The organism is Rhodanobacter sp. Root561, assembly GCF_001427365.1.
Taxonomy (GTDB): domain Bacteria; phylum Pseudomonadota; class Gammaproteobacteria; order Xanthomonadales; family Rhodanobacteraceae; genus Rhodanobacter.
In genome coordinates, this window is record NZ_LMGH01000001.1 from 1 (window position 1) to 56,738 (window position 56,738).

Here is a 56,738-nt window from a genome sequence, read left to right on the forward strand (position 1 = left end):
TCCTTAGGAGACTTCCCGTCAATACCACGCGCTTGATGCTCTTGCCTTGAGCTTTCAGGCTTTCGCTGGTGGCGGTGTTGTCGTTGATGCGGGTGCTGCTGTGCCAGTGCAATGCGGATGGCAACGTTGCCAGACTGCATTTCCTTAGACGGTCTTGTTGCATCGATGCCGCTGATGCGGACCAGGGTATAAACCGCGCCCGGAGACCTCATTCGTTCAACGGTGTCGTCGGTGTTCGGGGATCGGCCGAAACACGTTTGGACGTCCAGAATGTTAGTCAGGTTCTCTCCGGGTGGGTCTGACCCGTTGTCTACCACTTCGCGCTGGCGATGAAACGAACTCGGTACTTCAGGCAGATTGAGCTGAGCGATGCATCGGGTGACGAAGGCTGGCACTCGCGTCGTAGTCCACATCGTGCGCCAGCATCACCCACAGTTGGCGTGCATGTTTGTTCGCGATGGCGACGAGTACCTTGCCGAACGGTAGCCGTCCTGCGAGTGCACGTATCCACAACTGTTCGGGTGTGGCCTTTTCCGTAGCGACGGCCTTGGCACGTTGCAAGCTGCTGCGCGCTCCCTGGATCAACAGCGTGCGCAAGTAGCCATCGCCGCGACAGCTGATCGCACCCAGTCGGGTGTGGCCGCCGCTGGAGTATTGGCTGGGCACCATGCCGAGCCACGCGGAGAGTTGCCGTCCGTTACGAAACTCCTGGGCCTTGCCGAGACTGGCGACCATCGCGTCGGCCGTGATCGCGCCGACGCCAACGATCCCACGCAAGCGCACGCATCGCTCGTCATCACGCGCATGGGCTTCGATGCGTGCATCGCACGCGTCGAAGGCCGTGCGGACTTGCTCCCAGTGCGTGGCCAGATCACGAACCAACGCCGTGAACTCGGCGGGCAGAGTGGTCTGTTCGTGCAGGTCGGCCAACACACGTCGCAACGCCTTGTCGCTTTTGGCCATCACGATGCCGAACTCGGCCAGCAGCCCACGCAAGCGGTTGCTGATCGCCAGCGCCTCGGCCTTGTAGCCTTCGCGCACCCGATGCCAGCCCAGCCGTGCCTGCTGGTCGATGGTCTTGATCGGCACGAAGTGCATGTTGCCCTGACGCGCTGCCGTGGCAATCGCCTCGGCGTCGTTGCGATCGTTCTTGCTGTGCTGGCTTTTGCGATACGGCTTGACCAGCTGCGCGGCCATCAACCGAGGCTGCAAGCCGTATTCCAGGCAACGCCGCGCCCAGTGATGTGATCCGCTGCACGCCTCCATCGCCACCACCGTGCCCGCCGGCACCTGCGCCAGCCACACACTGAACGCGTCACGGCGCAGATCCTGCCGCCGCAACACGCGTCCGGAGCCGTCCACCTCACATACGGAAAACACGCTCTTCGCCAAATCCACGCCGATGGTTATAGTGCTCATGGAGACTTCCTCTTCTGTTGACGGTTGTTTCGCAACACCATCATGGCCCTCGAGGTCTTAGGGGGAGGAAGTCTCTTTTTACTCGTTCAAGGCGGACGGCTTCGCCGCCGCTTAACTCCAGCGTTAGGGGGCTAAACGTGCGTCTTTCATGGCTTGCTATTCCGCTCCTCGCTGCCTGCAGCGTCACAGCGAGTGCAGTGGGTGCTTGGCCCCCGTTGCCAAGAACCGGCTTTGTTGCCGGGCGTGCGGCTACGCAAGCCGACGTAAACAGCGGTAGCGCTGGCTTTGCAATTGGTGGCAATGGCGTGGTTGGCTCACCGTTGTCAATCACAATTCCGCAGTACGCCTACTTCAATGACAACGACACAACGATTCCGGTCGTACTCATCCAAGCAGAGGCATCTCAGGGCAAGCAGCTGGCTGCGGGCAGGAAAGCAGATGGAAGCATTGTCGTTGGGTTCCTGAGCGACTTCACGTTGTTGGGCACGGAGCCGCCCCCTGACATCTAGCTCAAGGCGGACAGCTACGTCGCCGCTCAATTCCAGCGTCAGCCGTCATACTGAGGCACTTGCTCCTTGAGGTTCCCGACATGACCTACGATGAGTCAAAAATCGAGGATGCTGTACTTGCACTGCTCGCCGCTTTCAGCTTCGATGGTGGGCGAGCTTGGAAGGGGTTCGACTTCGACGTAATGGATCGGCTTCATGCGCAGGACTTCATCGAGAACCCCGCAAGCAAGAACAAGTCGGTCTGGCTCACACCACAAGGGCTCGAGCGCGGCCGTAAAGTTGCAGAGCAGCTTTTTTCGTCCAGCCCAGGCAATGCCGGCTGACATCTCGTTCGAGGCGGACGGCTGCGCCTCCCTCCGCTCAACTCAAGCGTCAGACTCCAAGAGGCGACATGACAGCCGTCGTGATTCTTCCCGGGCTTGATGGCACCTCTGCACTCCTCGCAGAGTTCTGCGAGTCCTTGAGCGCGCTGGGTGTTGCCGCGCGAGCTGTGACCTACCCTCCGGATCGCCCGCTTGGATACGAGCAGTTGGAGGCGCTGGTACGGGCTCAGCTTCCGTGCGAGCCACACGTGCTTCTGGGTGAGTCGTTCTCCGGGGGAAGGGTCCCGTTTTCCGGACGGCGCGCAATGCCGGGCGATCCCGACAGCCACCCGTCGCGACAGGTGACCGGCACCGTGTTTCTCACCGCGTCGGGCTGGGCGCCCCATCGCGACTCCTCCGGCATTCCGCCAGCCGGGTGAGGGCCCGCGCTGCGTGGTTGGGCATCGGACTGCCCGGTCTTCAAGGATGCAAGTTCATGCGGCGGTCTCGACCGGATGGGTGCGCGTCTTATGCATCAACTTAACCTGTTGGCGTGCAGGCTTTGCGGGTAGATTTGGTCTTCGGTGCGAAGGTGGTGCATCAGCGCGCCAGCACCGTTGTCACGCGTACCGCCCGAGGCCCGGGATGCTGCGCCCCCTCATGGAGAAATTCGCCTCATGCCGACCCCTCGTTCGGACGCTCTGGTCTTTTTCGGCGCCACCGGTGACCTCGCCTACAAGAAGATCTTTCCCGCCCTGCTGGCGATGATGACGCGCGACGGGCTGGATCTGCCGATCATCGGCGTGGCGCATTCGGGCTGGGACGTGGAGCAGCTGCGGCAGCGCGCCCACGACAGCCTGGTCGAGGCGGCGAAGCATGACGGCGGCGAACTGGACGAGGCCGCGTTCAAGAAGCTGTCGGCGTGCCTGCGTTATGTCGATGGCGATTACAACGACGCGGCAACGTTCACCGCCCTGAAACAGGCGCTGGGCGAGGCGAAGCGGCCGCTGCACTACCTGGCCATTCCGCCCAGCCTGTTCGGGGTGGTGGCGAAGGGGCTCAAGCAGGCCGGCTGCGCCGACGATGCGCGGATCGTGGTGGAGAAGCCGTTCGGCCGCGACCTGGCCTCGGCCCGCGCGCTCAACCGGACCCTGCACCAGGTGTTTCCGGAGTCGGCGATCTTCCGCATCGATCACTACCTGGGCAAGGAGCCAGTGCAGAACCTGCTGTATTTCCGTTTTGCCAACACCGTGCTGGAGCCGGTGTGGAACAACCGCTACGTGGACCGCGTGCAGATCACCATGGCCGAGGAGTTCGGCGTGGACGGCCGCGGCGGCTTCTACGAGGGCGTGGGCGCGATCCGCGACGTGCTGCAGAACCACCTGCTGCAGGTGACCTCGCTGCTGGCGATGGATGCACCGATCGGCAACGACCCCGATGCCCTGCGCGCGGAGAAGCTGCGGCTGTTCCGGGCGATGCGTCCGCTGGACCCGGCCGAGGTGGTGCGTGGCCAATTCAACGGCTACCGGCAGGTGGAGGGCGTGGCTGCGGATTCCAACGTGGAGACCTTCGTGGCGCTGTGCCTGCACATCGACACCTGGCGCTGGGCCGGCGTGCCGTTCTACATCCGCGCCGGCAAGCGGTTGCCGCTGACCACCACCCAGGTGCTGGTGGACATGAAGACGCCGCCGCTGTCGGTGTTCGACCCGATCGGCGCGCCGCAGTCGAACTACTTCCGCTTCCGGCTCAGCCCGGAGGTGGTGATCGCCGAAGGCATGCGGGTGAAGAAGCCGGGCGAGGAGATGCGGGGCGAGGCGGTCGAGCTGGTGGCGCGGCACGATTCCGGACCGGAGAAGTCGCCGTACGAACGCCTGCTGGGCGATGCGATCCGCGGCGACAACGGGCTGTTCACCAGCGACGAATGCGTCGAGGCGGCGTGGGCGGTGGTCGACCAGGTGCTGGCCCATGAGGGGCCGGTGGCGTTCTATGAACCGGGCAGCTGGGGCCCGGATGCGGCAGCCGCCATCGTCAGCGATGATGAGGGCTGGCACGACACCCGACCGGAGCAGAGCACGCCATGTTGACCGACCGCACCTCCGAATCCGCCGCCGTGGTGTTCCTGCTGGACGTGGACAACACCCTGCTCGACAACGACCGCTTCGGCCGCGACCTCAGCGACACCCTGGACGCGGCCTTCGGTGAGGCCGAGCGCGAACGCTACTGGGCGATCTACGAGGAGCTGCGCCAGCTCGGCGGCGTGGCCGACTACCTGGGCGCGCTGCAGCGTTTCCGCAGCGGACTGGACAACGAACCCTCGCTGCTGCAGATGTCGAACTACCTGCTTGAATACCCGTTCGCCACCCGGCTCTATCCGCATGCGCTGGACACCGTGGCGCACCTGCGCACGCTGGGCACCACGGTGATCCTGTCCGACGGCGACGTGGTGTTCCAGCCGCGCAAGATCCAGCGCGCCGGGCTGTGGCAGGCGCTGCGCGGCGAGGTGCTGGTGTACGTGCACAAGCAGCAGATGCTGGTGGCGATGCAGCAGCGCTACCCCGCCGCGCACTACGTGATGGTGGACGACAAGCCGCAGGTCCTGGCCGCCATGAAGCAGCGGATGGGCCATCGGCTGACCACCGTGTTCGTGCGCCAGGGGCATTACGCCGACGCGGCCGCCAGCGAAACGGTCGACCCCGCGCCGGACATCACGATCGCTCGCATCGGCGATCTGCGCGGGCGTAAGCTTGATGACTTTCTGCCGGCGGCTCCGGTCATCGCCCTGGCAGCTGATGGAACCTCCCCCTGAAACCCGTTGTGAAGCGACATGGAGCAAGCATGAAAGCGACCCGCCAATTGCACGACCTCGGCCAGAGCCTGTGGCTGGACAACATCACCCGCACCCTGCTCGATGACGGCACGCTGGCGCGCTACATCGAAGAGGATTCGATCACCGGACTGACCTCCAACCCCAGCATCTTCGACGCGGCGATCAGCGGCGGCGACGCCTACGACGCGGGCATCCATGCCAAGTCGCTGGTGGGCATGCAGGGCGAGGCGCTGTTCACCGAGCTGGCGCTGGAAGACCTGCGCCGCGCGGCCGACCTGTTCCAGCCGGTGTTCGAGTCGACCGGCCAGGTGGATGGCTGGGTCTCGATGGAAGTCTCGCCGCTGCTGGCCGCCGACACCGCCGGCTCGATCGCCGCAGCCCGCCACATCCACCACAAGGGGCGGCGCGACAACCTGTTCGTGAAGATTCCCGGCACGCCCGAAGGCGTGCCGGCGATCGAGGAAGCGATCTTCCTGGGCATTCCGATCAACGTGACCTTGCTGTTCTCCTGCGCCCAGTACGAGGCCGTGAGCGAGGCCTACATGCGCGGCATCGAGCGCCGCCTGCAGGCCGGACTGGACCCCAGGGTGGGCTCGGTGGCCTCGCTGTTCATCAGTCGCTGGGACGTGGCCAGCAACAAGCAGCTGCCCGACGAGCTGCACAACAAGCTGGGCATCGCGGTGGGCCAGCAGACCTATCGCGCCTACCGGCAGATGCTGGCCTCGCCGCGCTGGCAGAAGCTGGCCGACGCCGGCGCGATGCCGCAACGGCTGCTGTGGGCCAGCACCGGCACCAAGGATCCCAACGCATCCGACACGCTGTACATCAGCGCCTTCGCCGCGCCGGAGACCATCAACACGATGCCGGAGAAGACCCTGCACGCCTTCGCCGACCACGGCCAGCTGCACGGGGTGATGGACGTGGACGGCGGTGATGCCGACGCGGTGCTCGCGCGCATCAGTGCGGCCGGCGTGGACATCGAGCAGCTGGCACTCACGCTGCAGCGCGAAGGCGCCGAAGCCTTCGTCAAGTCGTGGCACCACCTGCTCGACGGCATCGCCGGGAAGGCCCGCCAACTGGCAGAGAAGTCCAACGGGGCCGTACTGAAATGAGCCAGGCGACCTTGACCGGCCTGCCGCAGTGGCAGGCCTTGCAGCGGCATTTCCAGGACATCGGCGGCAAGCACCTGCGCGAGCTGTTCGTCGCCGATCCGAAACGCGGCGAGGCGCTGACCGTCGAGGCGGTGGGCTTGTACCTCGACTACTCCAAGCAGCGCGTGGACGCCGACACGCTGCGCCTGCTGTGCGAACTGGCCGGCGCCCGCCAGCTGCCGCAGCGCGTCGAGGCGATGTTCAGCGGCCGCAAGATCAATACCACCGAGGATCGCGCCGTGCTGCACGCGGCGCTGCGCGCGCCACGCGGCGAGCAGATCCTGGTCGACGGCCACGACGTGGTGGCGGACGTGCACGCGGTGCTCGACCGCATGGCCGCGTTCTCGGAACAGGTGCGCAGCGGCGCGTGGAAGGGCCACAGCGGCAAGCCGATCCGCAACGTGATCAGCATCGGCATCGGCGGCTCGGACCTGGGCCCGGTGATGGCCTACGAAGCGCTGCGCGATTACAGCCGACGCGACATGACGTTCCGCTTCGTCTCCAACGTCGACGGCACCGACTTCGCCGAAGCGGTGCGCGACCTGGACCCGGCCGAGACGCTGTTCATCGTCTGCTCGAAGACCTTCACCACGCTGGAAACCCTGACCAACGCGCACGCGGCGCGCGCGTGGAGCGTGGCGGCGCTGGGCGAGGAAAGCGCGGTGGCAAAGCACTTCGTGGCGGTCTCCACCAACGCCGAAGGCGTGGCGAAGTTCGGCATCGACACCGCCAACATGTTCGGCTTCTGGGACTGGGTCGGCGGGCGCTATTCGATGGATTCGGCGATCGGCCTGTCCACCATGCTGGCGATCGGCGCGCACGGTTTCCGCGAGATGCTGGCCGGCTTCCACGCGATGGACGAGCATTTCCGGCACACCCCGCTGCAGCACAACCTGCCGGCGATCATGGGCCTGCTGGGCGTCTGGAACGCCAACTTCCTGGGCGCCGCCACGGTGGCGGTGCTGCCGTACGAGCAATACCTGAAGCGCTTTCCCGCCTACCTGCAGCAACTGACGATGGAGAGCAACGGCAAGCACGTGACGCTGGACGGCGCGGCCGTCGACTACGCTACCGGGCCGATCTACTGGGGCGAGCCGGGCACCAACGGCCAGCATTCGTTCTACCAGCTGATCCACCAGGGCACCCACGTCGTGCCGTGCGACTTCATCGGTTTCGGCCAGACCCTGAACCCGATCCCCGCCCAGGGCGGCGGCGACCAGCACGACCTGCTGATGGCCAACCTGATCGCCCAGGGCGAGGCGCTGGCGTTCGGCAAGACCGCCGACGAAGTGCGCGCCGAAGGCACCGCCGAGGCCCTGGTGGCGCATCGCACGTTCGAGGGCAATCGCCCCAGCAGCACGATCCTCGCCGCGAAGCTGACGCCGCACAGCCTGGGCACGCTGATCGCCCTGTACGAGCACAGCGTGTTCGTGCAGGGCGTGATCTGGGACATCGATTCGTTCGACCAGTGGGGCGTGGAGCTGGGCAAGCAGCTGGCAAAAACCACCATCGCCGAACTGATCGCGAAGGACGAGCCCTCACTGCACCACGACAGCTCCACCAATACCCTGATTCGTCGCTACCGCCAGCTGCGCGACAGTCATCCCTGACGGTACGGGAGCGCACGCTGTCCACGGGACTCCCTTCGGACAGCGTGCGCTCCTGCGAAATACGCCCACCCGTCGCATCACTCCAGAGAACCCATGAGCCAGAAGATCAGCCCCCTCGCCGGCAAGCCGGCACCGCAGTCGATCCTGGTCGACGTGGTGAAACTGCTCGCCGCATATGCCGACCTCAAGCCCGATCCCTCGGTGCCCGCGCAGCGCGTGGCGTTCGGCACCTCGGGTCATCGGGGCAGCTCGCTCGACGGCAGTTTCAACGAGTGGCACATCCTGGCGATCAGCCAGGCGATCTGCGAGTACCGCAAGTCCAAAGGCATCGACGGGCCGCTGTTCATCGGCGCGGACACCCATGCGCTGTCGCAGCCGGCGTTCGAGAGTGCGCTGGAAGTGCTGGCGGCGAACGGCGTGGACGTAATGGTCTCCAGCGGCGGCGAGTTCACCCCCACGCCGGCAATCTCGCACGCGATCCTGGTCTACAACCGTGGTCGCACCACGGGGCTGGCCGACGGCATCGTGATCACGCCTTCGCACAACCCGCCCGACAACGGCGGCTTCAAGTACAACCCCACCAATGGCGGCCCGGCCGATACCGACATCACCAAGTGGGTGGAGAACCGCGCCAACGCGCTGATTGAAGCCGGCCTGAACGACGTGAAGCGCATGCCGTTCGCGCAGGCGCGCAAGGCAGCGACCACGCACGATCACGACTACCTCAACAGCTACGTCGCCGACCTCGCCAGCATCATCGACTTCGACATCATCCGCAGCGCCGGCGTGCACATGGGCGTCGACCCGCTGGGTGGCGCCGGCGTGCACTACTGGGCGCCGATCGCCGAGCGCTACAAACTCGACCTTACCGTGGTCAGCGGGGTGGTCGATCCGCAGTTCGCCTTCATGAGCGTGGACTGGGACGGCAAGATCCGCATGGACCCGTCGTCGAAATACGCGATGCAGCGGCTGATCGGATTGAAGAACCAGTACGACGTGGCCTTCGCCTGCGACACCGACCATGACCGCCATGGCGTGGTCACCCGCTCCAGCGGCCTGATGGAGCCGAACCATTACCTGTCGGTGCTGATCGACTACCTGTACCGCCACCGCCCGCAGTGGAGCAGCAATGCCGCCGTGGGCAAGACCGTGGTCACCACCGCGCTGATCGATCGCGTGGTGAAGCGGCTGGGTCGCCAGCTGTATGAAGTGCCGGTGGGCTTCAAGTGGTTCTCCGCAGGACTGTTCGACGGCGCGCTGGGCTTCGGCTGCGAGGAAAGCGCGGGCGCCTCGCTGCTGCGCCACGACGGTTCGGTTTGGACCACCGACAAGGACGGCCTGGTGCCGGCGCTGCTGTCCGCCGAGATCACCGCACGCGAAGGCCGCGACCCGGGCGAGCTGTTCGACCGGCTCACCGGCGAGCTGGGCCGGCCGTACGCCAACCGTCTCGAGGCGGCGGCCACGCCCGCGCAGAAGGCGAAGCTGTCGAAGCTGTCGCCCGACCAGCTGAAGAGCGACCAGCTCGCCGGCGAGAAGATCGAGCAGGTACTGGACAAGGCGCCGGGCAACGATGCTGCGATCGGCGGCATCAAGGCGGTCGCCGCCAACGGCTGGTTCGCCGCCCGGCCGTCCGGCACCGAAGCGATTTACAAGATTTACGCGGAAAGCTTCAAGAGCGAAGAACACCTCAAGAGCCTGCTCGACGAGGCACAGAAGATCGTCGACGCCGCGCTCGCCTGATCGTGGGCTTGGGTCTTCTGGGCGACGTCATTCCCGCGAAAGCGGGAATCCAGTGACCTCAAGGCCGCCGACAGGGAGAGGCACCGGATCCCCGCTTTCGCGGGGATGACGGTGGTTGCCTCGCACCATTCCCCCACACTGGAGAACATCATGTCCCACGACCTCGACCAGCAATGCATCAACATGCTTCGCTTCCTGTCGGTGGACATGGTGCAGAAGGCCGACAGCGGCCACCCCGGGCTGCCGCTGGGCGCGGCGCCGATGGCTTATGTGTTGTGGACACGACACATGAAGTTCCATCCGGCCGATCCGCACTGGGCCGACCGTGATCGCTTCGTGCTGTCCGCCGGCCACGGCTCGGCGCTGCTGTACAGCCTGCTGTTCGCCAGCGGCTACGACGTGTCGCTGGATGACATCAAGCAGTTCCGCCAGTGGGGCAGCAAGACGCCCGGCCATCCCGAGTACGGCCATACGCCCGGCGTCGAAGTCACCACCGGCCCGCTCGGCCAGGGCCTGGCCAATGCGGTGGGCATGGCGCTGGGCGAGGCGCAGCTGGCGGCGACCTACAACCGCGAAGGCCATCGCATCATCGACCACCACACCTACGCCATCGTCAGCGACGGCGACCTGATGGAAGGCGTGGCCAGCGAGGCCGCGTCGCTGGCCGGCCATCTCAAGCTGGGCAAGCTGATCTGCCTGTACGACGACAACTACGTGACGCTCTCGGCCGGCACCGACATGACGTTCTCGGAAGATCGGGGCGCACGCTTCGACGCGTATGGCTGGCAGACCATCCATGTCGATGACGGCAACGACGTGGACGCGATTCATGCCGCCCTGCGCGCCGCCCGCGAGGACACCAGCCGGCCATCGCTGATCCTGGTGCGCACGCACATCGGCTACGGCTCGCCCGAGCAGGACAGCTACAAGGCGCACGGCTCGCCACTGGGCGTGGAGGACGTGAAGAAGACCAAGCAGAACCTGGGCTGGCCGGTGGAACCGGACTTCCTGGTGCCCGAGCCCGCGCTGGCGCACATGCGCGAGGCGCTCGAGCGTGGCGCGAAAGCCCAGTCGGACTGGGACGAGCGGATGAGCGCCTACGCGGCGGCCTTCCCCGAGCTGGCCAGCGAGTTGCGCGCCCGCCTCGGTGGCGAGCTGCCGCAGGGCTGGGACGCGGACATCCCGCAGTTCCCCGCCGACCCGAAGGGCCTGGCCACCCGCGTGGCCGGCGGCCAGGTGATGAACGCGTTCGCGAAGAAACTGCCGGCGCTGTGCGGCGGTTCGGCCGACCTCGATCCGTCCACCTTCACCGCGCTGAAGGGCCTGGGCGACTTCAACCCGGCCGTCGTCCCGGGCGAGGACACCGAAGGCTCCGACGGCGGCGGCTGGAGCCGCGCCGGCCGCAACTTCCACTACGGCGTGCGCGAACACGCGATGGCCGCGATCAGCAACGGCCTGGCCGCGCATGGCGGTTTCATCCCGTTCGACGCCACCTTCCTGATCTTCTCCGACTACATGCGCCCGGCGATCCGGCTGGCCGCGCTGATGGGGCTGCACGTGGTGCATGTGTTCACCCACGACAGCGTGGCGCTGGGCGAGGACGGCCCCACCCACCAGCCGATCGAACAGCTGGCCAGTCTGCGCGCGATCCCCAACCTCACCGTGATCCGTCCCGCCGACGCCAACGAGACGGCCGAGGCCTGGCGCGTCGCGGTGAGCTCGAAGAAGCATCCGGTGGCGCTGGCGCTGACCCGGCAGAAAGTGCCGACGCTTGACCGCACGCAACATGCCGGCGCCGAGGGTTTGCGTCACGGCGCCTATAACCTGCGCGACGCCGCCGACGGCAAGCCGGCGTTGATCCTCATCGCCAGCGGCTCGGAAGTCAGCCTGATCCTTGCTGCCGCGGACAAGTTGCAGGCGGGCGGCGTGTCCGTGCGCTGCGTTTCGATGCCCAGCTGGGAGCTGTTCGACGCGCAGCCGCAAAGCTACCGCGACGTGGTGCTGCCACCGGACGTGGGCGCCAGGCTGGCCGTGGAAATGGGCGCCACGCAAGGCTGGCTGCGCTACGTGGGCGAGCGCGGCGACGTGCTCGGCATCGACCACTTCGGCGCCTCCGCGCCGGCGGAAAAGCTGCTGCAGGAATTCGGCTTCACCGTCGACAACGTGGTGAAGCGGGCAAAGGCGCTGCTGGGCAAATAGACCCGCGGACACGACGAGGCCGGCGGATCGCAGCGATCCGTCGGCCTCGTTGTTTCAGATGCTCAGTTGCGCGACTGCAATTTCGACAGCAGGCGCAGCAGTTCCAGGTACAGCCAGACCAGGGTGACCACAAGCGCAAACGCGCCGTACCACTCCATATACTTCGGTGCGCCGGACTGGGCACCGGTTTCGATCAGGTCGAAGTCGAGGATCAGGTTCATCGCGGCGATCACCACCACCACGGCGCTGAAGCCGATGCCCAGCATGCTGCTGCCATTGATGAAGCCCATCGAATGGCCGAAGAAGCCCATCGCGAAATTGGCCAGGTACAGCAGCAAGATGCCGCCGGTGGCGGCGACCACGCCGAGCTTGAACTTCTCGGTGGCGCGAATCAGGCCGCTGCGGTAGGCCAGCAGCATCGCCGCCATGGTGCCGAAGGTCAGCCCCACCGCCTGGATCACGATGCCCGGATAACGCATCTCGAAGATCGCCGACAGCGCGCCGATGAACAGGCCCTCGGCCACCGCGTACAGCGGCGCGGTGTAAGGCGCCCAGGTCTTCTTGAACACGGTGACCAGGCCGAGCACCAGGCCGCCGATGCAGCCGCCAAGCACCAGCGGCATGATCGTGGGCAGGCTGTCCGGGCCGCTGAAGCGGCTCCAGCTGACGAACGCACCCACCAGTACCAGCAACAGCAGCAGTCCGGTCTTGTTGACCGTGCCATTGATCGTCATCGCGTCGTCGCTGCGGGTGACCACGGCCCCGCTGGCGGCGTCGAGGAAGGTGTTCTTGTTGAGCGCCGGATTGCCGCTTTGCATGATCTGCTCCCGAGGTTTCCCCCATCCTAGCCCGGTCCATCGCGGTTTTGCAGCCTCCTGCGCCAATTCGCCGTTGCGCCGCGGCGCGGAAACTACGCGACAATGAGCGCTCGTTGAACCTCGCGGAGCCCTGATGAATCCTTCCACCCTGCGTATCGCCACCCGCAAGAGCGCGCTCGCGCTGTGGCAGGCCGAGCACGTCGCCGCGTTGCTGCGCACGACGCACCCGGGGCTGACGGTGGAGCTGGTGCCGATGAGCACGCGCGGCGACGAGATCCTGGACAAGCCGCTGGCCACGATCGGCGGCAAGGGGCTGTTCCTGAAGGAACTGGAAGTGGCGATGCTGGAAGGCCGCGCGGATCTGGCCGTGCATTCCCTGAAGGACGTGCCGGCGGAACTGGAACCCGGCTTCGTGCTGCCGGCGATCCTGCCCCGCGCGGACGCGGCGGATGCCTTCGTCAGCAACGACCACGCCGAGCTGGCGTCACTGCCCCAAGGCGCCCGGGTGGGCACTTCCTCGCTGCGCCGGCAGGCGCAATTGCGGGCGTTGCGGCCGGATCTTCAGCTGCTGGATCTGCGCGGCAACGTGGGCACGCGGCTGGGCAAGCTCGACGCCGGCGACTACGACGCGATCGTGCTGGCCTGCGCCGGGCTGGAACGACTGGGCCTGGCCACGCGCATCCGTTCGCGACTGGCCGCACCGGACTGGCTGCCGGCACCGGGCCAGGCGGCGATCGCGATCGAGGCACGCGGCGACCAGCCGGCCGTGCTCGCCTTGCTGGCCGCGCTGGACGACGCCGACACCCGCCTCACCGTCACCGCCGAGCGCGCGATGAACCATGCGCTGGGCGGCAGTTGCACGGTGCCGGTGGGTGCGTGGTGCATGCTCGGCGAACACGGCCTGCACCTGCGCGGACTGGTCGGTGACGCGAGCAGCGGCCGCCTGCTGCATGCCGAAGCAAGCAGCCCCGGGGAACAAGCGGAGTCCCTGGGTCGGCAGGTAGCCGAAGCCCTGCTGGCGCAGGGCGCGGGCGAGATGCTGGGGTAGAAGCGGGAAAGGGGAACAAGGACTCTGAGCTTCGCGCTCTTCCCGTTTCCCGTTCCCCGTTCCCCGATCCCTGCTCCCGCTCTTCCCTCAGAAACTGTAAACCAGGTTCGTCGTGGTCAGCGTGTCGGTCTTCTTGGTGCCGGGCAGCACGTCGCTGTTGTGGCGGAGCTGGAAACCCACCTTCAGCGCCAGCTTCTTGGTCATGCTGACGGCGAGGCCCGCGTCGTTCTGCAGGTAGGTGTTCTTGGAGCCCGCTTCCATCAGGAAGGTATCCTCGAACGCGGTGTTCTCGGTGAGCTTGAACTTGTAGTTGATCAGGCCGCGGCCGACCATTTCGCTCTCGGTCGGCTGCTGCTGGTGCACCACCGCACCGTCGACCACCACATCCACATCGGCCGGGCGGTAGCGCTTGTAACCGGGGCCGATTTCGAACGACAGCTCGTTGCGGCCGTCCTTCAGCGCGATGTAGCCGTAACCCAGCGAGACGATGCCCTGCCACAGGTTGGCGCCGAAGTCGTCGTGCTCGTAGCGAGCGGCGCCCACGATGTAGCTGCGCGGGTCGAGCTTGAGGCCGACCGAGGCACCGCCGTCATAGCGGTTCGCGGTGGTGTTGAACTGCTTGATCGTGTTGCCGTCGGTGTCGACCAGGGTCTGCTGGCTCTTCGAGCGCAGCGCGTCGACGAAGAAGTTGTTCTTCCACTGCTCGTTTTCCTGACTCAGGCCGAGCTTGGCGTTGATGTTCTCCGAGCGCGAATTGCCGGTGGACGAGGCGAAACCGAATTCGCCCGAGCCACTCCAGCCGCCGTTGGCGGCCTGGGTGTCGGTATCCTGGGCCTGGACGGCGAAGCTCGAGAAGGCGGCCAGCAGCAGGCCGGCGATCAGGGTCTTTTTCATCGGGGCGATCCATTTGTTAAAAGATGGTAAGGCCGCTACCTTAACGTGGCGGTTTGAACTGCCAATGAACGTTCCGGAAAATCACGGGAACGGATTCATTCCGCCAGCGGGAAACCCCCGCGCCAGGGCCGTTTCATAGACATGCTGCTCGATCATCTTGCCGAGCAGGCAACTGGGAACGGCCAGCGCGGACGCCAGCAGCCCGCCGCCGAATCGGTCAGTGAACAGCAGGGCCGCGCAGGGCAGCACGTAGATCAGCAGCGCGGCGGCGACGCGGGGCAACGACAGGTGCTGGACGTACAGGTCATGGTCGCTGCCCTGGGCCGGCGCCAACGACTGCCAGCGCATGCCTTCGAGCAGGCCCAGCAGCAGGGCCAGCGCCAGCAACAGCAGGATCCACGGATAGGCGCCGTCGGGGCCTGGCCCGCCCTGCATCATCACGCACAGCCACAGCCACAGACCGCCGCCATACCAGGCGGTGACCAGCCGGCTGACCGGCAGGGAGGAGGACATCCGCTGCAGGTCGGGTGAAAGCTGGCTGCGGAAGCGGTACGCGCTGTGCACCAGGCTGACCAGGCTGCACAGCAGCAGGGCGACCCCGGCCATGCGCATCGACAACACGTGTCCGTGTCCATCACCCAGCACCAGCAGCAACAGCACGGGCAGGAAACAGGCCAGCGCCATCCACGCCGCCCGTTTGGGCCAGCGGCGTTCCGCCGGCGGCCCGCCGTACCACGCGGTGTTCGCCGAAAGACGCAAGCCGCCCAGGGCCAGGCCCGCGCACACCAGCGCCGTGCCCAGCACCAGCGGCATCTGCATCGCACCGTTGCCGATCTGGTTCATGCCCAGGGTCAGGCCCATGCCCAGCCAGATCCACAAGCCGTAGCCGCTGACCGCCAGCACGCGCAGCAGGATCTCGGCGTAACTGGATCGCGTCGTCCCGGCATGGGAGCGGTCGTGCGTGCTGGTGACGTCTGTCGGCAATTCGCGGCTGGGCGACATGAGGCATCCGATGCTGGTTTCGACCGTGCCGGCGGCGACTTGTGAGCAACGCAGGCCGCCTCCATGCTACACAAGGCCTGCCATCGACGAAACGCCGACGCCCCATGGATCGCTACGAACGCATACTGACCCTGCACCGACTGCTGAAGTCGGCGCACTACCCGATACCGCTGCCGCGCCTGCTCGACGAACTGGAATGTTCGCGTGCCACGCTGTACCGCGACGTGGCCTTCTTGCGCGATGCATTGCGCGCGCCGATCGAAAGCGGCGGCAACGACCAGGCCGCCGCTTTCCGCTACGAGCTGGGCGAAGGTGAGAAGTTCGAACTGCCCGGCCTGTGGCTGACCTCCGACGAGCTGGCCGCCCTGCTGGCGCTGAACGAGCTGATCGGCCGCTCCGGCCCCGGCGTGCTGGCCGGCGCACTGGCGCCGTTCAAATCGCGCATCGAGGGCCTGCTTTCCAACCACGACAACGGCAAGGCGTTGCCGATCGAGCGGATCAGGGTGATTCCCTGGGGCGAGCGCAAGCTCGACCAGCAGGTGTTCCGCACGGTGGCCGGCGCGGTGCTGCAGCGCCAGCAGCTGCGCTTCCGCTATCGCGCGCGCACCACCAATGCCGACAGCCGCCGCACGGTGTCGCCGCAGCGGCTGACCCATTACCGCGACAACTGGTACCTGGACGTGTGGGATCACGACCGCGAAGCGCTGCGCAGCTTCGCCGTCGACCGCATGGCCGAGGCGCACGCGCTGGACAGCGCCGCCATCGACGTCCCCGACAGCGACCTCAACGAACTGCTCGCCTCCAGCTACGGCATCTTCGCGGGCAAGCCCAAGGCCTGGGCCACCATCCGCTTCTCGTCGCACGCGGCACGCTGGGTCGCCGACGAACACTGGCACTCGCAGCAGAAGGGCGAATGGCTGCCCGACGGCCGCTACGAACTGAAGCTGCCCTACTCCAACTCGAAAGAGCTGCTGATGGACGTGCTCAAGTACGGCCCGGATGCGGAGATCGTGACGCCCATGTCACTGCGCGAGGAGATGAAGATCCTGCTGCAGCTGGCATTGGGCGGATACGCTCAATAAAAAAATATAGCCACCACCCCTCAGCGACGCTCGCCCGTCCCGAATGCACGATGTGGCGACTCCCGCACGGCACGTTCGCCTCCTCTCCCCCCGGGAGAGGATTGAGGTGAGGGCGGGTGTACGACGAAACTTGTTCGAAGTCGGCTTCGATGCTGGTTCCAGGCGGGGGAGCAAACGCAAAGAAGCGCATCGCGGCGTATTGGGGCACCCTCTCCCCAACCCTCTCCCGGAGGGAGAGGGAGCAAACGCGAAATGCGCTTTGCTTTATTGAAGCGGCCTCCCCCCCTGCGGGGAGAGGGGGCAAACGCAAGAGGCGCTTTAGCTCTATTAAAACGGCCAGAACTTCGGAATCAGCCACATCGACAGCACGCAGAAGATCAGGATCAGCGGGATACCCACCTTCATGAAGTCGGTGAAGCGATAGCCGCCGGCGTAATAGACCATGGTGTTGGTGGGATAGCCGACCGGGGTGGCGAATGACGTCGCCGCGGCGAACGCCACCGCCACCACGAATGGCCGGGGGTCCACCTTCATCGCGTGGGCGACCGACACCGCGATGCCCACCATCAGCACCACCGAGGGGTTGTGTCCCATCAGCTCGGTAAGCAGGGCGGTGAGCAGATAGACCATCAGCAGGGCGGCCAGCGGGCCGTGTTCGCCGACCACGCCCAGGCCCATCTGCACCAGTTCCTGCGACAGGCCGCTGCGCTCGATCGCGATGCCCAGGGGCAGGATCGCGCCGAGCAGGATGATGATCTTCCAGTCGATGCCTTCGTAGACATCCTTGCGGCCGAAGCAGCCGGTCAGCGCCATGGCGATGGCGCCGCAGATCGCCGCGATCGGAATCGGCAGCCAGTGCAGGCCCGAGGCCACCACCACGCCGGCCATGATGGCGGCCGCGTAGAACGCCTTGCGCGGCGTGCGATGCGTTTCCTCGCGCTCGCTCAGCACGATGAAGGCCTCGTCGTTGCGCAGGTTTGACAGTGCGTCGTCGTCCACCAGCACCAGCAGCACGTCACCTACCGCGAGACTGACGTCGCTGAGCTTGTCGCGCAACAGCTGGCCGCGCCGATGGATGGCCAGGGCGACCGCGTCATAGCGCCAGTTCAGGCCAGTCTCGTCGAGCCGCCGGCTTTCCATCGGGCTGGCCGGCGCCACCATCAGCTCCACCATCACCCGCGAGCGGTCGTCGCCCTTGGCATAACGCCGGTCCGGTGCGTTGCGCAGGCCGGTACGGCGCTGGAATTCCTCGATCTTTTCCCAGTCACCGCGGACCAGCAGCACGTCGCCCACGGCGATCTCCTGGCTGCGCGGCGACCACATGCGCTTCTCGCCCCGCAACAACTCCAGCGGATAGACGCCATAACGCTCGCCCAGCTTCGCATCGGCGATGCTGCCGCCGACCAGCGACGATTGCTCGGTTACCTCCAGCTCGGTGACGTACTTGCCGATGTCTTCCTGCTCCGGCATCTCCGCATCGATGTGGCGCGGCAGCAGCCAGCGCCCGACCAGCATCAGATAGAGGATGCCGACCACGGCGAGGATCACGCCCATGCGGGTGAACTCGAACACGCCGAACGCCGCCATGCCGTGCTTCTGCGCCAGCGTGTCGGCGAGCAGGTTGGACGAGGTGCCGATCAGGGTGCACACGCCACCCATCTGCGCGGCGTAGGCCATCGGCATCAGTACGCGGCCCGGCGGCGTATGCGTGCGCTGGCACACGCGCAGCGCCAGCGGCAGGAAGGTGGCGACCAGGGCGATGTTCTTGACGAAGGCGCCCAGCGGCGCGATCGCCAGCATCAGCGCCAGGGTCAGCAGCCAGGGGCGCCTGATCCGCATCAGCCAGTGGCTCAGCGGTTCCAGCGCGCCGGAACGCTCGATGCCCAGGCTCAGCGCGAACATCGCCGCCACCGTCACCGTGGCCTCGTTGCTGAAGCCGCTGAGCGCTTCCACCGGCGTGACGATGCCGAGGATCACCAGGGTCGCCAGCACCAGCAGGGCGACCAGGTCGATGCGCAGCTTCTCGCTGGCGAACAGCGTCATCGCCAGCGCGATCACCGCCACGGTCGCCCAGGCCTGCCAGTTCACGCAGCAAGCTCCGGCCCGCGCACGCGGCTGGGCTTTCGGGCAGAAGCGGGTGATGAAAGAGCCATGCACGATTCCATGTTCGTTGCCGCCAGCCAGGTGCCGCAGCCCTGATCATACTAACCAGCCACCACCACCCTCGCTCGCGGTCGATGCAGCCTGCCAACGGCAACGCCTGCATTTCGTGATTGAATGCCTGCCATGAAAGCACATCAACCCGCGCCTTCTTCCACCACGCCTGACCGGCCCGCCGCGCCACTCGGGCCGACGGTGGCGCTGGCGCTGGGAGCCGGTGGCGCCAAGGGGCTGGCGCATATCGGCGTGATCGAGGAAATCGAGGCGCAGGGCTACCGGATCGTGGCGATCGCCGGCACCTCGATGGGCGCCCTGATCGGCGGCATCCATGCCAGCGGCAAGCTGGAGGTCTATCGCGACTGGGTCTGCGCGCTGGCCAAGCTCGACGTGCTCAGGCTGGTCGACTGGACCTTCACCGGCGGCGGACTGATCAAGGGCGAGAAGATCATCGAGACGATGCGCGGACTGATCGGCGACGTGCAGATCGAGGAGCTGCCGCTGGCGTTCACCGCGGTGGCCACCGACATCGAACGGGGCCGCGAGGTGTGGCTCAGCCGGGGCTGCCTGTTCGACGCGATCCGCGCCTCGATCGCCATTCCCACCGTGTTCCGCCCGCACCTGATCGACGGTCACCGGCTGGTCGACGGCGCCCTGCTCAATCCGGTGCCGGTGACTCCGCTGATCCGCGAGAACGCCGACTACACGATCGCCGTCAGTGTCGACGGCGCGGCCGTGACCAGCACGCCACCGGAACCGCCGATCCGCGACGCGAACGCGTCATCAGGCTACCGCCAGCGCATCGGCGACTTCATCAGCCGGATGATTCCGCATGGCGAGAGCCACCCGCCGGTGCCGGGCACGCTCGACCTGCTGACCCAATCGATGGACCTGATGCAGGCCAACCTGGCGCGGCTGCGCCTGGCCGCCTACGAGCCGGACCTGCTGATCGAGTTGCCGCGCAACATCGCCAGCGCCTATGAGTTCTACCGGGCGCGCGAGCTGATCGAGATGGGCCGGCTGCAGGCCCGCGCCGCGCTGGCCAGCTGGCCGCGGGCGGGCACGCCGCAACGCGAGGCGTGACGGGCGCGGCTCAGCGCGGCCCGTGCGAGTGCAGCCAGTTTTCCAGATAGGCCTTCAGCGCCACCGCGTTGTTGTGTTCCTCGTCGCGTGCGCCGTACAGCAGGGTGAGCTTGTGCCGGCTGGCACGTTGCGCCAGCGGTTGCCAGTGTTCGGCGAGCTTGTCCAGTTCACTGGCGTAGCGATGGCGGAAGCCGTCCCACAACGCGGGATCGTGCCCGAACCACTGGCGCAGCGCGGTCGACGGCGCCAGTTCCTTCGCCCACAGGTCCAGCGGCACCGCGTCCTTCTTCAGGCCGCGCGGCCACAGGCGATCGATCAGCACGCGGTAGCCATCGGTCGTCGCGGCCGGTTCGTAGACGCGTTTGACGGCAATGCTCATGGGCGGTCTCCCGATGCTCCGGCTCAGCCGAGGACACCACCCAGCATACGAGCATCCGGACCCGGCGACGTGACCTGGATCAGAGTTCCTCGACCCTGGTCACCTTGCCGCGACGCATCAGCCAGGCCACGCCGCGCAGGTCGGCCAGGCCCACCCACAACCGGTCCAGCATGCCGTACTTGGACACGCCGGCGGTGCGCGGACGATGGCCGACCGGCACGCTCTGGGCGGCGAAACCGGCACGCTTGACCAGCGCCGGCAGGTAGCGGTGCATGTGGTCGAAGTAGGGCAAGCGCAGGAACACTTCGCGCTCGAACAGCTTCAGGCCGCAGCCGGTGTCCGGGGTGGCGTCGCGCAGCATGCGCGAGCGCACCGCGTTGGCGATCTTCGAGGAGATCCGCTTGTTGAAACTGTCGCGGCGGGTGGTGCGCCAGCCCGCGAACAGCCGCGTTTCGGCCGATGCCGCGTCGCGGGCGGCAAGCAGCTTCGGGATGTCGGCCGGATCGTTCTGGCCGTCGCCGTCCAGCGTAGCGATCCACGGCGACTGCGCCGCGCGCACGCCGTTCCACACCGCCGTGCTCTGGCCGCTGCGGGTGACGTGGTGCAGCACGCGCAGTTCCGGATGGCTCGCCTTCTGCGCCGCCAGCACCGCGCGACTGTCGTCGCTGGAATCGTCATCGATGTAGATGACCTCGTAGTCGACCTGGCCGCGCAGGGCGGCGGCGATCTCGGCCAGCAGCGGCGGGATGTTGTCGCGCTCGTTGAAGACGGGGACGACGACGGAGAGTTGCGGCATGGGGAAGGCCTTTCAGCGGAAACAGGTACGGCGCGTGACGCGGCAACGGGGCAGTTTAATGCCAAAGCACGCACTGCTCCTCCCTCTGCGAAGCAGGGGGAGGCTGGGAGGGGGTGGCTTTTGACTTGAAAACCAGGATCAAGAGCGCCCCCTCCCCGACCCTCCCCTGCTTTGCAGGGGAGGGAGCAGGGCATGTTTCAGCGGATCTTGCCGAGGATGCCGTCGAGCTCGTCGTTGCTGTGGTAGTGGATCACCAGCTTGCCGCGGCCGCCGCGGCCCTGGGCCAGCTCGACGCGGGTGGCGAAGCGCTCGCCCAGCTCGCGTTCCAGCGCGCTGATGTTCGGGTCGGTCGCGGGCGCGTTCCTGGCCTTGCCCTTGGGCGCGGTCTGCGCGCGGCGGGCGGCTTCCTCCAGTTCGCGCACCGACCAGCCCAGGGTCGAGGCCTGGCGTGCCAGCGGCACGGCGATGGATTCCTCCAGCGTCAGCAGGCAACGGGCGTGGCCCATTTCCAGCTTGCCTTCGTCGAGCAGGCGCTTGATCGCCTCGGGCATCTCGGTCAGCCGCAGCATGTTCGACACCGATGCCCGCGAGCGGCCGACCGCATCGGCGGCCTGCTGGTGGGTGAGCTCGAAATCGTCGATCAGCCGCTTCAGCGCGTCGGCTTCTTCCAGCGGGGTGAGGTCCTGGCGCTGGATGTTCTCGATCAGCGCCATCGCCGGCACGGCGGCCTCGGAGACCTGCTTGATCAGCGCGGGGATCTCGCTCATCTGGGCGCGCTGGGCCGCACGCCAGCGGCGCTCGCCGGCGATCAGCTCGTAACTGTGCTTGCCCAGCTCGCGCACCACCACCGGCTGGATCAGGCCCTGCGCCTTGATCGAGGCGGCCAGTTCGTCCAGCGCCTCGTCGTTCCAGTGCCGCCGCGGCTGATACTTGCCGGGCTGGATCTGCTGGATCGGCAGCATGCGCAGCTCGCCTTCCTGCGCCAGCATCGACGGCGTGGCGTCACCATCGCCGCCGAGCAGGGCATCGAGCCCGCGTCCCAATCCACGTTTTTTCGCAGCAGCCATGCCTTATTCCTGATGGTTGGCGGCCGGCGCCTTGAGCACCGGGCCGCTGTCGCCGTGCGCGGATACTGCCGCCGGCGGTTCGATGTCGTCCACCGGATCGACCGGCCCGCTGCGCGGCAGCCCGCGCTCACGTCGGATCACTTCGCCGGCCAGGCCGATATAGGCGATCGCGCCGCGCGAGCTGCGATCGTACAGATGGATCGGCTGGCCGTGGCTGGGCGCCTCGGCCAGGCGCACGTTGCGGGGGATGATCGAACGCAGCACCTTGTCGCCGAAATGCTGGGTGAGCTGGGCCGACACCTCGTTGCCGAGGTTGTTGCGCACGTCGTACATGGTGCGCAGCAAGCCTTCGATCTCCAGCTTCGGGTTCAGCCGGTGGCGCACCGCCTTGACCGTGTCGAGCAGGCTGGAGAGCCCTTCCAGCGCGAAATATTCGCACTGCACCGGGATCAGCACGCCGTCGGCGGCGGTCAGCGCATTCAGGGTCAGCAGGTTCAGCGAGGGCGGGCAGTCGATCAGGATGGTGTGGTAATTGTCCGTCACCGTGGCCAGCAGTTCCTTCAGCCGATGCTCGCGGGCCAGCGCATCCATCAGCTTCAGCTCGGCGGCGGTGAGGTCGCCATTGCCCGGCAGCAGGTCGTAATGCGCATCGGTGGGCACGATCGCGGCGGCCAGGGTCACTTCCTCCAGCAGCACTTCGCATCCGCTGGCCTGGATGTCGCGCTTGTTGACGCCCGAGGCCATGGTGGCATTGCCCTGGGGATCGAGATCGATCAGCAATACCTTGCGCTTCGCCGCAGCCAGCGCCGCGGCGAGGTTGACGGCCGTGGTGGTCTTGCCGACACCGCCTTTCTGGTTGGCGACAGCGATGATGCGGGCCATGGATGGATAGCTACCGTTCGCGAAGGACGGCTAGATTAGCATTGCCGCCGCGGCTTGCCTGCCCGGCCGGCGCCTGGCTCACGCCACGATGCGCCGGCCGCTGTCCGCATCGAACAGGTGCAGCCGCTCGATCGCCAGGCCCAACGGCACCGCGCTGCCGGGTTCGGGCAGGGCTCGCGGCGCCACGCGGGAGACCAGCGGCTGGCTGCCGTAGCGCAGGTTGAGGAAGACCTCGTTGCCGACCGGCTCGACCACTTCGAGCTGCGCGGTGAGGGCGGCCGTGCCGGACGGTTGCGGCTGCAGGTCCTCCGGGCGGACGCCCAGCACCACCGCACGATCGCGCCACGGCTCCCACGCGGACGCCTGCGGCGGTTCGCCCAGTGCGATCTCGCCGTGACCGGTGACCAGCTTCCAGCCGTCCTGCTGCTGCAAGGTGCCGTGCAGCAGGTTCATCGCCGGGCTGCCCACGAAGCCGGCCACGAACAGGTTGGCCGGCTTGTCATACAGGTTCATCGGCGTGTCGATCTGCTGGATCACGCCGCCATCGAGCACCACGATGCGCTGGCCCAAGGTCATCGCCTCGATCTGGTCGTGGGTGACATAGACCATGGTGGCCTTGAGCTGGCGATGCAGCCGGGCGATCTCCACCCGCATCGACAGGCGCAGCTTCGCGTCGAGGTTGGACAGCGGCTCGTCCAGCAGGAACACCTTGGGATCGCGCACCAGCGCCCGGCCTAGCGCCACACGTTGGCGCTGGCCGCCGGACAGCGCGCCGGGGCGCGAGGCCAGTCGGCTCTCCAGCTCCAGCGTCTTCGCCGCGGCCGCCACGCGGCCGTCGATGTCAGCCTGCCTGTGGCCGCGCAGTTTCAGGCCGAAGCCCAGGTTCTCGGCCACCGTCATGTGCGGATACAACGCGTAGTTCTGGAACACCATTGCGATGTCGCGATCCTTGGGCGCGACGTCGTTGACCACGCGGCCGTCGATCGCCAGGGTGCCGTCGCTGATCGTTTCCAGGCCGGCGATCATCCTGAGCAGGGTGGTCTTGCCGCAGCCGGACGGCCCCACCAGCACCAGCAGTTCGCCGTCGGCGATCTCGAAACTGGCGCCCGCCACGCCGACGTGGCCGTTGGGATAGACCTTGCGCAGCTGGTCCAGTTGTACGGCGGCCATCGGCATCTCCGGTGCGGGTGGCCACGATGGCCGCCCCGACGAAGCATGCGCTGGTCTGCACATCGGCGGGGCATTCGGCTATTCTGCCCATGTAATCGTTTACATCAAGCACTTTGATTGCAGGAACCCCGATGACACGCCCCAGTTTCCGCTTTCCCGACGGCTTCCACTGGGGTGCCGCCACGTCGGCCTACCAGATCGAGGGTTCGCCGCTGGCCGATGGCGCCGGCCCCAGCATCTGGCAGCGCTTCGCCCACACGCCGGGGATGATGGTGAACGGCGACACCGGCGACGTCGCCTGCGACCACTACCGCCGCTACAAGGGCGACGTGCAGCTGATGAAGGCGCTGGGTCTCAAGGGCTACCGCTTCAGCATCAACTGGGCGCGGGTGCTGCCCGAGGGCACCGGCCGGGTCAATCCGCAGGGGCTGGATTTCTACTCGAGGCTGGTCGACGAACTGCTGGAGAACGGCATCGTGCCGAACGCCACGCTGTTCCACTGGGATCTGCCGGCGGCGCTGGACGATCGCGGCGGCTGGCTCAACCGCGACATCGCGCACTGGTTCGCCGAGTACGCCGAAGTGATGTTCAAGGCGCTGGACGACCGCGTGCCGCGCTGGGCCACGCTCAACGAACCCTGGGTGGTCACCGACGGCGGCTACCTGCACGGTGCACTGGCACCGGGCCACCGCAACAAGTACGAAGCGCCGATCGCCACGCACAACCTGATGCGCGCCAGCGGCGCCGGTATCCAGGCCTATCGCGCCCATGGCAGGCACGAGATTGGCGTGGTGTTCAACATCGAGCCGAAGTACCCGCACAGCGACAGCGCCGAGGATCTGGCCGCCACCCGCCGCGCGCACGCCTATATGAACGAGCAGTTCGCCGACCCCGCCCTGCTGGGCCGTTATCCGCCCGAGCTGAAGGAGATCTTCGGCGACGCCTGGCCGGACTTTCCCGAAGACGATTTCAAGCTGACGAACCAGAAGGTCGACTTCGTCGGCATCAACTACTACACCCGCGCCGTGGTGAAGCACGACGCGAACGCCTACCCGCTGAAGGCGGTGCCGGTGCGCCAGCCGAACAAGACCTATACCGAGACCGGCTGGGAGGTGTTCGAGCAGGGCCTGACCGACACGCTGACCTGGTTCAAGGATCGCTACGGCGACATCCCGCTGTACATCACCGAGAACGGTTCCGCGTTCTACGACCCGCCGGTGGCCGAGAACGGCGAGCTGGACGACCCGCTGCGCACGAACTACCTGCGCAAGCACCTCAAGGCGCTGCACAAGGCGATCGGGGCCGGGGTGAACCTCAAGGGCTACTACGCGTGGTCGCTGCTGGACAACCTCGAATGGTCGCTGGGTTTCTCCAAACGCTTCGGGCTCTACCACGTCGACTTCGCCACCCAGCAGCGCACGCCCAAGGCCACCGCGAAACTGTATGCCCGGGTGATCGAGAGCAACGGCGCCGTGCTGGACGACTGACCCATCGGAAGCTTTCGCTTCCCCTGCCCCGCAGGGGAAGCTGCCCGAAGGGCTGATGGGGTAGTGCTTTTGCTTTTCGCTGCTCGGAGCGCGGCTGCGCCGCGCGCACTCCCATCCGCCCTTCGGGCACCTTCCCCCGCATGCGGGGGAAGGGATCAGCGGACTGGTCGCGGGGGTGGTTTCGGTTAGGCGCCGCGGGCCAGCACCAGCAGGTGGCGTTCGGCCGGCAGGCCCGGCACCTTCAACTCATGCGTGCTGCGCAGCGCGAAACCCGGCGGAATGCCCGGCAACTCGTCATCCGGCAGCTTGCCCTTCATCGCCAGCCAGATCCCGTCGGGGGCCAGCAGATGACCGCCCCAGCCCAGCATGTCGGCGAGGCTGGCAAAGGCCCGCGCGGTGACGCAGTCGAACTGGCCTTCGACGTCCTCCACCCGCGACTGTTCGGCGCGCACGCCTTCCAGTTTCAGCGAACGGATCGCCTCGCGCAGGAAGCGCACCTTCTTGCCGTTCGAATCCACCAGCAGGATCTGCCGATCGGGCGCGGCAATCGCCAGCACGATGCCGGGCAGGCCCGGACCGGTGCCGAGATCGGCCAGGGTCTGGCCCTGCACGTACGGCAGGATCGCCAGCGAATCGAGCAGGTGGCGGGTGATCATCTCGTCCGGATCGCGCACCGCGGTGAGGTTGTACGCCGCGTTCCAGCGCTGCAGCAGGGCCTGGTAATCCAGCAGGCGCGGCACCGCCTCGGGCGGCAACGACAGGCCAAGCGTGGCGATGCCTTGTTCGAGTCGTGCCTGCAGGGCGTCGCGGCTGGTCATCGGTTCACTCGTCACATGGGGCCGCAAAGTATCGGCGGCCGCTGCCGCGCTTGCCAGCCCCGCCAAAAGAAAAACCCGCCGTGGCGGGTTCAATACCTGCAAATCCCCTGCGGCGCGGGCGTTCTGGGACGCCCTGGCGCGACCCCTTGATTCAGGCGGCGTCCAATTCGACCCGCGTCACCATCATGCCGCGCTCGCGCAGCGCGCTGTTCAAGGACTGTTTCATCCGGGCGCCAAGGTCGCGCCGATCGGCGCCAGCAGCGACGGGCTCGTTGCGCAGCGCTTCCCGGGCGCCGCGGCGAATCAGCTGGTCGACCTGTTCGAACACCGCGTCTGCGCGCTCCGGCTCCAGCACCTGCCAGTACACGGTGCCGCGTACCTCGCCGGCATCCTCCTGCGACGCATCCAGCCGCAGCGTCTGCCCGGCCAGGTTGATCTTGTGGGCCACCCGGTCGAGCAACGGCAACACCAGATGCGTTCCCTGCTGCAGCACCCGCACCAGCTTGCCGCGGCGATACAGGCTGTAGACCTGACCGGCCGGCACATGACGCACGGCGCTGGCGATCAGCGCGGTGGAGACAAGCAGCAAGGTGAGAGCAGCAGTCATCATGGTCTTGAAAAACAGCAGGTTGCCTATCGTTTGTTGAGTAACCGCGATAACTTGAGGATACAGTTGCCTGAGTCCACAATGATTAACCTTCATTTAACGGCGAAACTGAAAATTTAACAAGTAGTCAGACGAGGGCGGCGAATGACTCCGGTCACAGAACCGCCAAGTCACTGGATGTCATGCCTGAATCGTGCCAAATCGAGGGCTGCTGCAGCGCCGCAGCGGGAAACCGGTCAATGCGGGCCAGCATCAGGGGATCTGCCGGCGACGGCGCGCGGCAATCGAGAGCGACTGCCGCAGCGCAGCAGAGGTATCGTTTTACAAGCGCTTTACAATCCGCCATGAAAACGTTTACGTTGGCGCCGCAATGCGGTTCCCTGTTCGCGGATCGGGTCACCAATGCCAGCAGCAACCATCAAAGACGTGGCGCGCGAGGCCGGTGTATCGGTGGCCTCGGTGTCGCGCGCGCTGAACGGCGGTCATGGCGTCACCGCCGAAACCTGCCGGCGCATCGTCGAGGCGGCCCAGCGCCTGCGCTACGTGCCGCACGCCGCCGCCCGCATGCTGATTACCCGGCGCACCAACACGGTAGGCGCCCTGCTGCCCGACCTGTACGGCGAGTTCTTTTCCGAGCTGATCCGCGGCATCGACCTGGCGGCGCGGGCGCGCGGCCTGCACCTGCTGGTCTCCAGCTCGCACGATGACGCGGAAGCGGCGGCGGCCGCCCTGCGCGCGATGCAGGGGCGGGTCGACGGCCTGCTGCTGATGTCGCCCCACGCCGATGCTGACTTCCTGCGGCAGAACCTGCCGCAGAATCTTCCCACCGTGCTGATCAACACCCGGCTGTCCGGCACCGACTACTGCGCCCTGTCGGTGGACAACGACGGCGGTGCGCGGCTGATGGTCGAACACCTGCTGTCGCTGGGTCGCCGGCGCATCGTGTTCATCCAGGGCCCACCGGGCAACCGCGATGCCACCCAGCGCGAGCTCGGCTATCGCGAATCGCTGGCCAGCCATGCACCGGACAGTCCGGTGATGATGCTGCGCGGGGACTTCAGCGAAGAATCCGGGTATCGCGCCGGCCAGCAGGTGCTGGCGATGCGGCCACGGCCGGATGCGGTGTTCGCCGCCAACGACATGATGGCGATCGGCTGCCTGGCGGCCCTGCGCGAGGCGGGCCTGCGCATCCCGCAGGACATCGCCGTGGGCGGCTTCGACGACGTGCCGATGGCGCGCTACGTGACGCCGCCGCTGACCACGATCCAGGTGCACATCGCGGAACTCGGCGGACAGGCGATGGCCCTGCTGGGCGAGCAGCTCGACCACCCGGACGACGTGCGCGCGGGCAGCCGGCGACGGGTCGGCGCCGAGCTGGTGGTGCGGGCGTCCAGCGCCGCACCCTCGGGCTGACACACACCGACATACCGGCGCCGGATCGCGCCGGAAGAAACCGCACCGGGCAGGGGTCGGTGCACTCCAGGCGGGCCGCGGTAACGGTCCGCAGACAACGGCACGGCAACGACGGAAGAGCGTTCCACCACCTTGCAACGATTACGGGAGAGGGTCAGTCATGGTCAATCAACGTACGTTATCCAGGCACATCTCGCTGGCACTCGCCGGCCTGCTGGTCACCGCATTCGCGCTGCCGGGCGCGCACGCCCAGACCAGCACGGCGATCCTGCGCGGACACGTCAGCGCACCGCAGGGCGCGATGCCCACCCAGGTGGTGGCCACCAATACCGCCAACGGTTTCGTCAGCAAGGCGAAGGTCGGTGCGGACGGCAACTACACCCTGGCCGGACTGAGCCCGGGCAGCTACACCATCGTGGCCAGCGGCAACGGCAGCAGCGCCAGCCGCACCGTCACGGTGCAGGTCGGCCAGGCGCTGAACCTCAACCTGGACGCCGGCGCCGCCGCGGCCGGACCCAGCACCAGCAATGCCACCGAGCTGCAGGGCGTCTCGGTGAACGCCACCACCCTGGTCGAGACGCGCACCTCGGAAGTGGCCACCAACATCAGCCAGAAGCAGATCCAGCAACTGCCCCAGAACGAACGCAACTTCCTGGATTTCGCCAAGCTGGTGCCGGGCGTGACCACCTCGCGCGACCCCAACTCGAAAAGCTTTTCGTCGGGCGGTCAGTCGGCCGAGAATGTAAACGTTTTCATCGACGGCGCCAGCCTGAAGAACAACGTGCTCAAGGGCGGCATCGCCGGCCAGGATTCCACCCGCGGCAACCCGTTCTCACAGGAGGCAGTGCAGGAATTCCGCGTACTCACCAACAACTACAAGGCCGAGTACGAACAGGCCGGCACCGCGATCATCACCGCGGTGACCAAGTCGGGCACCAACGAATTCCACGGTTCGCTCTACGACTACTTCCAGAACACGTCGATGATCGCGCAGAACTCGTTCGACAAGAAAAACCACGTCAAGAAGCCCGAGTACAAGCGCGAACAGCGCGGTTTCACCCTGGGCGGACCGATCATCAAGGACGTGGCGCAGTTCTTCATCAACTACGAGGAGCGCAAGGACACCGCCAACAACACGGTGCAGATCAACGACTCGCGCTTCGCCCAGTACAACGGCACGTTCTCGGCGCCGTTCAACGAGAAGACCTTCTTCGGCAAGTTGAGCTGGCAGCCCAACCACGACAACAACGTCGACCTCAGCCTGACCACGCGCCGCGACAGCGAACAGCTCGGCTTCGGTGGCACCACCGCCTACAGCGCGCGCAGCAACCGCAAGAACAACGTCGACGACCTGCTGCTGAAATGGCAGAAGCGCGGCGACAGCTACACCAATGACCTCCTGCTGGATGCGGGCACGGCGAAATGGCACCCCACCTCGGCCGAATCCGGCACGGTGCGGGCCATCTACGATCCCGGCATCGCGGTGATCGGCGCCGGCGGTGACCTGCAGGACAAGGGCCAGAACCAGCGTACCTTCCGCGACGACTTCACCTGGTTCGGCCTGCCCGACCACACGATCAAGGCGGGCATCAAGTACGCCGCGTACGGCATCACGCTGGAGCAGAACAGCGCCACCGTGCCGACCTACTACTTCCAGGAAGGCGCGGATTATCCCGGTGGTTTCAACTCGCCGTACAAGGCGGTGTACGCGCCCAACGGGGCCAGCGCCAACCTGCACACCAACCAGCTCGGCCTGTACGTGCAGGACGACTGGGACATCACCGAACGCCTGCAGTTGAACCTGGGCATCCGCTGGGATTACGAGACCAACGCGCTGAACAAGGACTACGTGACGCCAGCCGAGCAGATTCCCACGCTGGAATACCTGGGCCTGCAGAACTACATCAGCAACGGCCACAACCGCGACGGCTACAAGGGGGCGATCCAGCCCCGGCTGGGCTTCTCGCTGGATGTCAGCAAGGACGGCGACCAGAGCACCACGATCTTCGGCGGCGCCGGCCGCTACTACGACCGCACGCCGTTCGACTGGATCAGCCAGGAGGAATTGCACTCGCTGGTGCCGAACTACACCTTCCTGTTCAGTCCCGGCGGTGTCACCCCTGGCACCATCGCATGGGACCCGAGCTACCTGACGCCGGCCGGCCTCAACGGTCTGCTGGCATCCGGCTCGGCCGGTTTCAGTTCCGAAATCGACGTGGTCAACAACAACACCAAACCGCCGCACACCGACCAGTTCAGCCTGGGCGTGCGCCAGGTGATGGGTGACTGGAACGCTTCGCTGACGCTGGCCCGCGTGCTGGGCTACGACCAGTTCACTTGGGTATGGAACCGCCTGCCACTGCCGGGCTTCACGCTCGACATCATGCCCGGCAGTCCATACGGCGTGGTGCTGCACAACACCGACAAGAAGACCCAGTCCAGCAGCGTGCTGGTCAGCATCGACAAGCCGTACACCGAAGCGTCCGGCTGGGGTGTGGGCCTGGCCTACACCTACCAGCGTGCGCGCCAGCAAGGCGGCGACAACTACTCGCTGGACTATGTCGATCCGGCGGGCTACTTCGCCGACAACGTGGGCGAGAAGCAGCACCTGGTGCTCAATGGCATCGTGCGCGGGCCATGGGATACCCGCCTGACCGGCATCTTCACCTATGGCTCGGGCCTGCCCTGGGACTACTTCGCCAACGTGCCAGGCTGCGACTACAACTGCATCTTCTACAAGAACGGCAAGTACGGCCAGAAGTACCTCAACCTCGACCTGTCGATCGCCAAGGAATTCCGCTGGGGCGAAAGCCAGGCGCTGGAGCTGCGCTTCGACGTGATGAACGTGTTCAACCGCGATGTCGACAACGGCTACATCAACAACCAGTACAACTGGGGCACGCTGAACCCGAACCCGGACTTCGGCCGCGCCACCAGTGCCGACCCGAACCAGACCCGCCGCTTCCAGATCGGCGCCCGCTACACGTTCTGATCCACCCGCGGCAAGGCAGTACCGATTCATCCGTCCGCTTCGTGAGAACGGACGTCTGGACGTCCACCTGAACCTGCGCTCCCCCGCGGGTCCAGGTGGCGTCGCTCACAAAGTACGGCAGACCGATCATGACGTTTCCCCACCGGCCCGCATGGCTTGCCTCCCTCCTGCTCGGCCTGGCCCTGGTGCTGGCAGCTCCCGCCAGCCCGGCCTGGCAGGCCCGACCGGACCCCACTCCCGCCACAACCAGCACGCCCGAAGTACCGGCGCTGGTCAACGACCTCGAACAGCGCACCTTCCAGTTCTTCTGGGACAGCGCAGACCCGGCCAATGGCCTGGTGCCCGACCACTATCCGGGCGAATCGTTCTCCAGCATCGCCGCGGTCGGCTTCGGCCTGACCGCCTACGGCGTGGGCGTGGAGCGCGGCTACATCACCCGTGAACAGGCGGTGGAGCGCACGCTTGCCACGCTGCGCTTCTTCGACACCGCGCCGCAGGGCGACAGCGAGGACGATGACAGCGGCTACCACGGCTTCTTCTATCACTTCCTCGACATGAAGAGCGGCAAGCGCTTCGCCCGCTGGACCGAGGTGTCCACGGTCGACACCTCGCTGCTGCTGGGCGGCGTGCTGTTCGCGCAGTCGTACTACGACCGCGACACGCCGGCCGAGCAGGAAATCCGCACGCTGGCCGACCGCATCTACCGGCGGGTCGACTGGCCCTGGGCACAGGTGCGCGCGCCGCTGATCAGCATGGGCTGGACGCCGGGCGGCAAGTTCATCCCGCACGACTGGGAAGGCTACAACGAGGCGATGCTGGTCTACGTGCTGGCGCTGGGCTCGCCCACGCATCCGGTGGACGCCGACGCCTGGACGGCGTGGACCCGCACCTACGACCGCAGCTGGGGCAGCTTCCACGGCGAGCAACTGCTGAACTTCGGCCCGTTGTTCGGCCACCAGTACAGCCATGTGTGGATCGACTTCCGCGGCATCCGCGATGCCTGGAACCGCCAGCACGACCTCGACTATTTCGAGAACAGCCGCCGCGCGGTGATCGCCCAGAGGAACTACGCGATCGCCAACCCGGGCGGCTGGACCGGCTACGGCCCGAACATGTGGGGGCTCACCGCCAGCAACGGTCCCGGCGGCATCGTCATGGACGGCAAGAGCAAGCGCCAGTTCTACGGCTACACGGCGCGGGGCGCCGGACTGGGCTACCTGGTCGACGACGGCACCCTCGTGCCCACCGCGGTCGCCGGCTCGATCGCGTTCGCGCCCGAGCTGGTGATTCCCGCGCTGGCAGAGATGAAGCGCCGCTACGGCAGCGCGATCTACAACCGGCACGGCTTCGTCGACGCCTTCAACCCCAGCTTCCACGTGCAAACGGAGTTGCGCACGGGCAAAGTGCTGCCGATGGGCTGGGTCGACAGCGAGCAGCTGGGCATCGACCAGGGGCCGATCGTGCTGATGATCGAGAACTGGCGCAGCGACTTCGTCTGGAACGTGATGAAGAAGAACCCGTACATCCGCAAGGGACTTCAGTGCGCCGGCTTCGAAGGCGGCTGGCTGGCCGCGCAGGCGTCGAAAAAATGAGCTGCCGTGCGCGCCCGTGGTGGCACGCATGGCTGGTGGCGATCGCCTGCTGCAGCGCCCTGCTGGGCAGTTGCACGCAAGCGCCGGACAACCACGAACTCACGTTCTGGACGATCGGCCGCGAAGGCGAAGCCATCATCAAGTTGCTGCCCGCGTTCGAGCGCGCCCACCCGGGCATCCGGGTCAGGGTGCAGCAGCTGCCGCTGACCGCCGCGCACCAGAAGCTGCTTACCGCCTTTGCCGGCGATTCCACCCCGGACCTCAGCCAGCTCGGCAACACCTGGCTGCCCGAGCTGGCCGCATTGCACGCGCTGGAGCCCTTGCAGGCGCGGGTCGACCGTTCGCGGGTGATCCAGCCGCGCGACTACTTCGCCAGCATCTGGGCCACCAACGTGATCGACGGCACGCTGTACGGCGTGCCGTGGTACGTCGACACGCGGCTGCTGTTCTATCGCCGCGACCTGTTGCAGGCCGCCGGTTTCGACGCACCGCCGCGCAACTGGGTCGAGTGGCGGCAACAGCTTGCTGCATTGAGCGATCCCGCCCGTCATCGCTACGGCATCCTCTTGCCGACCAACGAGTATGAGCAGCTGATGTCGCTGGCGCTGCAGCAGGACTACGGCCCGCATCCCGGCGACGGGCTGCTGCGCGACGGCGGCCGCTACGGCAATTTCGAAAGCGCGGGCTTCAGGCGGGCGCTGGCCTTCTACGTCGACACCTTCCGGCTGCGCCAGGCGCCAGCGATCACCAATGTCGAAGCGGGCAATCCGTGGACCGAGTTCGGCCGCGGCGTGTATGCGTTCTACCTGTCCGGCCCGTGGAACATCGGCGAATTCCGCGCGCGCCTGCCGGCAGCGCAGCAGGACGACTGGGCCACCGCGCCCCTGCCCAGCCCGACCGGTTCCGGCATCGGCGTGGCCGGCGGTTCCAGCCTGGTGATCTTCCGTCGCTCGCGGCACAAGGACGCGGCGTGGCAGCTGATCGAGTACCTGTCGCAGCCCGTGGTGCAGCGGCAGTTCTACGACCTGCTCGGCGACATGCCGCCCCGGCGCAGCTCGTGGGAGGGCGGCGCCCTGCATGACGATCCCAAGGCGCGCGCGTTCCGCCAGCAGCTGGAACAGGTGCGGCCCGCGCCGGCCGTGCCGGAGTGGGAGCGCATCGCCAACGAGATGCAGCTGGTCGCCGCCGAGGCGATCGCCGGCCGGTTGAGCATCGACCAGGCCGCCGCCGAGATGGATCGCCGCGCCGACGCGATCCTGGCCAAACGGCGCTGGGTGCTCGACCACGCCCATCCTGATCAGATCCGTGGGCACACGCCATGAATCCGCAACGCACGGCCTGGCTGTTCCTCGCCCCGGCGCTGCTGGTGCTGGGCGTGTTCTTCCTGCTGCCGGTGCTGGCCGCGCTGCTGCTCAGCCTCACCGACTACGACCTCTACGCGCTGGCCGACATCCGCAACCTGCGTTTCGTGGCGCTGGGCAATTACTGGGAACTGCTGCAGCGGCCGCTGTTCTGGTCGGCGCTGGGACACACGATGTACTTCGTGGCGGTGGGCGTGCCGTTGTCGCTGGGCGCCTCGCTGGGCGCGGCGATGCTGCTGAACTCGCCACTGGCGCGCTGCAAGCCGTTCTTCCGCACCGCGCTGTTCGCGCCGGTGGTGACCACGGTGGTAGCCACCGCGGTGATCTGGCGCTACCTGTTCAACACCAAATACGGCATGGCGAATCATGTGCTGGGGCTGGTCGGCATCCATCCGGTGGACTGGCTGGGCGATCCGCACTGGGCGATGCCCACGATCATCGCGTTCGCGGTGTGGAAGAACTTCGGCTACAACATGATCATCTTCCTGGCCGGCCTGCAGGCGATCCCGCCGGACCTGTACGAAGCCGCGCGCATCGACGGCGCCTCGCCCTGGCGGCAGTTCCGCCACATCACCCTGCCGATGCTCAAACCCACCATGCTGATGGTGGGCATCCTCACCGTGTCCGGCTACTTCCAGCTGTTCGCCGAACCCTACGTGATGACCGAGGGCGGTCCGCTGCAAAGCACGGTCAGCGTGCTGTACCTGATGTACGACGAAGGCTTCAAGTGGTGGAACCTCGGCTCCGCCTCGGCGGTGGCGTTCCTGCTGTTCCTGATCATGTTCGCGGTGACCGTTCTGATGCTGAAGCTGTCCCGACGCGGAGAGCAGGCATGAATCCGCGGCTGGCCAGGGCGCTGGTCAACGGCTTGCTGATCGGCGTAGCGGCGGTGGCGCTGTTCCCGCTGCTGTGGATGCTGTCGGTGTCGTTCATGGCGCCGGGCGCGGCCAGCGCGCTGCCGCCGCCGCTGCTGCCGCGCCATGCCAGCTGGAACAACTACCGCGAACTGTTCGTGCACGCCGGCATGGGCCGCTACCTGCTCAACAGCCTGCTGGTGGCCGGCACCATCACCGTGCTGTCGCTGGCCTGCAACCTGCTGGCCGGCTACGCCTTCGCCAAGCTGCGCTTCGCCGGGCGCGAGCGGCTGTTCCAGGCCTTGCTGGGCGCACTGGTGATCCCCGCCCAGGTGGCCATGCTGCCGCTGTTCCTGCTGCTGAAGTACATCGGGCTGGTGAACAGCTACGCCGGCGTGGTGGTGCCCGCGCTGGCCACCGTGTTCGGCATCTTCCTGGTGCGCCAGTACGCCCGCGGCATTCCCGACGAACTGCTGGAAGCGGCGCGGATCGACGGCGCCGGCGAGTGGCGGATCTTCGCGCAGATCGTGCTGCCGCTGCTGAAGCCGATCATCGTCACGCTGGCCATCTTCACCTTCCTCGCCGCGTGGAACGACTTCATGTGGCCGCTGATCGTGCTGACCGGGCAGGACCACTACACCTTGCCGATCGGCCTGGCCTCGCTGGCGCGCGAACACTCGCAGGACAGCGAGCTGATGATGGCCGGCTCGGTGGTCACGGTGCTGCCGGTGCTGCTGCTGTTCCTGTCGCTGCAGCGCTACTACCTCGAAGGCCTGCTGCTGGGCAGCGTGAAGGGCTGACGATGCGCCGCTGCCTTCCCGCCCTGCTTGCCCTGCTCGCGATCAACCACTTCGCACATGCCGAAGGGGCGTCACGAACCCTCGACGACTTCACCCAGCCGAACGCCTGGCAAGCCATCGCCACCGATGACATCAGCGCCAAGCTGCGCCCGGCCAGCGGGCCGCACGGCAAGGCGATCTGCCTGGACTTCGACTTCAACGGCGTGTCCGGCGGGCCGAGTCTGCGTCGCACGCTGCCGATCACTTTTCCCGATAACTACGCGCTGTCGTTCGACGTGCGCGGCAACATGCCGCCGAACGACCTGCAACTGAAACTGATCGACGCCAGCGGCGACAACGTGTGGTGGTATCGACAAGAGAACTTCCGGCCGACCGATGCGTGGCAGACGATCACCGCCAGCAGGCGCGACATCGTTTCCGCCTGGGGTCCGGCACAGGGCCGCACGCTGCGCCACACGCAGACGCTGGAATTCACCCTGTATGCGGGGCAGGGCGGTCGCGGCGAATTCTGCGTCGGCAATCTCCGCCTGACGCCGTTGCCGCCCGCGCCCGTCGACGAGCCCGCGCCGGCCAGCCTCACCCCGAATGCCCGGCTGATGCAGCAGGCGCGCAGCGCACCCCGCGGCATCTATCCCCGCGGCTTCACCGGCGAGCAGAGCTACTGGACCCTGGTCGGCGTGGACGGTGGCGCCAAGCAGTCGGCGCTGCTCTCCGAGGACGGCGCGGTGGAGGTGCGCAAGGGCGGCTGGTCGATCGAGCCGATGCTGCTGGACGGCGACACGCTGATCGACTGGGCCACGGTGAAAGCCACGCAAAGCCTGCAGGACGGCTACCTGCCGATCCCCACCGTGCACTGGCAGGCCGACGACCTGCGGCTGGACACCACGGCCTTCGCCAACGGCACGTCGACTCGCTCGAACCTGCTGCTGCAATACCGCCTGCACAACGACGGCGCGCAACCGCGCGTGCTGACGCTGGCCCTGCTGTTGCGACCGTTCCAGGTCAATCCGCCCACCCAGTTCCTCAACACGCCCGGCGGCATCAGCCCGATCCGCGACCTCGAGCGGGATGGCCATGGCGTGCAGGTCAATCGGGCGCTGCGCGTCGTGCCGCTGCAGACGCCCACCGCGTTCGTCGGCAGCCGCCATGGCGAGCTCGCCTTGCCACAGCGGCTGGCCCGCGGCGAGCGGCCGCGCATCACCGCGCTGCACGACGACAGCGGCTACGCCCAAGGCGCGCTGCTGTATCGGCAGACCGTGCCGGCTCACTCGGCCGTGACGGTGGGCCTGGTGGTGCCTTCGGATGCGTCTTCGTTCGCCCCTCCCGCCGACGCCATGCGCTGGCTGCAGCAACAGCGCGACGAGGTGGCGGCCGCATGGCGCGAAAAGCTCGATCGCGTGACCCTGCAATTGCCGGCTGCCCAACAGGCGCTGGTCGACACCGCGCGCAGCGCGCAGGCGCAGATGCTGATCTCGCGCGATGGCCCGGCGCTGCAGCCGGGCACGCGTTCGTATGCGCGCACGTGGATTCGCGACGGCGCGATGATGAGCGAGGCGCTGCTGCGCAGCGGCCACGCCGACGTCGCGGGCGCGTTCGTGCAGTGGTACGCGCCGCACCAGTTCGCCACCGGCAAGGTGCCGTGCTGCGTCGATGCGCGCGGCTCGGACCCGGTGGTGGAGAACGACAGTCCCGGCGAACTGCTGTTCGCGATCGCCGAATGGTGGCGCTACAGCCATGACCTTGCCGGCCTGCAGCGGCTGTGGCCGCACGTGGAACGCACGATGGCCTACATGGATCGGCTGCGCGCCAGTGAGCGCACCTCGGCGCAGCAGGGCAGCTCGCGCTACGGCCTGATGCCGGCCTCGATCAGCCACGAAGGCTACTCGGCCAAGCCGATGCATTCGTACTGGGACGACTTCTGGGCGCTGCGCGGCTACGACGATGCGGTCGAGCTGGCGCGCGCCCTGGGCAGGCACGACGAGGCAATCCGCTACGCCGCCTCGCGCGATGCCTTCCGCGCCGACCTGCAGGCCTCGATCCTGGCGGCGATGCACGAGCACCGCATCGACTTCATTCCCGGCGCGGCCGAGCTGGGCGACTTCGACGCTACCTCCACCACCATCGCGCTGTCGCCCGGCGGCGCCCAGGCATGGTTGCCGCCAGCGCTGTTGCTGCGGACCTTCGAGCGCTACTGGCAGGGTTTCGTCGCGCGGCGCGACGGCAGCCAGCCGTGGCACGACTACACCCCGTACGAGTGGCGCAACGTGGCGGCCTTCGTCCGGCTGGGCTGGCGCCAGCGGGTGCCGGCGCTGCTCGATTTCTTCATGGCCGACCGCCGACCCGCGGGGTGGAACCAGTGGGCCGAAGTGGTGGGTCGCGACGCACGCGAGCCGCGCTTTGTCGGCGACATGCCGCATGCGTGGATCGCCTCGGACTTCCTGCGCTCGCTGTACGACCTGTTTGCGTGGGAGCGCCGCAGCGACCAGGCGCTGGTGCTGGCCGACGGCATGCCGGTGGACTGGCTGCGCGGCGAGGGCATCGGCATCGCGCACCTGCGCACGCCCTGGGGCGAGCTGAGTTATCGCCTGCGCGAACACGACGGGCGGCTGGAGCTGTCGCTGCCGGCCGGCAACGCGATGCCGCCCGGCGGCCTGGTGCTGCGCTGGCCGTACGGCGGCCAGCCCCGCGGCACGGCGCGGCTGAATGGTGCGCCGGTGGCGTGGCGGCACGGCGAGATCGTCGTCCGCTCGCTGCCCGCCACGGTGCAGATCGACCCCGCCCGCTGATCCCGACGGCGAAAACCGCTTGACCGCGACGTCGCCCCTACTGTACTAATGCACACAGTACACAAGGTACAGCCAAGCGGAGATCCTGATGGCCCGAACCCAAGCCCTGCTGATCCAGATCGCCACCGGCGATCCGCGGCCGATCAGCAAGCAGATCGTCGACGGCGTGCGCATGAAGATCGCCACCGGCGAGCTCGCCGTCGGCGCGCAGCTGCCCAGCGTGCGCGGACTGGCGCAGCAGTTGACGATCAACCCGAACACCGTGGCCAAGGCCTACGCCGAACTCACCGGTGACGGCTGGCTGGAGTCGCGCCAGGGCCTGGGCCTGTACGTGGCCACGCCGCGCCAGCGGCTGAGCAATGCCGAACGCGACCGCCGCATGGATGACGCCGTGCAGAACTTCGTGCACGAGGTGGCCGCGCTGGACTATCCGCCCGAGCGCGCGCTGAGCCGGCTGGAACGCGCGCTGCGCGTGCTGGCCCCGAAGAAATCCGCCTGACCCGGAGGCGAGAGACGAGCATGACTGAGCCCACGCCTTCCGAGTACGTGATCGAGACCGCAGCGTTGTGCAAGCGCTACGGCACCAAGCTGGCGCTGGACCAGCTGGACCTGCGCATCGCCAGCGGCCGCATCCACGCCATCGTGGGCGCGAACGGCGCGGGCAAGTCCACGCTGTTCCGCATCCTGCTCGGCTTCCTGCCGCCGAGCTCGGGCCAGGCCCGCATCCTCGGCCGCGACAGCCAGCGGTTGACACCGACCGACCGCGGCCGCATCGGTTTCGTCAACGAGGAACACACGCTGCCCAACTGGATGCGCGTGGCGGCGGTGACCGCGATGCAGCGCCACCACTACCCGCGCTGGGACCAGCGCGCGTTCGACGAGGTGATCGGCCACTACCACGTGCTGCCGGAGCAGAAGGTCGGCCAGTTGTCGCGCGGCGAGCGCGCCGGTTTCAACCTCGCGCTGACCCTGGCGCAACGGCCGGAGCTGCTGGTGCTGGACGAGCCGACCCTGGGGCTGGACGTGGTGGCCAAGCGCGCCTTCCTCGAATCGCTGCTGTATTCGAACGCGGCCGGCCAGTGCACGGTGATCTATTGCTCGCACCAGATGGAAGAGGTCGAACGGGTCGCCGACAACCTGATCATCCTCGAACGCGGCCGGCTGATGAACATGTCGGCGCCCGACGATTTCTGCGCGCGGGTGACCCACTGGGTGGCGGACATCCCGTTCGCCGGCCCGCCGCCGGCCAGCGTGCCCGGACTGCTGCAGGTACAGCGCATCGACGGCCTGCACCACTACCTGGTGCTGGACCAGGACGAGGACTTCGCCAGCTTCCTGCAAGCCAGCGGCGCGCGTTCGGTGCAGAGCATGCCGGTGAGCCTGGACCGTGCGGTCAACGGCTTCCTGGCCAAGAACCACGCCGTACCGGCCGCGGCCTGAGCGCCGCCCTTCTTCGAGGAAACAACATGCGCGATCTTCTCAGGGCCGAACTGCTGCGCTTCCGCAGCTGGGCCATCGCCGGCGCGGTGCTGCATCTGCTGGTGCTGGGTTTCCTGACCCGGGTGGTCGACCTGGCGCAGCAGCCACTGCTGGTTTACCGCGTGTTCGGCGGCGTCTACGCGCTGGTCGGCCTGTTGCTGGGGCTGTTCCAGATGGGCAGCTACCGGCGTCCCAGCACCTGGCTGAACCTGCTGCACCGGCCGTTGCCGAACTGGCGCATCGCCGCGGCGCTGCTGGGTGCGGGCGTCGTGTTGCTGGCGCTGGCCGCGGCGCTGCCGATCCTGCTGATCGCCGTCTACCAGCACGGCATGACCGCACGCGTGTTCGACCTGCGCCACTGGCTGTTCCCGCTGGCCGCGCTGCTGATCGCCGCTTGTGGTTACCTGGCCGGCGCCTACTGCATGCTCGGCGGTCGTCGTCATTCGACCTGCGCGCTGGTGTTCCTGGTGTTGCTGGCGGTGAGCCAGGCCATCGGTCCGCGGATGCTGATCGTGCAGGCGCTGGCCCTGCTGTGGCTGGCGGCGATGGTGCTGGCCGCGTTCAAGCCCGACCTCAGTGCGCCGCCGCGTTCGCTGGCCGCCACCGCAATCACCGCCCTGCCGCTGCAGATGGGCGTCTATCTGCTGGCCCTGCTGCTGGGCTTCGGCGTGGAGATGCTGTGGATCATGCAGGGCACGCATCCGAACAACATGAGTGTGCCGCCACCCGGCGGCCACAACGAAACCGAACGGATGACGTCGCAGCAGCGCATGCTGGCGGGCCTGGCCGTCAGCCGCGCGGCGCAGGCGCCGCTGTGGCGCGAGCAGGTGGCGCTGTCCGAAGTGCATGAGATCGGTTCGCAGCTGGCGGCCACCCCGGTGCGCAACGAACTCACTCACGCCGCGGCGGCGCAGATGGAATTCGACGACGAGGAACTGCGCGTGCGCTGGGTGTTCAGCCACGATCGCATGCGCTTCGAAGGCTACCGCCTCACCGATGGCCGCCATTTCGGCGAGCTTGGCGTGGGCGCCGGCGATGCCGCGTTCCCGGCACCGGCGCAGGCGGCCGGCAGCCTGCCGGCGTTGCCCAGGGGTGATGGCGCGCTGGTCGCCGGCAACACGCTGTATCACTACGTCAGCGCCAGCCATCAGGCGCTGCAGCGCATCCGCCTGCCCGCCGGTGAAATCCTGGCCGGGGTGACGCCGGTGGGCGAAAGCCTGGTGGTATTGAGCGATCGCGCGCTGTACTTCTTCGACGGCCGCGACGCGGCTGCCAGCGACGCCTTGTTGAGCCCGCGCCAGCGGCTGTCGATTCCCGGCCGCAGCGGCGACCTGAGCAACATCGATCTGATCGAGCTGGTGGACGGCTACCTGGTGTCGTTCTCCTTCACCACCTACGCACATGAGCTCACCGGCGTGGCGCCGTACCAGAGCGTGCTGTGGCTGGACGACGCCGGCCACGTCACCGAAGCCGCCCGTCGCGCGATCGGCTACGACTACCCTGCGCTGTACCGCTACAAGGCGTGGTGGCCATCGCCGGCGCTGTACGCGTTGCGCGTGGCGGCGCTGGACCTGTTCGCGGTGCACGATCCGCTGGACGCCACCGCAGCGCCGCCGATTCCCCGCCGCATCCAGCTGTTCGCCGGCGCGCTGATGCTGCTATCGCTGCTGGCGGCGATCTGGCTGTGCCGTCGACGCGCCTTGTCCACGCCGGCGCGGCTGGCCTGGCTGCTGGCTTGCGCTGTGGTCGGACTGCCGGCGCTGGCCAGCCTGTGGCTGCTGTATCCCGCCGGCGAATACGCGCCGTCCCGACGCAAGCCGCTGCCCGCAACCGCCTGACCACGCGCGGCGCAGGCCGCCTCGTCCCCTTGATGATGCGGCCCGTCAGCATGACGGGCCGACAGCCGGAGAAATCCATGTCCACGCTTTCGAAGTGGTTGGCGGCGCCGTGCGCCCTCGTGCTGGCGCTGGCGAGCGGAACGGTGCGCGCCGACGACGCGGCAGACGCTGCCGCCCTGCATCGCGCGGTCGCCATCGAGCAGGCGCGCCCGCCGGCGCCGCGCTTTCCGCGCAGCGCGTTCCTGGTCGATCGGATGATCGACAGCGTGAGCCTGTCGCCCGACGGGCGATCCGTCGCCTGGCTGCGCGTGCAGGGCAGCCAGCGCAGCGTGTGGCTGCAGTCGACCGCGGGTGGCTCCGCACGCCAGCTGCTGTCGCGCACCGAGGCGCGCCAGCTGTACTGGTCGCGCGACAGCCGGTGGCTGCTGCTGGAATCGCCGCGCCAGCTGTTTGCGCTGGCGGCGGCCGGCCAGGGCGGCTCCGGCATCGTCACCGCGCTGGGTGGCGGCGAACGGCGCGAAGTGCGTGCCGTCGATCCGCTGCAGGGCGCCGCGGTCATCGTCAGCGAGCAGGTGCCGGCCACGTCGCCGGCATCGGCCGGGAGGTGGCGCCTGTTGCGCGTGGACATCCACGGCAAGCGCAGCGTGCTGCACGAAGACGCCGAAGAACTGGCCGGGTTCGCGTTCGATCCGCAGGGTCGGCTGGCCTTCCTCGAACGGGTCGAACACGAGGACCTGGTGATTCATCGCGTCGACGCGAACGGTGGCCTGCACGAGGTGCTGCGCTGCGTGCAGTTGCAGCGCTGCAGCCTGTTGCCGGTGACCGCGCCGGACGGCGAGCTGCTGCTGCGCACGGATCGCGGCGGCAGTCTGCTCGACCTGGCACGGCTGGATGCGCAAGGCAAGCTGCATATCATGCTCACCGATCCGGCGGGCAAAGCCGACCTCGATGCGCTGCTGCTCGATCCCGTCGACGGCCAGCCGCTGATCGCCAGCTGGCACAGCAGCACGTCGGCGCAGCGCGGGCTGGATGCGCAGACGCAGCAGGCGGTCGAAGCCATCACCCGCCACTTCCCGCAACGCGATCTGGACATCCAGGTCGGTCGCGGCGCGCAGGCCGCCTGGCTGGTCGGCGAACGCGGGCCCACGCTGCAGGCCGGGCGCTGGCATCTCTACGAGCCGTGGTCGGGTCGATTCAGGCCGTTCCTCGACGACGCGCTGGCGCAGCAGCGCAGCGGCAAGCCGCTGCAACCGCTGCCCGAGTCGGCGCTGGCACGCAAGATTCCGTTTACCTGGAAAGCCTCCGACGGCATGCGCCTGCATGGCTTCCTGCTGCTGCCGCCGGGTGCCGATCCGGCCACGCTGCCACTGGTGGTGACGCCACATGGCGGTCCGTGGAACCACGATCGCCCGGACTACGGCAGCTTTGGGCAGTTCCTGGTCAACCGCGGCTACGCGGTGTTCCAGCCGCAGTTTCGCGGCTCCACCGGTTACGGCCGCGACTACGTGCTCGCCGCGCGCGGCGACTTCGGCAACGGCCGGGTGCAGCAGGACATCGTGGAAGGCACGCGCTATCTGCTGGCGCAGGGCATCGGCGATGCGCAGCGGGTCGGCATCGCCGGCGCCTCGTTCGGCGGCTACGCGACCCTGCTCGGGGTGACCTTCCAGCCGGAGTTGTTCAAGGTGGGCGTGGCGATCGTGCCGCCGGCGGATTTCGGCTGGGATCTGCGCTGGGTTTCGCGCAGCCACGAGGCGCTGAACCTGTCGCGCTACATCCCGTTCATCGCCTGGCTGCGCCTGCTGTCGCTGGACCTGGACGATGCCACCACCATGGCGCGGCTGCACGCGCAGTCGCCGCTGGCCAACGCGGCAAGGATGCAGCGTCCGTTGTTGTTGATCGCCGGTGGCGCGGATCACCGGGTGGCGATCCGTGGCGTCATCGCGTACGCCGCGCAGCTGAAGCTGCTGGAGCGGGAGGTCAGCCTGCTGGTCGATGACCAGGCCGGCCACACCAACGAGGATCCGCTGGCCAAGGAGGCGATGTTCTACCTCACCGAACGACTGCTGCAGCGTCACCTGGGCGGCGCCGCAGCTGCGCCGCCGGACGCGGCGATGCGCGAGTACCTGAAGAAAAATTTGCGACTCAGTGGAAAGGATCTGCGCGGCGAGTGAATCGCGCCGACGGCCCGGTGCTTCCCTGCACGCAAGCCACGCAGGGCGGGCACTGTCCGGCGGTTCTGCTTTTTGTTGCGACTCGGCGAGAAGCGGCGGGCAGTGCCCGACTCTTTCGACAGAAGCGCGCTTCGCCCAGGCAACGCTGGACGCGTGGACCCTCACCCCAACCCTCTCTCCCGCAAGGGGACTTCCTGCGGTCGCCGGGGGAGAGGGAGCAACGCGCAAGAAGCGCGTTACTTGATCAAAAGCGGCCGGCACGGAAGTCGGCGATTGCCTCGTGGATCTGCTCGGGCGTGTTCATCACGAACGGCCCGTAGCGCGCCACGCTTTCGTTCAGCGGCCTGCCGGCGACCACCAGCAGGCGCGAGGGCTGGTCGCCACCGGCCAACTGCAAATGCTCGCCTTCGGACAGCACGCCCAGTTCGCTGCGCTGCAGTGATTCGCCGCCGACCAGGGCCGATTCGCCCTCGAACACGTAGGCGAAGCCGTGATGGCCGGCGGGCAGATCCAGCGTGAACTGCGCACCGGGCTGCAGGCTGATGTCCAGGTACACCGGCGCGGTGACGATGCCTTCGACCGGGCCGGTGGCGCCGGCCAGCTCACCGGCGATCAGCTTCACCTCGACGCCGTCGGCCGGATGCACCACCGGGATCCGTTCCGGGCCGATGTCCTGGTAGCGCGGCGCGGTCATCTTGTCTTTCGCCGGCAGGTTCACCCACAGCTGGAAACCCCACATCAGGCCGTTTTCCTGCTGCGGCATTTCCGAATGCAGGATGCCGCGGCCGGCGGTCATCCACTGCACGCTGCCGGGCACCAGATTGCCCCTGTTGCCGTGGTTGTCGCCGTGCTGCATGTGGCCGGCCAGCATGTAGGTGACGGTCTCGAAGCCGCGATGCGGATGCTCGGGAAAGCCCGCGATGTAGTCGCCGGCCTGGTCGGAACGGAACTCGTCCAGCAGCAGGAACGGGTCGAGCATGTCCAGCCCGGGCTGGCCGATCACGCGCTTCAGCTTCACGCCCGCGCCGTCGGAGGTGTCCATGCCGCGGATGCGGCGGGTGATGTGGCGATCGCTCATGGCTTGCTCCGGTAAAGGGAAGGACTGGCCGCCAAGATGGCCCCGTTCGAGCGTCTGTCCAAGCGCCGCCGCGGGAACGGATCGTTCCGGCAGGGGCAACGCCGGGTCAGTCGAGCCAGCGGAATGCCCGGGCCAGCTCGGCCTCCGCGTTGTCCAGGTAGCAGCGACCGTGGGCGAGGATCACCCGCTGCGGCTGCCAGGCCAGCATCCGCGTCAGGCAGGCGCGCGCTTCGTTCTTGTGCCCGAGATAGGTCAGGCGCATGTCCAGCGGCGCCTTGCCGTCGGGATCGGTCACGCCGCCCAGTCGCGCCATCCAGCGCATCGCCGTGGGCAGCTTCCCAGCTTCGAAGTTCTCGATCAGGTCAGTCAGGATCAGCGTGGCGCTGGCGCGATGCAGGAACACGATTTCCTGCAGCACGCGACTACCACGGAAGCGCAGCTGGTCGATCGTGGCGGCCCAGTCCGCCGGCGGCGCGTCATCGAGATCCGCGTCGAACGCGACCTCGATGTACTGGCTGGCGGCGCGCTGGCGCACGCCTGGCGAGGCCCACGCCGTCGCCTGCGGATAGCGCCGTTTCCAGGCTGCGATGTGCGCGTAATGCAGCAGGTTCGGCGAAACCAGGTGACGCACCGGGCCGAGTGCGTCGATCGCGGCGAACAAGGCTTCGTCAGGCGCGATCGGCGAGTGGCACCACAAACTGCCATCGGCCAGCCGCACCACCGTCATGCGGGTGGGAAACGGCACGCGCATGCCGAGTGCGGCCATCTGCACCAGCGGGCCATCGGCGATCCAGACCCCGGACGCGACCGGCTTGAGCGTGTTGAGCGGGGTGTACAGGCCGACTTCGGACATGGCAGCTTCCGTTTCGCAGTAACGCGCCAGCAGCCTCCCGCAGGACCCTGTTCAGTGCACCCAGTGGCCGCTGCGCTGGCGCGGCGGGGTGGCTTCTTCCTGCTTGCCCGGGCGTTGCTGCAGCACCATCGTCTCCACTTCGGCCTCGGTGGCGGGCTTGGCCTGCCAGTACTGGTTGACCGCGCCAAGCACGGTCGGCACCTGGGACAGGCATTCGTCATACTCTTCTTCGCTGAGCTTCTCGAATTCGGTGTCGGCGCTGAGGATGCCTTCGTCGACGGCCAGCGCCATCACCGGGCCCAGCAGTTCCATCAGTTGCGGGTCTTCGGCCAGGCGGTTTTCCCACAGCGCAGCGCGCAGGTCGATGCCGCGGCTGAAGCCCTCGCACCAGCCCGCGGCCGACAGCATCGGGCCGCCTTCCATCTCCACCTCGCCCAGGATCGGCTCGTAGGCATCGACGTCGAGTTCGGCGCTGATCGAATCATTGAGCTTGGCCAGCAGGGCCAGCACGCGATTGCCTTCGTCCTCGTCGGTGAACGGCTCGTGCAGCACTTCATGCAGCCATTCGTCGGGCAGCACCAGCAGCGGGCCCACCGCCAGTGCGCTGAGCAGGCCGTGGACGCCATCCAGCAGCAGGTCGCCTTCGCCGGTGTGCGCGCGCAGGTAGCGGTCCAGTTCTTCCAGTTCGTTGTCGTCCAGCGAGCTGGGCCATTCGGCTTTCGTCATGTCGTTCATATATCCAGTTCCAGCGTCACCGGCGTGTGATCGGAAGGGCGCTCCCAGCGTCGCGGTTCGCGGTCGATCGCTGCCGCCGTGGCAGCGGATTTCAACGCCTCGCCGATCAGGATCAGATCGATGCGCAGGCCCATGTTGCGGCGGAATGCCGCCTGCCGATAGTCCCACCAGCTGAAGTGCCCGGACTCGGGCTGGAACAGGCGGAAGCTGTCGTGCAGGCCGAGGTCGGTGATCGCCTTCAGCGCGGCGCGTTCCGGCGGCGAGCAGAGGATGTCCTCGCCCCAGGCCACCGGATCGTAGACGTCGCGATCGTCCGGGCAGATGTTGAAATCGCCCAGCACCACCAGGTTCGGATACCGCTCGTGTTCGCGGGCCAGGAACTCGCGTACCCGGGCCATCCAGTCCAGCTTGTAGGCGTATTTTTCGTCGCCGACCGCCTTGCCGTTGACCACGTACAGGTCGACCACCCGCAGGCCGCCGACGGTCGCCGCCAGGATGCGCCGCTGCGGATCATCCAGGCCGGGAATATCGGTGACGATGTCGGCGGGTTCCTCGCGGGCCAGGATCGCCACCCCGTTGTAGGTCTTCTGGCCGGAATACACCGCCCGGTAGCCGGCGGCGGCCAGCTCGTCGACCGGAAACTTCGCGTCTTCCAGCTTGGTTTCCTGCAGCGCCACCACGTCCGGCTGCGCGTCGGCCAGCCACTGGGTCAGGTGCGGCAGGCGCACTTTCAGCGAATTGACGTTCCACGAGGCGATTTTCATCGGGTCATTGTAAGGGGAAGCGCCGGCACGAGGCAGCGCGGGCGAGCGCCACGGCGCGCCACGACGCGGTTTCGGGGAAAAAGGGGCGGTTTCGATGAACGGGAACGCGGGTTCGGGGATGTTTGCCTGAAAAACCCACCAAACCGCCGAAATACGGTGTATGCTGGTCGAGCAAGAGTACCGCGTAAAGGCGACCCCTTGCTTCTATTGCGGTTCGGCGCACGTCGCCAGGGCCGCAAATCATCCATGCTTCAAAGGTAATGTTACATGTCGGATCGTCAGAGCGGTACAGTCAAGTGGTTCAACGACGCCAAGGGTTTTGGCTTCATCACCCCGGAAAGCGGTGACGACCTGTTCGTGCATTTCCGCGCGATCCAGGGCACGGGCTTCAAGTCCCTGCAGGAAGGCCAGCGCGTCACGTTCGTCGTCACCAAGGGCCAGAAAGGCCTGCAGGCTGAGGAAGTCCAGGTTGCCTGATTCCCCCGGGAATTGAGCGATCTTGAAGAAACCCGCTTCGGCGGGTTTTTTCTTGCCCGGCGTTTGACCTTGCCCGGACAACGCCGCGGCGGTGGCCGCGGCGTTGCGTCGATCAGGCCAGCCCGTGGCTGCGCAGCAGCGCCTCGGGTTCCGGCTTGCGGCCACGGAAGGCGATGAAGCTTTCCAGCGCCGGCCGGCTGGCGCCCACAGACAGGAACTCGGCGCGGAAGCGTTCGCCGGTGGCGCGATCGATGACGCCATGTTCCTCGAACTCGCCGAACGCATCGGCGCTGAGCAGTTCGGCCCACAGATAGCTGTAGTAACCGGCGGCGTAACCGCCGGCGAAGATGTGGCTGAAGCCGTGCGGAAAACGCTGCCAGGCCGGCGGATGCAACACGGCCACCTGCTTGCGGACCTGCTCCAGCACCGCCAGCGTGCGCGCGCCCTGCGTAGGCTCGTACTCCAGGTGCAGCAGGAAATCGAACAGCGCGAATTCCAGCTGGCGCACCAGGAACAGGCCGGCGTGGAAGTGGCGCGCGGCCAGCATGCGGTCGAACAAGGCGTCCGGCAGGCGTTCGCCGGTCTCGTAATGCTTCGCGAACAGGTCCAGCGCCTCGCGGTTCCAGCCGAAGTTCTCCATGAACTGACTGGGCAGCTCCACCGCGTCCCATTCGACGCCATCGATGCCGCCGATCGAGGGCAGCGCGATCCCGGTCAGCAGGTGGTGCAGGCCATGGCCGAATTCGTGGAACAGGGTCAGCACGTCGTCGTGGGTGAGCAGGGCCGGCTTACCCTCGGTCGGCGGCGCGAAATTGCAGGTGAGGAAAGCCACCGGCCGCTGCTTCCGGTCGCCGTCGTCGAAGCGGGCGCGGCAGACGTCCATCCACGCGCCGCCGCGCTTGCCGTTGCGCGCGTACAGGTCGACATAGGCGCCGGCGAACACCTGGCCGTCGGCATCACGCACGTCGTAATAGCGCACGTCCGGATGCCACACATCGACGCCATCGCGCGCGGCGAGGGTGATGCCGTAGAGCCTTTCGGTGAGGCCGAACAGTCCGTCGATCACCGCCGGCAAGGGGAAGTACGGCTTCAGTTGTTCCTCGTCCAGTGCGTACTCGCGCTGGCGCAGCTTCTCCGACGCATAGCCGACGTCCCACGGTTCGAGGTTGTCGAGCTGCAATTCCTCGCGGGCGAAGGCGCGCAAGGTGGCCAGTTCCTGTTGCGCCACCGGCTTGGCCCGGGCGGCCAGGTCGTGCAGGAATTCCAGCACCTCGGCCGGCGAGCCGGCCATCTTGGTCGCCAGCGACTCCTCGGCGGCGTTGGCGAAGCCCAGCAGCCCGGCCGCCTCGTGGCGCAGCGCCATGATCTGCTCGATGCGCGCGCTGTTGTCGAACTTGCCCGCGTTCGGGCCCTGGTCCGAGGCGCGCGTCTGGTACGCCCAGTACACCCGTTCGCGCAGGCCGCGGTTGTCGGCGTAGGTCAGCACCGCCTGCACGCTGGGCTGCTTCAGGGTGACCAGGTAGCCATCCAGCTGCTGGTCTTCGGCGTACTGGCGCAGCACTGCGCGACCGGAGTCGGGGATCCCGGCGAGATCACGCTCGTCGGTGACGTGTTCGTGCCACGCCTCGCTGGCATCGAGCACGGCGTTGGAAAATTCGGTCGAAAGCTTGCTGAGCTCGACGCCGATCTCGCGGAAGCGCGAGCGCGCCGGCTCTTCGAGCGCCACGCCGGACAGGCGGAAGTCCCGCAAGGCGTGCTCGACCAGCGCACGCTCCGGCCGTGGCAGCGACGGAAAGTCCGCGGCATCGGCCAGCGCCTGCACCGCGGCGTACAGTTCGCGGTTCTGGCCCAGTTCGATCGCGTGATCGGTGAGCTTTTCCTCGGCCGGCGCGTAGACCTCGCGCAGCGCCTCGCTGTCGGCGACGGAATGCAGATGGGACACCGGCGCCCAGGCGCGCGCCAGGCGTTGTTCCAGCCTTTCCTGGGTCAGCATCACCGTGGCGAAGTCGCGCGGCGCCGCGGGCGCCAGCAAGGCGTCGATGCCGGCGCGGTAGTCGGCCAGAAGGGACTCGACGGCCGGCAGCACGTGTTCGGGACGGATCTGCGAGAACGCCGGCAGGGTGTCGTCAGCCAGCAGGGGGTTGTCGTGACTCATGAACGCTCCTTTGCGATGCGCCAGCGTGGCGACCGGGACGGGCGAAATCAAGCGCGGCGACGTGACGACGCGGCCCCCGCCGCTAGAATGCCCGGATGAACTCCTTGCGCAGCTTCCAGGGCGTCACGCCCACCCTCGGCCAACGCGTCTACGTCGACCCGGCCGCCAGCGTGATCGGTGACGTGGTGCTCGGCGACGACGTCTCGATCTGGCCCGGCACGGTGCTGCGCGGCGACGTCCACCACATCCGCGTCGGCGCAAGGACCAGCATCCAGGACGGCAGCGTGGTGCACGTGGCCCACGCCGGTCCGTACGGTCCGGGCTTTCCCTGCCTGATCGGCGCGGGCGTCACCATCGGCCACGCCGCCGTGGTGCACGCCTGCACCATCGGCGACTACTGCATGATCGGCATGCACGCCACCGTGATGGACGGCGCGGTCGTCCACAAATACGGCTTCGTCGGCGCCGGCAGCCTGGTGGCGCCGGGCAAGGTGGTCGGCGAGCGCGAACTGTGGCTGGGCAATCCGGCGCGGTTCGTGCGCCTGCTCAGCGACCGGCAGATCGAGCAGCTGCATTATTCGGCCGACCACTACGTGCGGCTGAAGGACCGCTACCTGGCCGGAGCCGAATGAGCGCACGGCGCGTGCTGTTCCTGTGCAGCCGCAACCGGCTGCGCAGTCCCACCGCCGAACAGGTGTTCGGCGCGTGGCCGGAACTCGAGGTGGATTCGGCTGGCCTCGCCGACGATGCCGAAACGCTGCTCAGCGCCGAACAGCTGGACTGGGCCGAACTCATCGTGGTGATGGAGGCGACCCATCGGCGGCGCCTGCAGGCGCGTCATCGCAGCCGGCTGCGCGGCAAGAAGGTGATCTGCCTCGACATCCCCGACCACTACGCGTTCATGCAGCCGGAGCTGGTCGCCTTGCTGCTGCGGAAGGCAGGACCGTTGCTGCGTTGACACCCATACCAGTTCAGCTTCCCGCGGCCCTTGCCTGGCGGATGCGCTCCGCCTCCGCCTCGTGCTGCTTCGTCATGATGTTGCGCGCCGCGGAAAGCTTGCCGCCAAGCAGGGCCAGCGTGAAGTTGTTGCTGTCGAACTCGCGCAGCAGGTCGATCTCGCGCCGAGCCTCTTCGAGGTCTTTCCGGTTGATGGTGCGTTCGATCTCTTCCGAGGCGCGCACGAAGGATTCGCGCAGGGCCTCGTGGGCGGTCCCGTTTTCGGGCTCCAGCTGCAGCACGCTGAGGTAAAACTCGAACGCGTTGCTGCCGGCCGGCGCCACCAGCCGGCCGTCCCGCATCGCGTCGCGGGCCAGCCCGAGCAGGATGGCGCTGCCGCTCTGCGCATCGTCGGTCGATGCCTCGTTCACCTCGCCAGCCGACAACGCGGTGTCGTCGATCGTGGTATTTGCCACCTGGCCATGCCAGAAAATCGCGGCGGCCGCGACCAGCACCAGCAACGAGACAAGAACAAGCGCGTATCGATACGATACGGCGGAAAGAAAGCGGGACATGATACCTGCTACACAAGCGATGGCCGCGCGCTGGAGCTTCCGTCGTCGACGCGCTCCCGGCGGGTGGCGGTATCTTGGCGGCGCTTTGTTGCAGTCATGTGGCGCGGCGCTTCACGTCGTCGCCGTGGCCGCTTCCAGTCGCGCCAGCCACGCCAGCGCATGGGCGCGATCCGTACCGCACATCGCCGGTTCGGCACGCAGGCTGCTGCACACCGCCGGGCGCTCGGGCTGGCCGAAGATCGCGCAGCGATTGTCGTCGGTGAGCTGCACGCAGCGCACGCCGGCCGGCTTGCCGTGCGGCATGCCGGGGATCGGCGAGGAGATCGACGGCGCGATGCAGCAGGCGCCGCAACCGATGCGGCAAATCGCCGAACTCACGCGGCTTGCTGACGCAGGGACTGATAGACCGGTTCGGTCTCGGGGCGCCGGCCATGCCACAACTCGAACGCGTCGGCCGCGGTTTCCACCAGCATGCCGAGGCCGTCGACCGCATAGCGCGCGCGCGCCGCCTTCGCCCAGGCCAAGAAGCTGCCGGCGGCGGGGCCATAGGACAGGTCGTAGCACAGCGCACGCGCGCCGATCAGCGAAAACGGCAGTTGCAGCGCCACGCCCAGCACGCCGGCCGAGGTCGCGTTGACGATCAGGTCGTAGCTGCCGATATTGGCCAGGTCGTCCCAGTAGCGCGTGTGCGCACGCGCCGGGTCGCCGATCGCGTCGGCCAGCACGTCGGCCGCCTCGGGCGAACGGTTGACGATGGTCAGCGTTTCCACGCCGGCATCCAGCAGGTTCCACGCCACGCCATGCGCGGCGCCGCCCGCGCCCAGCAGCAGCGCGGTATGGCCGCGCAGGTCCAGGTCGTGGCGTTCGGTGATGTCGCGCACCACGCCCGCACCATCGGTGTTGTGCGCCGCCAGCTGGCCGTCAGGCAGCCGGGTCAGCACGTTCGCGCTGCCGGCGCGGGTGGCGGCCGCGCTGCGCTGGTCAGCCAGCGCGAAGGCGGCGGCCTTGTGCGGCAGGGTGACGTTGGCGCCGCGGCCGCCGGTGGCAAAAAACCGCCGCACTGCATCGGCGAAATCGGCTGGTGCCGCGTCGATCGCGCGGTATTCCAGTTCGATGCCGAACTGTTGCGCGAACGCCTGGTGGATGCGCGGTGACAGCGAATGACTGATCGGATGGCCGAATACGGCGAACTGGGCGATGGGCATGCGATTCCCCGCAGGATGTCTGGCAACCATTCTACAAGCCGGATTTTTGGGGAAGCGAAGTCGCAGGTGATGAGATGGCGTTCCGGCAACTTGCGGACAACCTGTCCGAGGAGAACTCCCATGCGCATGCCCGTCCTGCCCTCGCCGCGCCACCTGCGCCTGCTCGGCGCCGCCGTGCTCTGGTTGCTGGGCGGAACCTTGTTGCTTCTGAGCATGCTGGTGCCAGCTCATACGGAGCTGCTCGGCTGGACGCCGGCGTTCTGGCTGGGCGGTGCGCCACTGATGGTGGTGCTGGTGCTGGAGCCGACGCTGCCGCGGCAGGTGCTGGCATTGTGCCGACCGCAGCAACGCGCGATCCGCCGCGCCATTTGACGCTGGCGGATTGTCCGGCGGGTCCTTTGCAGGGTAGCTGGCGAGTCGGTATCTGCCTACGCATTTTTCGGGATTCCCGCAGCAGCTCCAGCGCTACCCTCGACGTTGGCGTTCAACGCCGCAGGGTGGCCCGACGTGGCCGGTATCCGGCACCGGCTCGGCGCCCGGATTTGACGGAGGAGAGGCGCAGATGGCGGGACCGCCCCATGCGAAGTCTGGTTTCCAGAAGTGGCAGGACACGATTCGTCGTGCCCGCTGCGATACGAAGTGGGCCGAATACGACGCCGACATCAGGAGAACCGTCGGGGAGTTCAACACACACCTGAAACCGAGCTCGGGCTACGTCCCGCTCGACTGGCGGTTGATCAAGGCCATGGCGTGGACGGAAACTGGCGCGGCGGCAAGCTTGTGGAAGTCGAACCCGATGCAGATCGGCATGTTCAATGATCCAGGGCTGGATCAGCTGCTGTCGGGAGCGCCGGCGTCGGGCCTGATTCTTCCGGCCTGGAAGCAGCCGCTGACCAGGAAGGACGTGCGCACGACGCCGCTTTACAACATTCGCGCGGGCGTGGGCTATCTGCTGCTGAAACTCGCAAGGTTCGAGGTGAAGGACGTGCTCGACAAGGACAACACGATCCACCAGCTGACCGTGAAAGCTGGCGACAGCTTCGACAAGCTGGCGCATGCGCACGGAAGCACGGTTGCGGTCATGCAGGCATTGAACCCCGGGGTGCGTGTGCTGCACCCAGGCCAGGTTCTGAAATATCAAAAGGCCTCCCGCCAAACGGTCATCACAGGGTGGCGGGCTGCCACCACGGCAAACGTCGCCATGTATTACAACGGCGGTGGTGACGCGGCCTACGCAAAAAAGCTGGATTTCGCCCTGTCGGTCATCCAGCAGGGGAACGTTCCGCCATGCCGGCCGTGATCCGACGCAGGATGGCCGTGCTGGCGGGCCTGATCCTGCTGGTCGGTTGCGCCAACGCGGGCGATGGCATGCTGACTGGCCAGTTCGAGGGAAGCGGCCGGCAATGTCGGGGCGTCCTGTTGGTGCAGGCCAAGATCATCGCGTGGCACACCCCGTTCGCAAGCTGTGCAAAAGCATCCTACGACGTTCTCGACCAGCCCGCCGTTGGCGGCGCGACGCGCAGGGTCTTCCTGTTGAAGCCGGGTTCCGCCTGCGCCTTCGCGGTGATTTCGCTGGAGCGGGATGCCGAACATCCGGAATACTGGAATGCCACGGGCTATCGTTCGCGCCAGGATTACGAAGACGGCAGCGACGACACGCTGCGTTGCAACCTCACCAGGAAGGAAATCGCGTCAGCGTCGTCCCGCTGACGAAGCGCGTCTGCCTGAACCCACCCGTTGCGCACGGAACATCGCGGGAACCGTCGAGGCGCCATCGGCCCCGACCCACCCTCTGCACGAGACGATCGTCCTGCGCTCAGCGCCTGTGAAGAAAGCCACTTCCTGTGGTTTTCTTCTATCGCGAGTCCGGTACACGCCCGGACTCGCTCACATGAAACAGTCACTTGCATGACTGCTTCATGCTCGGCCATCCATGGCCGACCTGAGAGGTTGAAAACTCACAACCTCTCAGCGCGCGCTGCCGCCCTGGCGCTTGCGCTCCATCCGGCGCAGGAACTCCTGCATGATGCGCGAGTACAACTCGTCGCCGAGATGGGCGTCCTCGACGCCGGCATCGATCGACGGATTGTCGTTGACCTCGATCACCACCGGCTTGCTGCCGACCTGCTTCAGGTCGACGCCGTAGAGGCCATCGCCGATCGGCTGGGTGGCCTTCAGCGCCAGCTTGACCACCTCGGCCGGCGCGTCCTTCACCGCAATCGTCTCGAAGCCGCCGGACTTCGCGGTGCCCTTGGCGCCGTGGTTGTAGATCTGCCAGTGGCCGCGCGACATGTAGTACTTGCAGGCGTACAGCGGCTCGCGGTTGAGCACGCCGATGCGCCAGTCGAATTCGGTATAGACGTATTCCTGCGCCAGCAGCAGCGCGCTGTGCTGGAACAGGCCGCTGGCCGCGGCGGCCAGCGCCGCCTCGTCCTCGACCTTGACCACGCCCCGCGAGAACGAGCCGTCGGGAATCTTCAGCACCAGCGGGAAGCCCAGCTTGGCGACGACTTCCTTCATGCCCTTGCTGTCGTCGCGGTAGAGAATTTCCGTACGAGGGACAGCGAGCTTGCGCGAGACCATCAGGTCGTTGAGGTAGATCTTGTTGGTACAGCGCAGGATCGAGCTGGGGTCGTCGATCACCACCATGCCTTCCTTCTCCGCGCGATGGGCGAAGCGGTAGGTGTGGTTGTCCGAGGCAGTGGTCTCGCGGATGAACAGACCGTCATATTCGGCCAGCCGCTGGTAGTCGTTCTTGCCGATCGGGTCGACCTCGATGCCGAGTTCCTTGCCCGCGTCGATGAAGGCCTTCAACGCCTTCTTGTTCGACGGCGGCATCTTTTCCTTGGGATCGACCAGCATCGCGAGGTCGTAGCGGAACTGCCGGCGTGCGCGTGGCTTGCGCCACAACTTGCGCGAGAAGCGGTCGAGCTCCTCGGCGAAGGCGTCTTCCTGGGCGTCATCCAGCGTGTGCAGGCCCACCGGCTTGATCGAGCTGACCTGCCACACGCGATCGCGTTCGAACTCGATGCGCAGCAGCGGGCAGGGGAACATTTCGAACACCTGCCGGGCAAGGTCCTGCAGCGCCGGGTAGGCGGTCTCGCCGAAGTAGACCAGGATGCCGAAGTCGGTGGTGTCGCGGCCGCCGGCGGGCAGGAAGTGGGTGAGCTTCTGGTTGAGGTCTTCGATGTCCAGGCCGTACAGCGAGCGCCGGCGCAGGTCGTTCACCGTGCGCACCGACGGCATCACCTTGTGTCCGCGCGCCTCGGCCAGCAGCGACACGTAATAACCGGTGCCCAGATATTTGTAACTGCGGCACAGGTTGATCACGTGGGTGCGTTCGTCGTCGCCGCCGACCGGCGTGCGCAGGTAGTCCATCGCGCTCATGACATCGACGGACGGGTAGTACGAGCCCCAGTCGGAGGCTTTTTCGACAACGATGACCAGACGGGTCATGACACCACTCAGGCGATGCGGCGACGGCGGACAGGCCTGCGTGGGCAGGGCGGTACGTGCAAGGCGCGCAGTTTGGCACAGCAACCACGCCGCACAAGGGCAGGCGCTGAAGCGTGACTAAACGGCACGACTGCACTGCGAGGCGCACCTTCGGGCCCGCCGGCTGCTAGA

The 56,738-nt window shown here is 67.2% G+C and carries 49 protein-coding genes; 28 read left to right on the plus strand and 21 right to left on the minus strand.

Features of this window, described 5'->3' with window-relative positions; translation table 11 throughout:
* Positions 1-348: 348 nt before the first annotated feature.
* Positions 349-1,419 (minus strand): IS110 family transposase, encoded by a 1,071-nt coding sequence (locus ASD55_RS00005; protein ID WP_056762734.1) that lies wholly within the window; start codon positions 1,417-1,419, stop codon positions 349-351.
* Between the two features lie 589 nt (positions 1,420-2,008).
* Between ASD55_RS00005 and ASD55_RS00015 the strand changes: the two genes are divergently transcribed.
* From ASD55_RS00015 to tkt, 7 genes are all read left to right on the plus strand, one after another.
* Positions 2,009-2,251 (plus strand): DUF6429 family protein, encoded by a 243-nt coding sequence (locus ASD55_RS00015; protein WP_056764358.1) that lies wholly within the window; start codon positions 2,009-2,011, stop codon positions 2,249-2,251.
* Between the two features lie 656 nt (positions 2,252-2,907).
* Entirely contained in the window at positions 2,908-4,314 is a 1,407-nt protein-coding gene (zwf, locus tag ASD55_RS00020) for a glucose-6-phosphate dehydrogenase (protein WP_056714577.1), read from the plus strand.
* On the plus strand, positions 4,308-5,036 hold the full coding sequence (locus tag ASD55_RS00025) for an HAD family hydrolase (protein WP_056762738.1): 729 nt from the start codon (positions 4,308-4,310) through the stop codon (positions 5,034-5,036). Before zwf ends, ASD55_RS00025 begins: the two co-directional genes overlap by 7 nt.
* Before the next feature lie 29 nt (positions 5,037-5,065).
* Positions 5,066-6,169 carry a transaldolase gene (tal, locus tag ASD55_RS00030; protein ID WP_056762739.1) on the plus strand — a complete coding sequence of 368 codons (1,104 nt, stop codon included), beginning with the start codon at positions 5,066-5,068 and terminating at the stop codon, positions 6,167-6,169.
* Positions 6,166-7,818 carry a glucose-6-phosphate isomerase gene (pgi, locus tag ASD55_RS00035; RefSeq protein WP_056762740.1) on the plus strand — a complete coding sequence of 551 codons (1,653 nt, stop codon included), beginning with the start codon at positions 6,166-6,168 and terminating at the stop codon, positions 7,816-7,818. The genes tal and pgi overlap by 4 nt, the downstream gene beginning before the upstream one ends.
* A 93-nt stretch (positions 7,819-7,911) precedes the next feature.
* Positions 7,912-9,558 carry a phosphoglucomutase (alpha-D-glucose-1,6-bisphosphate-dependent) gene (gene pgm / locus ASD55_RS00040; protein WP_056762742.1) on the plus strand — a complete coding sequence of 549 codons (1,647 nt, stop codon included), beginning with the start codon at positions 7,912-7,914 and terminating at the stop codon, positions 9,556-9,558.
* Between the two features lie 150 nt (positions 9,559-9,708).
* On the plus strand, positions 9,709-11,757 hold the full coding sequence (gene tkt, locus ASD55_RS00045) for a transketolase (protein ID WP_056764360.1): 2,049 nt from the start codon (positions 9,709-9,711) through the stop codon (positions 11,755-11,757).
* A 62-nt stretch (positions 11,758-11,819) separates the two neighbouring features.
* On the opposite strand, the gene ASD55_RS00050 is transcribed toward tkt, so the two are convergent.
* Complete coding sequence (locus ASD55_RS00050; RefSeq protein ID WP_056762748.1) at positions 11,820-12,575, minus strand: Bax inhibitor-1/YccA family protein; 756 nt, start codon at positions 12,573-12,575, stop codon at positions 11,820-11,822.
* A gap of 133 nt (positions 12,576-12,708) precedes the next feature.
* On the opposite strand from ASD55_RS00050, the gene hemC reads away from it, so the two are divergent.
* Positions 12,709-13,623 carry a hydroxymethylbilane synthase gene (gene hemC, locus ASD55_RS00055; RefSeq protein ID WP_056762754.1) on the plus strand — a complete coding sequence of 305 codons (915 nt, stop codon included), beginning with the start codon at positions 12,709-12,711 and terminating at the stop codon, positions 13,621-13,623.
* Positions 13,624-13,710: 87 nt separating this feature from the next.
* On the opposite strand, the gene ASD55_RS00060 is transcribed toward hemC, so the two are convergent.
* Together ASD55_RS00060 and ASD55_RS00065 are read right to left on the minus strand one after the other, a co-directional pair.
* Positions 13,711-14,517: a DUF481 domain-containing protein gene (locus ASD55_RS00060; protein ID WP_056714599.1), complete on the minus strand. Its 807-nt coding sequence runs from the start codon at positions 14,515-14,517 to the stop codon at positions 13,711-13,713.
* 81 nt (positions 14,518-14,598) lie between these two features.
* Entirely contained in the window at positions 14,599-15,519 is a 921-nt protein-coding gene (locus ASD55_RS00065) for a hypothetical protein (protein ID WP_056762757.1), read from the minus strand.
* Positions 15,520-15,623: 104 nt separating this feature from the next.
* Here ASD55_RS00065 and ASD55_RS00070 point away from each other — a divergent pair, with 104 nt between their 5' ends.
* Complete coding sequence (locus ASD55_RS00070) at positions 15,624-16,601, plus strand: YafY family protein (protein ID WP_056762760.1); 978 nt, start codon at positions 15,624-15,626, stop codon at positions 16,599-16,601.
* A 327-nt stretch (positions 16,602-16,928) separates the two neighbouring features.
* On the opposite strand, the gene ASD55_RS00075 is transcribed toward ASD55_RS00070, so the two are convergent.
* Positions 16,929-18,689: an SLC13 family permease gene (locus tag ASD55_RS00075; protein ID WP_056762763.1), complete on the minus strand. Its 1,761-nt coding sequence runs from the start codon at positions 18,687-18,689 to the stop codon at positions 16,929-16,931.
* Positions 18,690-18,887: 198 nt separating this feature from the next.
* Here ASD55_RS00075 and ASD55_RS00080 point away from each other — a divergent pair, with 198 nt between their 5' ends.
* Positions 18,888-19,841, plus strand: coding sequence for a patatin-like phospholipase family protein (locus tag ASD55_RS00080; RefSeq protein WP_235577680.1), 954 nt, complete (start codon positions 18,888-18,890; stop codon positions 19,839-19,841).
* 10 nt (positions 19,842-19,851) lie between these two features.
* On the opposite strand, the gene ASD55_RS00085 is transcribed toward ASD55_RS00080, so the two are convergent.
* The 5 genes from ASD55_RS00085 to ugpC form a co-directional block, all read right to left on the minus strand.
* Positions 19,852-20,220, minus strand: coding sequence for a DUF488 domain-containing protein (locus ASD55_RS00085; protein WP_056714614.1), 369 nt, complete (start codon positions 20,218-20,220; stop codon positions 19,852-19,854).
* Positions 20,221-20,299: 79 nt separating this feature from the next.
* On the minus strand, positions 20,300-21,016 hold the full coding sequence (locus ASD55_RS00090) for a glycosyltransferase (RefSeq protein ID WP_007809932.1): 717 nt from the start codon (positions 21,014-21,016) through the stop codon (positions 20,300-20,302).
* Between the two features lie 197 nt (positions 21,017-21,213).
* The gene (locus tag ASD55_RS00095; RefSeq protein ID WP_056762766.1) at positions 21,214-22,083 is read right to left on the minus strand and encodes a ParB/RepB/Spo0J family partition protein; all 870 of its coding nucleotides are present in this window, start codon (positions 22,081-22,083) and stop codon (positions 21,214-21,216) included.
* Positions 22,084-22,086: 3 nt separating this feature from the next.
* Positions 22,087-22,965: a ParA family protein gene (locus ASD55_RS00100; RefSeq protein ID WP_056762769.1), complete on the minus strand. Its 879-nt coding sequence runs from the start codon at positions 22,963-22,965 to the stop codon at positions 22,087-22,089.
* A gap of 78 nt (positions 22,966-23,043) precedes the next feature.
* A complete protein-coding gene (ugpC, locus tag ASD55_RS00105; RefSeq protein ID WP_056764363.1) occupies positions 23,044-24,135 on the minus strand; it encodes a sn-glycerol-3-phosphate ABC transporter ATP-binding protein UgpC in 1,092 nt (363 codons plus the stop codon).
* Positions 24,136-24,266: 131 nt separating this feature from the next.
* On the opposite strand from ugpC, the gene ASD55_RS00110 reads away from it, so the two are divergent.
* On the plus strand, positions 24,267-25,622 hold the full coding sequence (locus tag ASD55_RS00110; protein WP_056714626.1) for a GH1 family beta-glucosidase: 1,356 nt from the start codon (positions 24,267-24,269) through the stop codon (positions 25,620-25,622).
* Positions 25,623-25,807: 185 nt separating this feature from the next.
* Here ASD55_RS00110 and rsmG read toward each other — a convergent pair whose 3' ends face one another.
* Both rsmG and ASD55_RS00120 read right to left on the minus strand, forming a co-directional pair.
* The gene (gene rsmG, locus ASD55_RS00115; RefSeq protein WP_056762772.1) at positions 25,808-26,440 is read right to left on the minus strand and encodes a 16S rRNA (guanine(527)-N(7))-methyltransferase RsmG; all 633 of its coding nucleotides are present in this window, start codon (positions 26,438-26,440) and stop codon (positions 25,808-25,810) included.
* Between the two features lie 151 nt (positions 26,441-26,591).
* Positions 26,592-27,047, minus strand: coding sequence for an SPFH domain-containing protein (locus ASD55_RS00120; protein WP_056714074.1), 456 nt, complete (start codon positions 27,045-27,047; stop codon positions 26,592-26,594).
* 402 nt (positions 27,048-27,449) lie between these two features.
* On the opposite strand from ASD55_RS00120, the gene ASD55_RS00125 reads away from it, so the two are divergent.
* The 11 genes from ASD55_RS00125 (at position 27,450) to ASD55_RS00175 (ending at position 44,333) form a co-directional block, all read left to right on the plus strand.
* On the plus strand, positions 27,450-28,460 hold the full coding sequence (locus tag ASD55_RS00125) for a LacI family DNA-binding transcriptional regulator (RefSeq protein WP_056762774.1): 1,011 nt from the start codon (positions 27,450-27,452) through the stop codon (positions 28,458-28,460).
* A gap of 160 nt (positions 28,461-28,620) precedes the next feature.
* Positions 28,621-31,452: a TonB-dependent receptor gene (locus tag ASD55_RS00130; protein ID WP_056762777.1), complete on the plus strand. Its 2,832-nt coding sequence runs from the start codon at positions 28,621-28,623 to the stop codon at positions 31,450-31,452.
* 128 nt (positions 31,453-31,580) lie between these two features.
* Positions 31,581-33,044 carry a glucoamylase family protein gene (locus tag ASD55_RS00135; RefSeq protein WP_056762779.1) on the plus strand — a complete coding sequence of 488 codons (1,464 nt, stop codon included), beginning with the start codon at positions 31,581-31,583 and terminating at the stop codon, positions 33,042-33,044.
* Positions 33,041-34,366 carry a sugar ABC transporter substrate-binding protein gene (locus ASD55_RS00140; protein ID WP_056762781.1) on the plus strand — a complete coding sequence of 442 codons (1,326 nt, stop codon included), beginning with the start codon at positions 33,041-33,043 and terminating at the stop codon, positions 34,364-34,366. The genes ASD55_RS00135 and ASD55_RS00140 overlap by 4 nt, the downstream gene beginning before the upstream one ends.
* Complete coding sequence (locus ASD55_RS00145; protein ID WP_056762786.1) at positions 34,363-35,241, plus strand: sugar ABC transporter permease; 879 nt, start codon at positions 34,363-34,365, stop codon at positions 35,239-35,241. Before ASD55_RS00140 ends, ASD55_RS00145 begins: the two co-directional genes overlap by 4 nt.
* The gene (locus ASD55_RS00150) at positions 35,238-36,059 is read left to right on the plus strand and encodes a carbohydrate ABC transporter permease (RefSeq protein ID WP_056762788.1); all 822 of its coding nucleotides are present in this window, start codon (positions 35,238-35,240) and stop codon (positions 36,057-36,059) included. The genes ASD55_RS00145 and ASD55_RS00150 overlap by 4 nt, the downstream gene beginning before the upstream one ends.
* A gap of 2 nt (positions 36,060-36,061) precedes the next feature.
* Positions 36,062-38,845: a hypothetical protein gene (locus ASD55_RS00155; protein WP_056762789.1), complete on the plus strand. Its 2,784-nt coding sequence runs from the start codon at positions 36,062-36,064 to the stop codon at positions 38,843-38,845.
* 88 nt (positions 38,846-38,933) lie between these two features.
* Positions 38,934-39,344 carry a GntR family transcriptional regulator gene (locus ASD55_RS00160; RefSeq protein ID WP_056714051.1) on the plus strand — a complete coding sequence of 137 codons (411 nt, stop codon included), beginning with the start codon at positions 38,934-38,936 and terminating at the stop codon, positions 39,342-39,344.
* A 20-nt stretch (positions 39,345-39,364) separates the two neighbouring features.
* Positions 39,365-40,285 (plus strand): ABC transporter ATP-binding protein, encoded by a 921-nt coding sequence (locus ASD55_RS00165; protein WP_056762791.1) that lies wholly within the window; start codon positions 39,365-39,367, stop codon positions 40,283-40,285.
* 26 nt (positions 40,286-40,311) lie between these two features.
* The gene (locus tag ASD55_RS00170) at positions 40,312-42,162 is read left to right on the plus strand and encodes a hypothetical protein (protein ID WP_056762792.1); all 1,851 of its coding nucleotides are present in this window, start codon (positions 40,312-40,314) and stop codon (positions 42,160-42,162) included.
* A 77-nt stretch (positions 42,163-42,239) separates the two neighbouring features.
* Positions 42,240-44,333: a prolyl oligopeptidase family serine peptidase gene (locus tag ASD55_RS00175; protein WP_056762794.1), complete on the plus strand. Its 2,094-nt coding sequence runs from the start codon at positions 42,240-42,242 to the stop codon at positions 44,331-44,333.
* Between the two features lie 244 nt (positions 44,334-44,577).
* Here the strand turns inward: ASD55_RS00175 and ASD55_RS00180 are convergent, their stop codons facing one another.
* The 4 genes from ASD55_RS00180 to xth form a co-directional block, all read right to left on the minus strand.
* Entirely contained in the window at positions 44,578-45,411 is an 834-nt protein-coding gene (locus ASD55_RS00180; RefSeq protein WP_056762797.1) for a pirin family protein, read from the minus strand.
* A gap of 106 nt (positions 45,412-45,517) precedes the next feature.
* The gene (locus tag ASD55_RS00185) at positions 45,518-46,264 is read right to left on the minus strand and encodes a DUF4336 domain-containing protein (RefSeq protein ID WP_056762798.1); all 747 of its coding nucleotides are present in this window, start codon (positions 46,262-46,264) and stop codon (positions 45,518-45,520) included.
* Positions 46,265-46,315: 51 nt separating this feature from the next.
* The gene (locus ASD55_RS00190; protein ID WP_082542649.1) at positions 46,316-46,990 is read right to left on the minus strand and encodes a YecA family protein; all 675 of its coding nucleotides are present in this window, start codon (positions 46,988-46,990) and stop codon (positions 46,316-46,318) included.
* A 5-nt stretch (positions 46,991-46,995) separates the two neighbouring features.
* Positions 46,996-47,763 (minus strand): exodeoxyribonuclease III, encoded by a 768-nt coding sequence (gene xth / locus ASD55_RS00195; protein WP_056762803.1) that lies wholly within the window; start codon positions 47,761-47,763, stop codon positions 46,996-46,998.
* 267 nt (positions 47,764-48,030) lie between these two features.
* Between xth and ASD55_RS00200 the strand changes: the two genes are divergently transcribed.
* The gene (locus ASD55_RS00200; protein ID WP_007809889.1) at positions 48,031-48,240 is read left to right on the plus strand and encodes a cold-shock protein; all 210 of its coding nucleotides are present in this window, start codon (positions 48,031-48,033) and stop codon (positions 48,238-48,240) included.
* Between the two features lie 112 nt (positions 48,241-48,352).
* Here ASD55_RS00200 and ASD55_RS00205 read toward each other — a convergent pair whose 3' ends face one another.
* On the minus strand, positions 48,353-50,395 hold the full coding sequence (locus tag ASD55_RS00205; RefSeq protein WP_056762805.1) for a M3 family metallopeptidase: 2,043 nt from the start codon (positions 50,393-50,395) through the stop codon (positions 48,353-48,355).
* A 95-nt stretch (positions 50,396-50,490) separates the two neighbouring features.
* Between ASD55_RS00205 and ASD55_RS00210 the strand changes: the two genes are divergently transcribed.
* Both ASD55_RS00210 and ASD55_RS00215 read left to right on the plus strand, forming a co-directional pair.
* Positions 50,491-51,027, plus strand: coding sequence for a gamma carbonic anhydrase family protein (locus tag ASD55_RS00210; protein ID WP_056762807.1), 537 nt, complete (start codon positions 50,491-50,493; stop codon positions 51,025-51,027).
* The gene (locus ASD55_RS00215) at positions 51,024-51,353 is read left to right on the plus strand and encodes a low molecular weight protein tyrosine phosphatase family protein (RefSeq protein WP_056762809.1); all 330 of its coding nucleotides are present in this window, start codon (positions 51,024-51,026) and stop codon (positions 51,351-51,353) included. The genes ASD55_RS00210 and ASD55_RS00215 overlap by 4 nt, the downstream gene beginning before the upstream one ends.
* A gap of 13 nt (positions 51,354-51,366) precedes the next feature.
* Here the strand turns inward: ASD55_RS00215 and ASD55_RS00220 are convergent, their stop codons facing one another.
* The 3 genes from ASD55_RS00220 to aroE all read right to left on the minus strand — a co-directional run bounded on the left by ASD55_RS00220 (position 51,367) and on the right by aroE (position 53,111).
* Positions 51,367-51,906, minus strand: a complete 540-nt coding sequence (locus ASD55_RS00220; protein WP_056762812.1) for a hypothetical protein — start codon at positions 51,904-51,906, stop codon at positions 51,367-51,369.
* A 111-nt stretch (positions 51,907-52,017) separates the two neighbouring features.
* Positions 52,018-52,284, minus strand: coding sequence for a YkgJ family cysteine cluster protein (locus ASD55_RS00225; RefSeq protein WP_056762813.1), 267 nt, complete (start codon positions 52,282-52,284; stop codon positions 52,018-52,020).
* Positions 52,281-53,111, minus strand: a complete 831-nt coding sequence (aroE, locus tag ASD55_RS00230) for a shikimate dehydrogenase (RefSeq protein ID WP_056762815.1) — start codon at positions 53,109-53,111, stop codon at positions 52,281-52,283. The genes ASD55_RS00225 and aroE overlap by 4 nt, the downstream gene beginning before the upstream one ends.
* Positions 53,112-53,231: 120 nt before the next feature.
* Between aroE and ASD55_RS00235 the strand changes: the two genes are divergently transcribed.
* The 3 genes from ASD55_RS00235 to ASD55_RS00245 all read left to right on the plus strand — a co-directional run bounded on the left by ASD55_RS00235 (position 53,232) and on the right by ASD55_RS00245 (position 54,821).
* Positions 53,232-53,483 (plus strand): hypothetical protein, encoded by a 252-nt coding sequence (locus ASD55_RS00235; protein WP_056762819.1) that lies wholly within the window; start codon positions 53,232-53,234, stop codon positions 53,481-53,483.
* Positions 53,484-53,673: 190 nt separating this feature from the next.
* Entirely contained in the window at positions 53,674-54,411 is a 738-nt protein-coding gene (locus ASD55_RS00240; protein WP_056762822.1) for a LysM domain-containing protein, read from the plus strand.
* A gap of 11 nt (positions 54,412-54,422) precedes the next feature.
* Positions 54,423-54,821, plus strand: coding sequence for a hypothetical protein (locus ASD55_RS00245; RefSeq protein WP_157598707.1), 399 nt, complete (start codon positions 54,423-54,425; stop codon positions 54,819-54,821).
* Positions 54,822-55,079: 258 nt separating this feature from the next.
* Here ASD55_RS00245 and ASD55_RS00250 read toward each other — a convergent pair whose 3' ends face one another.
* Complete coding sequence (locus ASD55_RS00250; protein ID WP_056762826.1) at positions 55,080-56,567, minus strand: RimK family protein; 1,488 nt, start codon at positions 56,565-56,567, stop codon at positions 55,080-55,082.
* Between the last annotated feature and the right edge of the window lie 171 nt (positions 56,568-56,738).

Bases quoted from the DNA above. Each gene is read 5' to 3' on its own strand.
- ASD55_RS00005 (WP_056762734.1), bottom strand. From the start codon at position 1,419: ATGAGCACTATAACCATCGGCGTGGATTTGGCGAAGAGCGTGTTTTCC.
- ASD55_RS00015 (WP_056764358.1), top strand. From the start codon at position 2,009: ATGACCTACGATGAGTCAAAAATCGAGGATGCTGTACTTGCACTGCTC.
- zwf (WP_056714577.1), top strand. From the start codon at position 2,908: ATGCCGACCCCTCGTTCGGACGCTCTGGTCTTTTTCGGCGCCACCGGT.
- ASD55_RS00025 (WP_056762738.1), top strand. From the start codon at position 4,308: ATGTTGACCGACCGCACCTCCGAATCCGCCGCCGTGGTGTTCCTGCTG.
- tal (WP_056762739.1), top strand. From the start codon at position 5,066: ATGAAAGCGACCCGCCAATTGCACGACCTCGGCCAGAGCCTGTGGCTG.
- pgi (WP_056762740.1), top strand. From the start codon at position 6,166: ATGAGCCAGGCGACCTTGACCGGCCTGCCGCAGTGGCAGGCCTTGCAG.
- pgm (WP_056762742.1), top strand. From the start codon at position 7,912: ATGAGCCAGAAGATCAGCCCCCTCGCCGGCAAGCCGGCACCGCAGTCG.
- tkt (WP_056764360.1), top strand. From the start codon at position 9,709: ATGTCCCACGACCTCGACCAGCAATGCATCAACATGCTTCGCTTCCTG.
- ASD55_RS00050 (WP_056762748.1), bottom strand. From the start codon at position 12,575: ATGCAAAGCGGCAATCCGGCGCTCAACAAGAACACCTTCCTCGACGCC.
- hemC (WP_056762754.1), top strand. From the start codon at position 12,709: ATGAATCCTTCCACCCTGCGTATCGCCACCCGCAAGAGCGCGCTCGCG.
- ASD55_RS00060 (WP_056714599.1), bottom strand. From the start codon at position 14,517: ATGAAAAAGACCCTGATCGCCGGCCTGCTGCTGGCCGCCTTCTCGAGC.
- ASD55_RS00065 (WP_056762757.1), bottom strand. From the start codon at position 15,519: ATGTCGCCCAGCCGCGAATTGCCGACAGACGTCACCAGCACGCACGAC.
- ASD55_RS00070 (WP_056762760.1), top strand. From the start codon at position 15,624: ATGGATCGCTACGAACGCATACTGACCCTGCACCGACTGCTGAAGTCG.
- ASD55_RS00080 (WP_235577680.1), top strand. From the start codon at position 18,888: ATGAAAGCACATCAACCCGCGCCTTCTTCCACCACGCCTGACCGGCCC.
- ASD55_RS00085 (WP_056714614.1), bottom strand. From the start codon at position 20,220: ATGAGCATTGCCGTCAAACGCGTCTACGAACCGGCCGCGACGACCGAT.
- ASD55_RS00090 (WP_007809932.1), bottom strand. From the start codon at position 21,016: ATGCCGCAACTCTCCGTCGTCGTCCCCGTCTTCAACGAGCGCGACAAC.
- ASD55_RS00095 (WP_056762766.1), bottom strand. From the start codon at position 22,083: ATGGCTGCTGCGAAAAAACGTGGATTGGGACGCGGGCTCGATGCCCTG.
- ASD55_RS00100 (WP_056762769.1), bottom strand. From the start codon at position 22,965: ATGGCCCGCATCATCGCTGTCGCCAACCAGAAAGGCGGTGTCGGCAAG.
- ugpC (WP_056764363.1), bottom strand. From the start codon at position 24,135: ATGGCCGCCGTACAACTGGACCAGCTGCGCAAGGTCTATCCCAACGGC.
- ASD55_RS00110 (WP_056714626.1), top strand. From the start codon at position 24,267: ATGACACGCCCCAGTTTCCGCTTTCCCGACGGCTTCCACTGGGGTGCC.
- rsmG (WP_056762772.1), bottom strand. From the start codon at position 26,440: ATGACCAGCCGCGACGCCCTGCAGGCACGACTCGAACAAGGCATCGCC.
- ASD55_RS00120 (WP_056714074.1), bottom strand. From the start codon at position 27,047: ATGACTGCTGCTCTCACCTTGCTGCTTGTCTCCACCGCGCTGATCGCC.
- ASD55_RS00125 (WP_056762774.1), top strand. From the start codon at position 27,450: ATGCCAGCAGCAACCATCAAAGACGTGGCGCGCGAGGCCGGTGTATCG.
- ASD55_RS00130 (WP_056762777.1), top strand. From the start codon at position 28,621: ATGGTCAATCAACGTACGTTATCCAGGCACATCTCGCTGGCACTCGCC.
- ASD55_RS00135 (WP_056762779.1), top strand. From the start codon at position 31,581: ATGACGTTTCCCCACCGGCCCGCATGGCTTGCCTCCCTCCTGCTCGGC.
- ASD55_RS00140 (WP_056762781.1), top strand. From the start codon at position 33,041: ATGAGCTGCCGTGCGCGCCCGTGGTGGCACGCATGGCTGGTGGCGATC.
- ASD55_RS00145 (WP_056762786.1), top strand. From the start codon at position 34,363: ATGAATCCGCAACGCACGGCCTGGCTGTTCCTCGCCCCGGCGCTGCTG.
- ASD55_RS00150 (WP_056762788.1), top strand. From the start codon at position 35,238: ATGAATCCGCGGCTGGCCAGGGCGCTGGTCAACGGCTTGCTGATCGGC.
- ASD55_RS00155 (WP_056762789.1), top strand. From the start codon at position 36,062: ATGCGCCGCTGCCTTCCCGCCCTGCTTGCCCTGCTCGCGATCAACCAC.
- ASD55_RS00160 (WP_056714051.1), top strand. From the start codon at position 38,934: ATGGCCCGAACCCAAGCCCTGCTGATCCAGATCGCCACCGGCGATCCG.
- ASD55_RS00165 (WP_056762791.1), top strand. From the start codon at position 39,365: ATGACTGAGCCCACGCCTTCCGAGTACGTGATCGAGACCGCAGCGTTG.
- ASD55_RS00170 (WP_056762792.1), top strand. From the start codon at position 40,312: ATGCGCGATCTTCTCAGGGCCGAACTGCTGCGCTTCCGCAGCTGGGCC.
- ASD55_RS00175 (WP_056762794.1), top strand. From the start codon at position 42,240: ATGTCCACGCTTTCGAAGTGGTTGGCGGCGCCGTGCGCCCTCGTGCTG.
- ASD55_RS00180 (WP_056762797.1), bottom strand. From the start codon at position 45,411: ATGAGCGATCGCCACATCACCCGCCGCATCCGCGGCATGGACACCTCC.
- ASD55_RS00185 (WP_056762798.1), bottom strand. From the start codon at position 46,264: ATGTCCGAAGTCGGCCTGTACACCCCGCTCAACACGCTCAAGCCGGTC.
- ASD55_RS00190 (WP_082542649.1), bottom strand. From the start codon at position 46,990: ATGACGAAAGCCGAATGGCCCAGCTCGCTGGACGACAACGAACTGGAA.
- xth (WP_056762803.1), bottom strand. From the start codon at position 47,763: ATGAAAATCGCCTCGTGGAACGTCAATTCGCTGAAAGTGCGCCTGCCG.
- ASD55_RS00200 (WP_007809889.1), top strand. From the start codon at position 48,031: ATGTCGGATCGTCAGAGCGGTACAGTCAAGTGGTTCAACGACGCCAAG.
- ASD55_RS00205 (WP_056762805.1), bottom strand. From the start codon at position 50,395: ATGAGTCACGACAACCCCCTGCTGGCTGACGACACCCTGCCGGCGTTC.
- ASD55_RS00210 (WP_056762807.1), top strand. From the start codon at position 50,491: ATGAACTCCTTGCGCAGCTTCCAGGGCGTCACGCCCACCCTCGGCCAA.
- ASD55_RS00215 (WP_056762809.1), top strand. From the start codon at position 51,024: ATGAGCGCACGGCGCGTGCTGTTCCTGTGCAGCCGCAACCGGCTGCGC.
- ASD55_RS00220 (WP_056762812.1), bottom strand. From the start codon at position 51,906: ATGTCCCGCTTTCTTTCCGCCGTATCGTATCGATACGCGCTTGTTCTT.
- aroE (WP_056762815.1), bottom strand. From the start codon at position 53,111: ATGCCCATCGCCCAGTTCGCCGTATTCGGCCATCCGATCAGTCATTCG.
- ASD55_RS00235 (WP_056762819.1), top strand. From the start codon at position 53,232: ATGCGCATGCCCGTCCTGCCCTCGCCGCGCCACCTGCGCCTGCTCGGC.
- ASD55_RS00240 (WP_056762822.1), top strand. From the start codon at position 53,674: ATGGCGGGACCGCCCCATGCGAAGTCTGGTTTCCAGAAGTGGCAGGAC.
- ASD55_RS00245 (WP_157598707.1), top strand. From the start codon at position 54,423: ATGGCCGTGCTGGCGGGCCTGATCCTGCTGGTCGGTTGCGCCAACGCG.
- ASD55_RS00250 (WP_056762826.1), bottom strand. From the start codon at position 56,567: ATGACCCGTCTGGTCATCGTTGTCGAAAAAGCCTCCGACTGGGGCTCG.